The 57,478-nt window shown below is 60.1% G+C and carries 51 protein-coding genes and 1 pseudogene (1 of these 52 cut by a window edge); 28 read left to right on the top strand and 24 right to left on the bottom strand.

The window, feature by feature from the left end; translation table 11 throughout:
* The 3 genes from IAI51_RS21440 to IAI51_RS21430 all read left to right on the top strand — a co-directional run.
* On the top strand, positions 1–868 hold the 3' portion of the coding sequence (locus IAI51_RS21440; RefSeq protein ID WP_187680274.1) for an ATP-binding protein. Its footprint begins 548 nt before the window's first position; 868 of the gene's 1,416 nt are visible here — the last part of the coding sequence; the start codon falls outside the window, past its left edge; the stop codon is at positions 866–868.
* 136 nt (positions 869–1,004) lie between these two features.
* The gene (gene fnr, locus IAI51_RS21435; protein ID WP_187680273.1) at positions 1,005–1,754 is read left to right on the top strand and encodes a fumarate/nitrate reduction transcriptional regulator Fnr; all 750 of its coding nucleotides are present in this window, start codon (positions 1,005–1,007) and stop codon (positions 1,752–1,754) included.
* 90 nt (positions 1,755–1,844) lie between these two features.
* Positions 1,845–2,408 carry a GNAT family N-acetyltransferase gene (locus IAI51_RS21430; protein WP_187680272.1) on the top strand — a complete coding sequence of 188 codons (564 nt, stop codon included), beginning with the start codon at positions 1,845–1,847 and terminating at the stop codon, positions 2,406–2,408.
* A 45-nt stretch (positions 2,409–2,453) separates the two neighbouring features.
* Here IAI51_RS21430 and IAI51_RS21425 read toward each other — a convergent pair whose 3' ends face one another.
* On the bottom strand, positions 2,454–3,527 hold the full coding sequence (locus IAI51_RS21425; protein WP_187680271.1) for an NAD(P)-dependent alcohol dehydrogenase: 1,074 nt from the start codon (positions 3,525–3,527) through the stop codon (positions 2,454–2,456).
* A gap of 256 nt (positions 3,528–3,783) precedes the next feature.
* Between IAI51_RS21425 and IAI51_RS21420 the strand changes: the two genes are divergently transcribed.
* Positions 3,784–4,710 (top strand): universal stress protein, encoded by a 927-nt coding sequence (locus IAI51_RS21420; protein ID WP_187680270.1) that lies wholly within the window; start codon positions 3,784–3,786, stop codon positions 4,708–4,710.
* Between the two features lie 28 nt (positions 4,711–4,738).
* Here the strand turns inward: IAI51_RS21420 and arsH are convergent, their stop codons facing one another.
* From arsH to IAI51_RS21400, 4 genes are all read right to left on the bottom strand, one after another.
* Positions 4,739–5,437: an arsenical resistance protein ArsH gene (gene arsH / locus IAI51_RS21415; protein ID WP_187680269.1), complete on the bottom strand. Its 699-nt coding sequence runs from the start codon at positions 5,435–5,437 to the stop codon at positions 4,739–4,741.
* A 12-nt stretch (positions 5,438–5,449) separates the two neighbouring features.
* Positions 5,450–5,920: an arsenate reductase ArsC gene (locus IAI51_RS21410; protein WP_187680268.1), complete on the bottom strand. Its 471-nt coding sequence runs from the start codon at positions 5,918–5,920 to the stop codon at positions 5,450–5,452.
* A gap of 26 nt (positions 5,921–5,946) precedes the next feature.
* Positions 5,947–6,294: a metalloregulator ArsR/SmtB family transcription factor gene (locus IAI51_RS21405; RefSeq protein ID WP_187680267.1), complete on the bottom strand. Its 348-nt coding sequence runs from the start codon at positions 6,292–6,294 to the stop codon at positions 5,947–5,949.
* 75 nt (positions 6,295–6,369) lie between these two features.
* Positions 6,370–7,257, bottom strand: a complete 888-nt coding sequence (locus IAI51_RS21400) for a LysR family transcriptional regulator (protein WP_187680266.1) — start codon at positions 7,255–7,257, stop codon at positions 6,370–6,372.
* A gap of 133 nt (positions 7,258–7,390) precedes the next feature.
* On the opposite strand from IAI51_RS21400, the gene IAI51_RS21395 reads away from it, so the two are divergent.
* Complete coding sequence (locus IAI51_RS21395; RefSeq protein WP_187680265.1) at positions 7,391–9,040, top strand: GMC family oxidoreductase; 1,650 nt, start codon at positions 7,391–7,393, stop codon at positions 9,038–9,040.
* 146 nt (positions 9,041–9,186) lie between these two features.
* Positions 9,187–10,821, top strand: a complete 1,635-nt coding sequence (locus IAI51_RS21390; protein WP_187680264.1) for an MFS transporter — start codon at positions 9,187–9,189, stop codon at positions 10,819–10,821.
* Positions 10,822–10,868: 47 nt separating this feature from the next.
* Here IAI51_RS21390 and IAI51_RS21385 read toward each other — a convergent pair whose 3' ends face one another.
* Together IAI51_RS21385 and IAI51_RS21380 are read right to left on the bottom strand one after the other, a co-directional pair.
* Positions 10,869–11,237 carry a DUF427 domain-containing protein gene (locus IAI51_RS21385; RefSeq protein ID WP_187680263.1) on the bottom strand — a complete coding sequence of 123 codons (369 nt, stop codon included), beginning with the start codon at positions 11,235–11,237 and terminating at the stop codon, positions 10,869–10,871.
* Between the two features lie 125 nt (positions 11,238–11,362).
* A complete protein-coding gene (locus tag IAI51_RS21380) occupies positions 11,363–12,769 on the bottom strand; it encodes a serralysin family metalloprotease (RefSeq protein ID WP_187680262.1) in 1,407 nt (468 codons plus the stop codon).
* A gap of 221 nt (positions 12,770–12,990) precedes the next feature.
* On the opposite strand from IAI51_RS21380, the gene IAI51_RS21375 reads away from it, so the two are divergent.
* The 3 genes from IAI51_RS21375 to IAI51_RS21365 all read left to right on the top strand — a co-directional run bounded on the left by IAI51_RS21375 (position 12,991) and on the right by IAI51_RS21365 (position 16,328).
* Positions 12,991–14,937, top strand: coding sequence for a DNA topoisomerase III (locus IAI51_RS21375; protein WP_187680261.1), 1,947 nt, complete (start codon positions 12,991–12,993; stop codon positions 14,935–14,937).
* Between the two features lie 47 nt (positions 14,938–14,984).
* Positions 14,985–15,488, top strand: a complete 504-nt coding sequence (locus IAI51_RS21370; protein ID WP_187680260.1) for a GNAT family N-acetyltransferase — start codon at positions 14,985–14,987, stop codon at positions 15,486–15,488.
* A 510-nt stretch (positions 15,489–15,998) separates the two neighbouring features.
* Positions 15,999–16,328, top strand: a complete 330-nt coding sequence (locus IAI51_RS21365; protein WP_042559618.1) for a hypothetical protein — start codon at positions 15,999–16,001, stop codon at positions 16,326–16,328.
* Between the two features lie 337 nt (positions 16,329–16,665).
* Here the strand turns inward: IAI51_RS21365 and cynR are convergent, their stop codons facing one another.
* Positions 16,666–17,553 carry a transcriptional regulator CynR gene (gene cynR, locus IAI51_RS21360; protein ID WP_187680259.1) on the bottom strand — a complete coding sequence of 296 codons (888 nt, stop codon included), beginning with the start codon at positions 17,551–17,553 and terminating at the stop codon, positions 16,666–16,668.
* 119 nt (positions 17,554–17,672) lie between these two features.
* On the opposite strand from cynR, the gene cynS reads away from it, so the two are divergent.
* A complete protein-coding gene (gene cynS / locus IAI51_RS21355) occupies positions 17,673–18,140 on the top strand; it encodes a cyanase (protein ID WP_187680258.1) in 468 nt (155 codons plus the stop codon).
* A 63-nt stretch (positions 18,141–18,203) separates the two neighbouring features.
* Entirely contained in the window at positions 18,204–18,863 is a 660-nt protein-coding gene (locus tag IAI51_RS21350) for a carbonic anhydrase (protein WP_187680257.1), read from the top strand.
* Positions 18,864–18,929: 66 nt separating this feature from the next.
* Here IAI51_RS21350 and IAI51_RS21345 read toward each other — a convergent pair whose 3' ends face one another.
* Both IAI51_RS21345 and glsB read right to left on the bottom strand, forming a co-directional pair.
* A complete protein-coding gene (locus tag IAI51_RS21345) occupies positions 18,930–20,432 on the bottom strand; it encodes an aldehyde dehydrogenase family protein (protein ID WP_187680256.1) in 1,503 nt (500 codons plus the stop codon).
* Between the two features lie 139 nt (positions 20,433–20,571).
* Entirely contained in the window at positions 20,572–21,480 is a 909-nt protein-coding gene (gene glsB, locus IAI51_RS21340) for a glutaminase B (protein WP_187680255.1), read from the bottom strand.
* Positions 21,481–21,724: 244 nt separating this feature from the next.
* On the opposite strand from glsB, the gene IAI51_RS21335 reads away from it, so the two are divergent.
* A complete protein-coding gene (locus tag IAI51_RS21335) occupies positions 21,725–22,522 on the top strand; it encodes a MipA/OmpV family protein (protein ID WP_187680254.1) in 798 nt (265 codons plus the stop codon).
* 66 nt (positions 22,523–22,588) lie between these two features.
* On the opposite strand, the pseudogene IAI51_RS21330 reads toward IAI51_RS21335, so the two are convergent.
* The 3 genes and pseudogenes from IAI51_RS21330 to IAI51_RS21320 form a co-directional block, all read right to left on the bottom strand.
* A pseudogene (locus IAI51_RS21330) lies at positions 22,589–23,858 on the bottom strand (ATP-binding protein).
* Positions 23,859–24,566, bottom strand: coding sequence for a response regulator (locus tag IAI51_RS21325; protein WP_187680287.1), 708 nt, complete (start codon positions 24,564–24,566; stop codon positions 23,859–23,861). It abuts the pseudogene before it with no gap.
* Positions 24,567–24,708: 142 nt separating this feature from the next.
* Positions 24,709–25,311, bottom strand: coding sequence for a tRNA-(ms[2]io[6]A)-hydroxylase (locus IAI51_RS21320; protein WP_122607119.1), 603 nt, complete (start codon positions 25,309–25,311; stop codon positions 24,709–24,711).
* A 159-nt stretch (positions 25,312–25,470) separates the two neighbouring features.
* Between IAI51_RS21320 and IAI51_RS21315 the strand changes: the two genes are divergently transcribed.
* Complete coding sequence (locus IAI51_RS21315) at positions 25,471–26,334, top strand: universal stress protein (protein WP_187680253.1); 864 nt, start codon at positions 25,471–25,473, stop codon at positions 26,332–26,334.
* A gap of 120 nt (positions 26,335–26,454) precedes the next feature.
* Here IAI51_RS21315 and IAI51_RS21310 read toward each other — a convergent pair whose 3' ends face one another.
* Entirely contained in the window at positions 26,455–26,925 is a 471-nt protein-coding gene (locus tag IAI51_RS21310) for a DUF1289 domain-containing protein (protein ID WP_187680252.1), read from the bottom strand.
* 410 nt (positions 26,926–27,335) lie between these two features.
* Between IAI51_RS21310 and acnB the strand changes: the two genes are divergently transcribed.
* Entirely contained in the window at positions 27,336–29,945 is a 2,610-nt protein-coding gene (gene acnB / locus IAI51_RS21305; RefSeq protein WP_187680286.1) for a bifunctional aconitate hydratase 2/2-methylisocitrate dehydratase, read from the top strand.
* A gap of 214 nt (positions 29,946–30,159) precedes the next feature.
* Here the strand turns inward: acnB and IAI51_RS21300 are convergent, their stop codons facing one another.
* The 4 genes from IAI51_RS21300 to IAI51_RS21285 all read right to left on the bottom strand — a co-directional run bounded on the left by IAI51_RS21300 (position 30,160) and on the right by IAI51_RS21285 (position 32,645).
* A complete protein-coding gene (locus IAI51_RS21300; RefSeq protein WP_187680251.1) occupies positions 30,160–31,440 on the bottom strand; it encodes an HAAAP family serine/threonine permease in 1,281 nt (426 codons plus the stop codon).
* A 249-nt stretch (positions 31,441–31,689) separates the two neighbouring features.
* Positions 31,690–31,872: a hypothetical protein gene (locus IAI51_RS21295; protein WP_187680250.1), complete on the bottom strand. Its 183-nt coding sequence runs from the start codon at positions 31,870–31,872 to the stop codon at positions 31,690–31,692.
* A gap of 22 nt (positions 31,873–31,894) precedes the next feature.
* A complete protein-coding gene (locus IAI51_RS21290) occupies positions 31,895–32,089 on the bottom strand; it encodes a hypothetical protein (RefSeq protein WP_187680249.1) in 195 nt (64 codons plus the stop codon).
* A gap of 190 nt (positions 32,090–32,279) precedes the next feature.
* A complete protein-coding gene (locus tag IAI51_RS21285; protein ID WP_187680248.1) occupies positions 32,280–32,645 on the bottom strand; it encodes a DUF6124 family protein in 366 nt (121 codons plus the stop codon).
* Between the two features lie 612 nt (positions 32,646–33,257).
* On the opposite strand from IAI51_RS21285, the gene IAI51_RS21280 reads away from it, so the two are divergent.
* Both IAI51_RS21280 and IAI51_RS21275 read left to right on the top strand, forming a co-directional pair.
* A complete protein-coding gene (locus IAI51_RS21280; protein ID WP_187680247.1) occupies positions 33,258–33,641 on the top strand; it encodes a tautomerase family protein in 384 nt (127 codons plus the stop codon).
* 172 nt (positions 33,642–33,813) lie between these two features.
* The gene (locus tag IAI51_RS21275) at positions 33,814–34,782 is read left to right on the top strand and encodes a 2-hydroxyacid dehydrogenase (protein ID WP_187680246.1); all 969 of its coding nucleotides are present in this window, start codon (positions 33,814–33,816) and stop codon (positions 34,780–34,782) included.
* Here IAI51_RS21275 and tssA read toward each other — a convergent pair.
* From tssA to IAI51_RS21250, 5 genes are read right to left on the bottom strand one after another with little or no spacing between them, the layout of a single operon-like run.
* On the bottom strand, positions 34,779–35,861 hold the full coding sequence (gene tssA, locus IAI51_RS21270) for a type VI secretion system protein TssA (protein WP_187680245.1): 1,083 nt from the start codon (positions 35,859–35,861) through the stop codon (positions 34,779–34,781). The two genes, IAI51_RS21275 and tssA, sit on opposite strands and share 4 nt — an antisense overlap.
* Positions 35,858–39,679, bottom strand: a complete 3,822-nt coding sequence (locus IAI51_RS21265) for a type VI secretion system protein (protein WP_187680244.1) — start codon at positions 39,677–39,679, stop codon at positions 35,858–35,860. The genes tssA and IAI51_RS21265 overlap by 4 nt, the downstream gene beginning before the upstream one ends.
* Positions 39,676–40,440, bottom strand: coding sequence for a DotU/TssL family secretion system protein (locus IAI51_RS21260; RefSeq protein WP_187680243.1), 765 nt, complete (start codon positions 40,438–40,440; stop codon positions 39,676–39,678). Before IAI51_RS21260 ends, IAI51_RS21265 begins: the two co-directional genes overlap by 4 nt.
* An 18-nt stretch (positions 40,441–40,458) precedes the next feature.
* A complete protein-coding gene (gene tssK / locus IAI51_RS21255; RefSeq protein ID WP_187680242.1) occupies positions 40,459–41,790 on the bottom strand; it encodes a type VI secretion system baseplate subunit TssK in 1,332 nt (443 codons plus the stop codon).
* Between the two features lie 46 nt (positions 41,791–41,836).
* On the bottom strand, positions 41,837–42,283 hold the full coding sequence (locus IAI51_RS21250; protein ID WP_187680241.1) for a type VI secretion protein: 447 nt from the start codon (positions 42,281–42,283) through the stop codon (positions 41,837–41,839).
* A 227-nt stretch (positions 42,284–42,510) separates the two neighbouring features.
* On the opposite strand from IAI51_RS21250, the gene tssB reads away from it, so the two are divergent.
* The 10 genes from tssB to IAI51_RS21200 all read left to right on the top strand — a co-directional run bounded on the left by tssB (position 42,511) and on the right by IAI51_RS21200 (position 54,819).
* Positions 42,511–43,053: a type VI secretion system contractile sheath small subunit gene (tssB, locus tag IAI51_RS21245; protein WP_187680240.1), complete on the top strand. Its 543-nt coding sequence runs from the start codon at positions 42,511–42,513 to the stop codon at positions 43,051–43,053.
* A 30-nt stretch (positions 43,054–43,083) separates the two neighbouring features.
* Positions 43,084–44,565 carry a type VI secretion system contractile sheath large subunit gene (gene tssC / locus IAI51_RS21240; RefSeq protein WP_187680239.1) on the top strand — a complete coding sequence of 494 codons (1,482 nt, stop codon included), beginning with the start codon at positions 43,084–43,086 and terminating at the stop codon, positions 44,563–44,565.
* Between the two features lie 74 nt (positions 44,566–44,639).
* The gene (locus IAI51_RS21235) at positions 44,640–45,137 is read left to right on the top strand and encodes an Hcp family type VI secretion system effector (RefSeq protein ID WP_007911046.1); all 498 of its coding nucleotides are present in this window, start codon (positions 44,640–44,642) and stop codon (positions 45,135–45,137) included.
* Positions 45,138–45,152: 15 nt separating this feature from the next.
* Complete coding sequence (tssE, locus tag IAI51_RS21230; RefSeq protein WP_187680238.1) at positions 45,153–45,596, top strand: type VI secretion system baseplate subunit TssE; 444 nt, start codon at positions 45,153–45,155, stop codon at positions 45,594–45,596.
* Positions 45,580–47,373, top strand: a complete 1,794-nt coding sequence (gene tssF / locus IAI51_RS21225) for a type VI secretion system baseplate subunit TssF (protein WP_187680237.1) — start codon at positions 45,580–45,582, stop codon at positions 47,371–47,373. Before tssE ends, tssF begins: the two co-directional genes overlap by 17 nt.
* On the top strand, positions 47,337–48,362 hold the full coding sequence (gene tssG, locus IAI51_RS21220; RefSeq protein WP_187680236.1) for a type VI secretion system baseplate subunit TssG: 1,026 nt from the start codon (positions 47,337–47,339) through the stop codon (positions 48,360–48,362). Before tssF ends, tssG begins: the two co-directional genes overlap by 37 nt.
* Position 48,363: 1 nt before the next feature.
* Entirely contained in the window at positions 48,364–50,904 is a 2,541-nt protein-coding gene (gene tssH, locus IAI51_RS21215; RefSeq protein WP_187680235.1) for a type VI secretion system ATPase TssH, read from the top strand.
* Between the two features lie 78 nt (positions 50,905–50,982).
* Positions 50,983–52,179, top strand: a complete 1,197-nt coding sequence (locus tag IAI51_RS21210) for a hypothetical protein (protein ID WP_187680234.1) — start codon at positions 50,983–50,985, stop codon at positions 52,177–52,179.
* A gap of 74 nt (positions 52,180–52,253) precedes the next feature.
* Positions 52,254–54,263: a type VI secretion system tip protein VgrG gene (tssI, locus tag IAI51_RS21205; protein ID WP_187680233.1), complete on the top strand. Its 2,010-nt coding sequence runs from the start codon at positions 52,254–52,256 to the stop codon at positions 54,261–54,263.
* A gap of 13 nt (positions 54,264–54,276) precedes the next feature.
* Positions 54,277–54,819, top strand: a complete 543-nt coding sequence (locus tag IAI51_RS21200) for a toxin-antitoxin system YwqK family antitoxin (RefSeq protein WP_187680232.1) — start codon at positions 54,277–54,279, stop codon at positions 54,817–54,819.
* A gap of 144 nt (positions 54,820–54,963) precedes the next feature.
* Here IAI51_RS21200 and IAI51_RS21195 read toward each other — a convergent pair whose 3' ends face one another.
* Positions 54,964–55,359: a DUF4280 domain-containing protein gene (locus tag IAI51_RS21195; protein WP_187680231.1), complete on the bottom strand. Its 396-nt coding sequence runs from the start codon at positions 55,357–55,359 to the stop codon at positions 54,964–54,966.
* A gap of 190 nt (positions 55,360–55,549) precedes the next feature.
* On the opposite strand from IAI51_RS21195, the gene IAI51_RS21190 reads away from it, so the two are divergent.
* Together IAI51_RS21190 and IAI51_RS21185 are read left to right on the top strand one after the other, a co-directional pair.
* Positions 55,550–56,617 carry a phosphotransferase family protein gene (locus tag IAI51_RS21190; protein WP_187680230.1) on the top strand — a complete coding sequence of 356 codons (1,068 nt, stop codon included), beginning with the start codon at positions 55,550–55,552 and terminating at the stop codon, positions 56,615–56,617.
* A gap of 22 nt (positions 56,618–56,639) precedes the next feature.
* Positions 56,640–57,407 (top strand): SDR family oxidoreductase, encoded by a 768-nt coding sequence (locus tag IAI51_RS21185; RefSeq protein WP_187680229.1) that lies wholly within the window; start codon positions 56,640–56,642, stop codon positions 57,405–57,407.
* Positions 57,408–57,478: the final 71 nt, after the last annotated feature.

Raw genomic sequence — 57,478 nt, 5'->3', positions numbered from 1 at the left:
CATCGGTTGGGGCCTCAAGCCGCTGGCGGACATGGCCGCGACCCTGCGCGCCCGCCACAGTGGATCGCTGGAACCGCTGCAAATGACACCGCTGCCCAGCGAACTGGAACCGATGCAGGCCGCGCTCAACCGCATGCTCGCGCAGATCCAGGAAGTGCTCGGCCGCGAACGCCGCTTCATCGCCGACGCCGCCCACGAAATGCGCACGCCGCTGGCGGTGCTGCGGGTGCATGCGCAAAACCTCCTGGAGGCCGGCACCGAACAAGAGCGTCGCGAATCCCTGGAGTTTCTGATCGTCGGCGTCGACCGCACCAGCCGCCTGGTCAATCAGTTACTGACCATGGCGCGCCTGGAACCCAAAACCAACCCGCCGCCACTGCAACGCATCGACCTCAGCGAAACCGTGCGCAACAGCCTGGTGCAACTGACACCGTGGTTGCTGAGCAAACAGCTGGAGCTGGCCTTCGAAGACAGCGCCGAACCGCTCCACGTCATGGCCAGCACCGCCGCCATCGACATTGCCCTGAACAACCTGATCACCAACGCCGCCAACTTCTCCCCGGAACACGGCGTGATCACCGTGACGCTGACTCAGGCCGACGGTTTCTGCCATTTGAGTGTCGAGGATCAGGGGCCGGGCATTGATGAGGAAGATCGAGAGCGGCTGTTCGAAAGGTTCTACAGTCGCGGCAATGCCCAGGGCGCGGGATTGGGGCTGACTATCGTCAACACCATCGCGACGCGGCTGGGTGGGCGGATTACGTTGGTCAATCGGGCTGAAGGTGGGTTGCGGGCGACGTTGTCGATGCCTGGCGCACAATCGCGCCCCGCGGCACAACGTATCACCCGCGAGCTACCACAGGGCTGAGTACGCAGCGCAATCCTGGCCGATTCTGATTGGCCGGCCTGCCCGTTCGTCACTTGAGCGGGCAATCGGCCAAATCAACGGCATGCGACCAGCCCACACACCTATGCTTGGTGAACCTTCCAAGGCGTCCTCGCTAATGCCTGAAACTCGTCCTCTGAACATTCAATACCTCAAGACTGCGTGCTCGAGTTGCAGCGTTGTGGAACTGTGCCTGCCGATTGGCCTGACCGGAAAGGAAGTCGAACGCCTGGATACGCTGATCGTGCAGCGTTCCAGGATCAAGAAAGGCGCGGCGCTGTATCGCGCAGGCGATCCGTTGCGCTCGCTCTATGCGGTGCGCACCGGTTCGTTCAAGACCAGTGCTGTATCCGTCGACGGCCGGGAGCAAGTCACCGGTTTTCATATACCCGGCGAGATGCTTGGCCTCGACGCGATCAGTCGCGATGAGCACGTGTGCAGTGCATTTGCCCTGGAGGACAGTGAAGTCTGCCCCATCCATTTCGCCCAACTGGAGAAGCTGGCCCAGACCTTGCCGTCATTGCAGCACAACCTCAACAAACTGCTGAGTCGGGAGATCGTGCGCGATCACGACATGCTGATGTTGCTCGGCAACATGAGCTCGGATGAACGCCTGGCGGCATTTTTGGTGAATCTCTCGCAACGCTTCAACATGCGCGGATATTCCTCCAGAGATTTCGTGCTGAAGATGCGCCGCGAAGAAATCGGTTCCTACCTGGGGCTGCGCCTGGAAACCATCTGCCGTGGCATCGGCCATCTGCGGGATCAGGGTTTGGTGGACATCTCGGGACGTAACGTGAAAATCCTCGACATGAGAGGCCTCAAACAACTGATCGTCGGCTGTCGGCCGACTCAGTCGCCGATCTGATCCAGATCAGATGCCCGCATCACCAACGGCGTACAAAGAGATCAGCGCAATGCACCGCGCGTTGATCTTTTCCACGCTGGAGGTCACATCATGCTCACTGTCAAAGACCACAATGATCGGACCGCGGCTGTGTATGCCACGCACCACGGCCAATACTGGATCGAATCGCTCAAGGACGGCCGACACGTGCTGATCCGGCCGCTGGCCGAAAAGGATCGCGAACGCGAATACGCGTTTATCAAGCGCTTGTCCCCCGAGTCCCGCCACATGCGTTTTCTGGCACAGATCAGCGAACCGGGCACGGCGTTGCTCGATCAGTTAATGGACATCGACCAGAAGCAACGCGCAGCCTTTATCGCGCTGGTTCACGAGAACGGCGAATTGATCGAGATCGGTATCAGCCGCTATGCCGCCACGGCCGAAAAAGAATGCGAATTCGCGGTGACGGTCGCCGATGAATGGGCGCATCTGGGCCTGGCAACCTTGCTGATGGAGCACCTGATCAAGGCCGCCCGACAGAACAACTTCCGCCGCCTGTACTCCTTGGATTCGGCCAGCAACACGGGCATGCGCGAATTGGCCAAAGCCTTGGGCTTTGAAACCCACAGTGATCCCGACGATAGCCACCAGGTCATCCATCGCCTGTTTCTGTAGCAGATCAACGCGCCCCGCTCCGCCAACGGTACGTGGCGCGTTTGATCACGGTGTAATCGCGACCTTCATCACGCCATCGCGCTGATGGCCGAACAACTCATACGCCGCCTCGATATCGTCCAGTTTGAAATGGTGGGTCACCAGCGGTGACAGATCGACGCCACCGCTTTGCACCACCGCCATCAACCGGCGCATGCGTTCCTTGCCGCCGGGGCACAGGGTGCTGACGATGCTGTAATCGCCCAAACCCGCTGCAAAAGCATCGTAGGGAATGCGCAGATCCGAAGCGTAAACCCCAAGGCTCGACAATCGCCCGCCCGGGCGTAACACCCGTAATGCAGACTCAAACGTACCCTGGGTGCCCAAGGCTTCGATGGACACATCCACGCCGCGGCCATCAGTCAACACCATGATTTGCTCAACCACGTCACCGTCCTTGAAATTGACTATGTGGGTCGCGCCCAACTGCCGCGCAACCGTCATGCGCTCGGCCACCGCGTCGACACCGATGATGACGCTTGCACCCTTGAGCCGCGCACCGGCCACTGCGCAGAGCCCGATCGGCCCCAGCGCAAACACTGCAACGGTGTCGCCGATACTGACCTCGCCGCGCTCTGCGCCGGAGAACCCGGTGGACATGATGTCCGGGCACATCAGCACCTGTTCATCACTCAGCCCGTCGGGGATCGGACACAGGTTGGCTAGCGCATCCGGCACCAACACATACTCCGCCTGACAACCATCAATGATGTTGCCGAACTTCCAGCCGCCGGTGGCGCGAAAGCCGTGCCGGGTGTCCGGCCCGTCCTGTGAGCCGCAGCCGCACAGGCACGCGTAACTTTGGCCGCTCGGGGTAATGGCGCCGGCAATCACCCGCTGACCTTCGACAAAGCCGCGCACTTGCGAGCCGAGTTTCTCGATGACACCCACCGGCTCATGACCAACGGTCAAGCCTTTGGCCACCGGATACTCGCCGCGCAGGATGTGGACGTCAGTGCCACAGATCGTGGTGGTGGTGATGCGCACCAGCGCGTCCAACGGGCCTACTTCGGGGATCGGCTTGTCATCCAGCACAATGCGATCCTTTTCGACGAAAATCGCCGCTTTCATCATGGCCATGAGCGATGTTCCTGCGCGGGTGGTTCCAGTGAGTGCAGCACCTATTGGAGACTGCGCCGACTTAACCGACACAAGGTTGATCACGATCAACCATTGCGGGATCGCTTGCGCGATTACCGCGCGTCGGGCGTCAGCGTCGCTGCCCCCTGCCATTGACAAAGATCAAGGCGTGAGCCCCGGCACGGAGCAGGATGACTCAACGCCTTTGCCGCCATTGCGCACAAGCATTCATGCCGTTACCCACGGGAGTTTTGTCATGTCCGAGCAAGCACGTTTCATGCTGGTGGCCCCACCCCTGATGAAAGACAGCCCCGCATTCGAACGGGCTGGCGCACTGGCCAAGGCCTCGGGGGCGGCGCTGCACATTGTGGCGTTCGATTATCTGGAAGGTCTGGCAACCGCCGGACTGGTTAACGAACAGGCACTGGAACAGATGCGTATCGGCTATGTCGAGCGTCACCGCCAGTGGCTGGAAGATCAGGCCAGACCCTTGCGTCATCTTGGCGTCACGGTGACGACCGAGGTGGTCTGGATCGAGCACCCCTTGCGCGAGATCCTGATTCACCTCAAAGAGCAGCCGATGGCCCTGCTGATCAAGGATCTGGAGCCCGCCTCATTCATGTCCCGGCTGATGTTCACGCCACTCGATCTGCACCTGCTGCGCGAATGCCCGGTCCCCCTGCATTTCGTCAGCCATGTGCACAATGCCCGGCCTCGGCGAATGGTTGCCGCTGTGGATCCGTTTCATCGTGACGCCCGGTACGAAGACTTCAACGACCGGATTCTGCGTGAGGCCGTCAAACTGGCAAGCCTCAGCGACGCCGAACTGGAAGTGATCTATGCCTATGACCTGTCATCGATCAGCGCCGATGAGTTCGGATTCGACAATGCCTCGACGTTTTTCACGCAGGGCAACGCCAAAGCACTGTTCGATGCACAAGCCACCGCGTTCCGCGCACTGGCCGAACGCAACGGCATCCCGCCGGAGCGCCAACACATGATCATGGGCGATCCGGCCAAAGTGCTGTGCAGCTATGCCGATGCCTATGACATCGACGTGATCATCATGGGCCGTGTCGGCCATCGCGGCCTCGGCCGGTTGGTCGGCAGCACGGTGGAACACCTGCTGTACAAAATGCCCTGCAGCGTCTGGGTGGTGTCGCCGCAAATGCTGTCCGCCTGAACGCAGCCACCCCTTAAAGTCGGCGGGCTCAGATCGAGCGCTGATTGACCCGCGCCATCAATTGTTCGGCCGTTTCTTTGCGCTCCGAATACCGATCAACCAGAAAATCCTGGCGGTCGCGCAGCAGCACGGTGAACTTCACCAATTCTTCCATCACGTCGACGACGCGGTCATAGAACGGCGACGGTTTCATCCGCCCTGCCTCGTCGAACTCCATGTAAGCCTTGGGCACCGAGGACTGGTTGGGGATGGTGAACATGCGCATCCAGCGTCCCAACACCCGCAGTTGATTGACGACGTTGAACGACTGCGATCCACCGCACACCTGCATCACCGCCAGGGTTTTGCCCTGGGTCGGGCGAACGGCGCCAAGCTCCAGCGGAATCCAGTCGATCTGTGCCTTGAACACCGCCGACATGGCGCCATGACGTTCTGGCGAACACCAGACCTGACCTTCCGACCACAGCACCAGTTCGCGCAGCTCCTGCACTTTCGGATGGTCGACGGGGACGTCGTCGGGCAATGGCAAACCGGACGGGTTGAAAATGCGCGTCTCGGCGCCGAAGTGTTCGAGCAAGCGTGCGGCTTCCTCTACCAGCAAACGGCTGAAAGAGCGTTCGCGGGTCGAGCCGTAGAGCAACAGGATGCGCGGTTTGTGTTCGCCCGAGGTCGTGGCTTTAAAGCCTTCGAACAGGGTTGGATCAAGGTTGGGCAGATGTTCTGACATATATCCTCCGGCTTACAGGGAGCCGATTCGATCCAGCTCACGCTGCAGTTCTGCGCGGCTGAGCGTTGCAAAAGGCAGGCCGAGGAAGGTCGCACAGCGCCGCTCGATGATCGCCAGCGTGGCACTGAACGCCGCATCCACTGCGGCCTCGTCACCGGTCACATCGGAGGGATCTTCCAGGCCCCAATGGGCTTTCAGCGCCGGACCGAAGTACACCGGGCAGCTTTCACCGGCGGCCTTGTCGCAGACGGTGATGACGATGTCCGGCGGGTTGTCTTCGAAGGCGTCATTGCCTTTGCTGTACAGGCCATCGATGGAAATACCGGCCTGTTGCAGCGTGGCAAGACTGCGTGGCAGCACCTGGCCTTTAGGGAAACTGCCAGAACTCAGCGCCTCGAAACCCGGGCGCGCCAGGTGATTGAACATGGCTTCGGAAAGAATGCTCCGGCAACTGTTGGCCGTGCACATGAACAGAACTCGCATGGGGGGCTCCTGCGGACGTTAATAATTCAGCAGCACGCTGCTTCGCGGACGGGACGATCATCCATGTTCAGCAAGCGCGAGGCGTTGTCCTTGAGCCAGTCGGCGTTAGCCTTCGACGTCACTTGCAGGATTTGATGAACCCAATCGGGCAGATCCGGGTTGAGCCGGTAATAGACCCACTGGCCCTGCCGACGATCAAGCAGCAGCCCGTTGCTGCGCAGTTGCGCGAGATGGCGGCTGATCTTCGGCTGGCTGTCATTGAGGGCACACATAAGCTCGCAAACGCAGAGTTCGCCTTGAGCGGCGATCAGCAGCGTAGCGCGGACACGGGTCTCGTCGGCGAGGCTTTTGAAGAGTTCGGGGGGCGTGATCATCAGGGCGCACCGTACATATGGACTGCCGAATATACGGAGATCCATATATTAATCAACCTGAAAGATCAAAAGATCTCAGGAGTTGAGCAACAACCCCTGCTCCGCCTCACACAACCCCACCACATAATCCCAGACCACCCGCAGCCGCACCGACTTGTGCAACTCGCGCCGGGTGCTGATCCAGTAACTGCGTTCGATGCTTTCGTCCGGCAGCAAGGGCACCAGATCCGGCTCAGAGGCCGCCATGTAGCACGGCAACACGGCAATGCCCAATCCCGAGCGAGCGGCTTCCTGCTGGGCGATGACGCTGGTGCTATGGAACACCACCCGAGGACTGCGGCAAAAGCTGTTGAGGAACATCAACTCCTGACTGAACAGCAGATCATCGACGTATCCGATCCATGCATGCCGCCCGAGGTCTTCCCGGCTGCGCAACGGTGGCGCGTTGTCGAGGTAACGCTGGCTGGCATAGAGGGCCAAACGGTAGTCCGTCAGTTTGCGGGTAACGAGCATGTCCGCCGCCGGACGCTCCAGATGAATGCTGATTTCTGCCTCGCGGTTAAGGATGCTGACGAAGCGCGGCACCGCGACCAATTCCACTTCCAGACCGGGGTAGCGCTCGAACAGACCGATCATGCGGCTGGCGAGAAACTTGATGCCGAGGCCTTCAGTGACGCCGACACGGATTTTGCCCAGTGGCGCAGTGGATTGAGTGATTTCCTCCTGGGCCAGCAGGGCGACGTTTTCCATGGCTTCGGCGTGCTTGAGCAGCGCCTCCCCCGCCGGGGTCATTTCGTAGCCTTGGGCGTGCTGGACGAACAGCGCGGTGCCGAGGCTTTTTTCGATGGCCTCGATGTGGCGGGCGACGGTGGCGTGGGTGGTGTTCAAGCGGCGGGCGGCGGTGAGCAGGCGGCCACTGCGTTGCAACTCCAGAAAGAACCGCAGATCGTTCCAGTCGAACATGGGGTGTCCTTGTCAGCTATCGTCATTCAGGGCTGTTTAAAAACGCACAGCGGCTGCGCAAAAACTAACATTCTTTTGACGAAAGCTAACAACTAGAGTGTCCGACAATAAAAACAAAAAGCGAGGTCAGGGAATGCAGACTTCCCTTGATGAATACGACTACATCGTGGTCGGCGCCGGCCCTGCCGGGTGCTTGCTGGCCAATCGACTGTCGGCCGATCCGCAGCAGCGCGTGCTGTTGCTCGAAGCGGGCGGGCGCGACAACTATGCGTGGATTCACATCCCCGTCGGTTACCTGTTTTGCATCGGCAACCCGCGTACCGACTGGTGCTTCAAGACCGAAGCGCAACCCGGTTTGCAAGGCCGCAGCCTGAGTTATCCGCGCGGCAAAGTGCTCGGTGGCTGTTCTTCAATCAACGGCATGATCTACATGCGCGGCCAGGCCGGCGACTATGACGGCTGGGCAGCCGAGGGCAATCCGGGCTGGGCCTGGGATGACGTGCTGCCGCTGTTCAAACAAAGCGAAAACCATTTTGCCGGCGCCGCTGATTTTCACGGTGCCAAAGGCGAATGGCGTGTCGAGCAACAGCGGCTGTCGTGGCCGATTCTCGATGCGTTTCGCAGCGCCGCCGAGCAGAGCGGCATCGCCAGCATCGATGACTTCAATCAGGGCGACAACGAAGGCTGCGGCTACTTTCAGGTCAACCAGAAGGCCGGCGTGCGCTGGAATGCGGCAAAAGCCTTTCTCAAACCGGTGCGATCCCGGACCAATCTGGCCGTGTTGACCGGGGTTGAAGTGGATCGTGTTCTGCTGGAGGACGGTCGCGCATCGAAGGTCAGCGCCCGTCATGAAGGCCAGGTGAAAAGCTTCAAGGCGCGCAAAGAGATCGTGTTGTGCGCCGGCTCCGTGGGTTCGCCGAGCATTCTGCAGCGTTCCGGGATTGGCCCGCGTCCGCTGCTGGAACGCCTCGGCATCGGCGTGATTCATGAGCTGCCGGGTGTCGGCGGCAATCTGCAGGATCACCTGCAACTGCGCCTGATCTACAAACTGGAAAACGCCCGCACCCTCAACCAGATCGCCGGCAGTGTGTGGGGCAAGATGGGCATGGGCCTGCGTTATCTGTATGACCGCAGCGGGCCGTTGTCGATGGCGCCGAGTCAGTTGGGGGCGTTCGCCCGATCCGGGCCGGAGCAGACGTCGGCGAATCTTGAATACCACGTGCAGCCATTGTCGCTGGAGCGTTTCGGCGAACCGTTGCACAGCTTCCCGGCCTTCACCGCGTCGGTCTGTGACCTGCGTCCGCAGAGCCGTGGCCGCATCGAAATCCGTTCCGCGAACCCGCAAGACGCGCCGCTGATTCAGCCCAATTACCTCAGCCATCCCGAAGACCTGCGCGTGGCCGCCGATGCGATCCGCCTGACCCGACGCATCGTCAGCGCCCCGGCCCTGCAAGCGTTCAAACCGGTCGAGTATCTGCCCGGGGATAGCCTGCAAAGCGAAGAACAACTGCACGAAGCGGCGGCCAGAATCGGCACAACGATTTTCCATCCGGTCGGTACGTGCCGCATGGGTAATGACGGTGATGCGGTGGTCGATGCGCAACTGCGCGTACATGGTGTACCCGGGTTGCGCATTGCCGACGCATCGATCATGCCGCGCATTACCTCGGGTAATACCTGTTCGCCTACGCTGATGATTGCCGAGAAGGCTGCGCAGCTGATCCTTTCTCCAACCGTAAACCCACCCCCTGTAGGAGCTAGCCTGCTGGCGATGACGGACTGACATCCAACATCTCTATGGCTGATGCACCGCCATCGCCAGCAGGCTGGCTCCCACAGGGGACTTGCACCAGATTCAAGGCATCGCGCATCACCCGGACACGCAACACCAGTGGAACAACAAAAACAATCACTGTGAGGGATACCGATATGTCAGAACACGTTCAGCCGCTGGACGCCGTGCGCAGCACGGACACCAGCCCGGATACACGCAAAGTCATCTTCGCCTCCTCCTTGGGGACGGTGTTCGAGTGGTATGACTTCTTCCTCTACGGCGCCCTCGCGGCGGTGATCAGCAAGCAGTTCTTCGCCGGGGTCAACGACACCACAGCGTTCATCTTTGCGCTGATGGCGTTTGCCGCCGGGTTTATCGTGCGGCCGTTCGGGGCGCTGGTGTTCGGTCGGTTGGGGGACATGATCGGGCGTAAATACACCTTCCTCGCGACCATCATCCTGATGGGCGTCGCGACCTTCTGCGTCGGACTGCTGCCGACCTACGCCAGCATCGGCATCGCCGCACCCATCATTCTGGTGGTGCTGCGCATGCTCCAGGGCCTGGCGCTCGGCGGTGAATACGGCGGCGCCGCGACTTACGTGGCGGAGCACGCGCCAATCGGCAAACGCGGTTTCCACACTAGCTGGATTCAATCCACCGCCACCCTCGGCCTGCTGCTTTCGCTGCTGGTAGTGCTCGGTTGCCGCTACTTCACTGGCGATCAGTTTGAAGTGTGGGGCTGGCGCATTCCGTTCCTGCTGTCGATTGTGCTGCTGGGCATTTCCACCTGGATTCGCCTGAGCCTGCACGAGTCGCCGGCGTATCTGAAGATGAAAGAGGAAGGCAAAACCTCCAAGGCGCCGATTCGCGAATCCTTCGGCAAGTGGGAAAACCTCAAAGTGGTGCTGATCGCCCTGTTCAGCATCAACGCCGGGCAAGCGGTGACGTTCTACGCAGCGCAGTTTTACGTGCTGTTCTTCCTCACCCAGTTCCTGAAAATGGACCCGGCGGTGGCCAACACCTTGCTGATCATCAGCGTGGTCATCGGCGCACCGTTTTTCATCTTTTTTGGCTGGCTGTCGGACAAGGTCGGGCGCAAACCGATACTGATGCTCGGCCTGCTGCTGGCGACGGCGCTGTACTTCCCGATATTCAAATCCCTCGCCCATTACGCCAACCCGGCCATCGATCAGGCCAGCCGTCAGGCGCCGATCATCGTGCTGGCCGATCCTGCGACCTGCACCTTCCAGTTCGACCCAGTGGGCAAAGCCAAATTCGATAGCCCGTGTGACAAGGTCAAAACCTTCCTGGTCAAGCAAGGCCTGCCCTACTCCAGTGCCGCCGCGCCGGCCGGCAGCGCGGTGCAAGTCAGCGTTGGCGACGTGAAACTCGACGGCTTCGACGAAGCGGCGTTGCGCGGCGCAATCACCCTCGCCGGCTACCCGCAACAGGCGGATATGCAGCAGATCAACAAGCCAATGATCGTCGCCCTGATCGTCGCCCTGATCGTCGCGCTGATCATCATCTCGGCCATGTGCTACGGGCCGCTGGCGGCGCTGATGGTTGAGCTGTTCCCGACCCGCATCCGCTACACCTCGATGTCCTTGCCGTACCACATCGGCAACGGCTGGTTTGGCGGTTTCCTGCCAACCGTGTCGTTCGCACTGGTGGTGTACACCGGGGATATTTTTTATGGGCTGTGGTATCCGGTGCTGATTACCGGGGTGAGCCTGGTGGTGGGGATGATCTGTTTGCGTGAGACGAAGAATATCGATCTCGATAAGAACTGAGACAAGCGGTGGCGAGAGACTTAACGCTGTCGCCACCATTACTTGAATCAGTCATCCGCTTTGATCACCTCGAACTTCACTTGATCCGGATAGAACGCGACATAGTTTTTGATCTGATCAACCGATATTTTCGGATTTTCGTAAGTCCACACCGCATTCGCCCCCTCATGCCCCGGCACCTGCAAACTGAAGTAATTGGCGTCGCCCTTGTACGGGCAGTAACTGGTGTGATCGGTGCGGGCGAAATACTTTTCGTCGATGTCTTCGCGGGGGATGTAGTACACCGGCGGGTAGTTGGCCTCATTGAGGACCATCACGTGGGAGGACGCGGCGACCTGGATGCCGTGGAATTTCACCACCAGGCAACCGATGAGTTGTTCGAGGGCAATGACGGGAGTGGGGCCGGGGGTTTTCATGGGTTTCTCCTGAATACGGCAAAGAGACCGCTTCAGGTATAGCCCATGTGTTCCGCTCACGGGAGGTTCACAGCCGAACGGCCAACGGCCCGCACCCCATCAGGGTGAGAGCCGCTTTTCAGGCATCACGCAACAATATCGGTCGCCAACGCCTGCCCCACCACACCTACGGCAAAATCAATCTCGCCCTGCCCCGTCAGGTCAACCAACAGCGTGGTCTGATCGCTCTGCGCGTAGTAAGTCAAAATCGCGTCCCCCGCATGCCCGGTGAAACCGTTGACGAAATTCAGCGAAGCAGCGCCATTCGCAAACCCGGCAATGCCCGACAGGTCGATCTTGTCCAGGCCACTCTTGAAATCCATGATCCAGTCCGGCTGGTTATTGGTCGAATCGCTGGCTGCACCGAACACAAAGGTGTCTGCGCCCTCGCCGCCCCACAAAGTATCACCGCCACCGCCACCGTAGAGAATGTCGTTGCCGGCACCGCCATTCAGAATATTGACCGCCGAATTGCCGATCAGCAGGTCATTGCCTGAACCGCCCAGCGCGTTTTCGATGGTCACGCCATAGGCAATGGATACGTTACCGACCAGACCACCGACATCAGAGAACGAACCTTCATTGAGGTTGATTTTCTGGTTCTGGGTGAAGCCAGAGAAATTCAACGTGTCATCGCCGCCACCGTCCCACACCGAGAACACCAGTTTCGACGACGCCGAAATGGCGCTGTAGAAATCGCGTCCGGCGTTGGAACTGAAACCGTACGTGGTGTTATCGGCGCGTGTCTCGTAGTTGGCGCCATACAGTTTCTGTACGGCAACGATATCGTCCAGCAACGGCGCCGAGGCATAGGCGCCGCTGCCGTCCTTGCTGAAGTTCTGGTCGGTATTGGCCTCGCTCCAGTAGCTCATCAGGCTATAGCCACGGGTGTCTTCGGCGTACTTGGCGTCAGCGTAGGTCGGGTTGCCATTGCCGGCGTTGTAGGCGCCGGGGTGGGACAGGCCGAGGGTGTGGCCGATCTCATGGGTCAGGGTCTGACGCCCGTAGTTATTGGTGTCCGGGGTTTTGTTGACCTGATATTGATCGTTGATCAAGTACCACGACTGGCCGTCATAACTGCCGCCGCTCGGCAAGTAGGCGAACGCCGCGCCGCCGGTGCTGACGTCGTAGTTGCCGAACGTCATATGACCGTCGCCGCCCTTGCCTTCGGTGAAGGTGACGTTGGCGACGTCGGCCCAGGATTGCATGGCCAGCACGGCTTGAGCCTTTTGCTGGGCGCTGAATTCGCTGAAGTTGCCGATTTTCGGGTTGTAGTTGGCCGGTTGGTCGGTGAGGAAGGTGTAACTGAGGCTGATCTTACCGTCGGCATTTTTATCGCCCCACGACAGGCCCTTGCGCAGGATTTCGTCAGCGGCCTGATCGGCAGTGTATGAGGGCTTGCCATTGACCAGTCCTTCGCCACGGTCATACAAGTGGCTGAATGTATTGACTTCATCGTAGGCGCTGCTGGTTTTGGATGTGGCTTGAGCCATGGTGCACGTCCTTGTTCAGTGGTCAGGTGTCGCGTTGAACCTGACATGACCTGCAACCGCCGCGCTAATCAATTTCTCGATAGTTCCTGGCAGCGTCCCCGAATTGCCCGTCATTTGCGGCAATGCTTTTTATCTGTATATCCATACAGATAAAAGTTGCCCCTGGCGCCAAGTCCGGCCATTCTGTGCGCCTGTTCGGACCTTGATCGACGATGGTGGTTATGCGGCTGTACCTCTGTGAAAAACCTTCTCAGGCCAAAGACATTGCGGCTGTGCTCGGCGCCAAGCGTCGGGGCGACGGCTGCTGGCTGGGAACGGACGTCACGGTGACCTGGTGCATCGGCCATCTGCTGGAAACCGCTCCGCCGGACGCCTACGACGCGCGCTACAAGCGCTGGGTGCTGGCGGATCTGCCGATCATTCCGGACAAGTGGAAAATGACCGTCAAACCGCGCACCGCCAGCCAGTACAAAGCAGTGAAACGCCTGCTCGGCGAGGCCAGCGAACTGATCATCGCCACCGACGCCGACCGTGAGGGCGAGATGATCGCCCGGGAACTGGTCGAGCACTGCCGCTATCGGGGGCCGATCCGCCGCTTGTGGTTGTCGGCCTTGGACGAGGCGTCGATCCGCAAGGCATTGGCCGCGTTAAAACCGGGTGCCGAGACGTTCAGCCTGTATCACTCGGCATTGGGTCGCTCGCGGGCGGACTGGCTGATCGGCATGAACATGAGTCGTCTGTTCACCCTGCTCGGTCGTCAGTCGGGTTATCAGGGTGTATTGCCGGTCGGTCGGGTCCAAACGCCGACGTTGCGGCTAGTGGTAGATCGTGATCGCAGCATCGCCGATTTCGTGCCGGTACCGTTTTGGGCGATCGACGTGGAGTTGCTGCACAACGGCACGCCGTTTACCGCGCAGTGGCGCGCGCCGTCGGATGTTTGTGACGATCAGGATCGCTGCCTGAACCAGGCGCTGGCGCAGCAAGCCGCCGCCGCGATGAGAAGCGCCGCCAGTGCGCGAGTGGTGAAACTGCGCACCGAGCGTATGCGCGAAGTGGCGCCCCTGCCCTTCGACCTCGGCACCTTGCAGGAAGTCTGTTCGAAGAAACTCGGCCTCGGTGCGCAGGAAACCCTCGACATCGCCCAGGCGCTCTACGAAACCTACAAAGTCATCACCTATCCGCGCAGCGATTGCGGTTTCTTGCCGCTGAGTCAGCACAGTGAGGCGCCGGAGATTCTCGCGGCGTTGCGTCAGGCCGACCCGAGCCTCGACGCGCTGCAGGGTTTTCTCGAACCGCAGCGCAAATCCCGGGCGTGGAACGACGCCAAGGTCAGCGCGCACCACGGCATCATCCCCACCGCAGCGGCAAAGAACCTTGAACGCCTGAGCGGCAAGCACCGTGCGGTCTACACGTTGATCCGCGCCCGCTATCTGGCGCAGTTCCTGCCCAACCATGAATACGATCGCACCCAGGCCGATTTTGATTGCGCCGCAGAGGCGCTGCGCGCGGTCGGCAAGCAAATCATCGAACCGGGCTGGAAACGCGCATTACCCGAGGCATTGGCACCGGCCAAGGGCCGTGAAGCACCAGCACCGCAAACCTTGCCGGCATTGTCTCAGGGCGTCGAGTGCGCGGTCGCAGATGTGAAGTTCAAGGATCTGTGGACGCAACCGCCCAAACCCTATACCGAAGGCGATCTGATCAAAGCGATGAAAAACGTCGCCAAGCTGGTGGAAGACCCGCTGCTCAAGCAGAAGCTCAAGGACACCACCGGTATCGGCACCGAGGCCACCCGCGCGTCGATCATTCAGGGCTTGCTGGATCGTGGGTACCTGGTGAAAAACGGCAAGGCCCTCGCCGCGACACCCGCCGCGTTTAGTCTGATCGACGCCGTACCCCGTGCAATCGCCGACCCAGGCACTACAGCAATCTGGGAGCAGGCACTGGACATGGTGCAAAGCGGTGAGATGAGCCTGGAAGAATTCGTCACCAAGCAAGCGGCGTGGATGAGCAAACAAGTAACCCGATGCTCTGCCCTGAGCCTGACCATCAGCGGCCCGCCACCCGCCGGCAAGGCTGCCGCGCCGTGGAAGAAAAAGCGCAAATCGACGCGCAGCAAAACCGCCGGCACCACCAAACGCACCGCGAAACCCGCAGCCAAAAAGTAATACACGCTACTGTTTCTGAAAGGTCATCACTTTCAGGAAGCCAAAGCATGCATAACGTCGAACTGCACCCCGCCCAGCGCGACGAACTGCAAACCCTCGAAAACCTGATGCAGTTCTACATGTATGACTTCAGCCAATGGCTGCCTTTGAAGCTCGCCGAGCATGGCTTTTTCAGCATCCAACCGAAAGACGAATACTGGCGCCATCCCGCAACCCAACCCTTCCTGATCCGGGTCGACGACGAACTCGCCGGTTTCGTGACCGTCGATAACGAAACCCACATCGCCAGCGCCGAACACAACATCGGCTACTTCTTTCTCGCCCGACGCTTTCGTGGCCAAGGTGTCGCGCAGTTTGTCGTCTCTGCCCTCTTGAGCCGTATCCCGGGTCAGTGGCAGATTTTCCATATCGATGCCAACCGGCCTGCGCAGCGCTTCTGGGCCAGGCTGATGCCGGAATTGAGCGGCGGCGAGCTCACCTTGCTGCAGCGCGAAGTAGACGGTTATCCGTGTACGTTCTATGTTCTGCGCAGCCCCTTTTCCGTTGCGTGAACGGATCCTTTCTCATTCCAAAACAGCTTTGTCCGACAATATGTAGTGAACAAAAATAATCACTACAAAACCGTTGACGGCGTCGTTTTGCTTTTGCATGATGAAGACGTTCCCCGATCGGGAACATTGGTAATACGCTTGAGCAAACTCGTCTGACCGCCGAGTTGTTTTTTCCGGATACACGCTGCCCACAAGGCAGATTGAAGAAGCTGACCTGGCCTGAACGTCCAGTACAAGGACGAGAAGCGCTGGCGAAAATTCTCAAGACGCTTGTGGTCGACACTGAAAATGTCGTCAAGGAGCCTCCCGGTTTTCGCTGCTTCTCCTCGTTGTGACGCTATTGCGTAGCAGTTATTCAACACGACTACATGCAACAGATGCACGACCCCGTACTTCACACGGGCGAGCGCTGACGTCCTGGTTTCGGTGCCAGGGATCAACTAACCGATGGGCTACCTGTATTAGCGAATCAACTTTGAAAGATCACCAGACTGGTCAAGGGGCAAAATCATGAATCTGAACAATCAACCTACTATCGAAGAACTGGCTCGTATGTTCGCTGCGCAAAAAGACAGCCTCGACAGCCATATTCTGTGGATCAGCAAATCGGGCCAAGTGCATATCGACTGCCTGGCGCCCCACGCTGGCGAAGAAGAGTTCGACCGCAACAATCAGAACCTGCTGGCCCGCCTGAAGATGTACCGCCGCGGCCAAGGTTATGTCGGCAAAAAAGCCGCGGCCGACAAGGACTTCATCGGTAATGTTCTGCAGACGCTGAAACAAGCGTGGGACTCGATGCAGAACAAGAATGAAGTTCGGGTGATTGATCGGTTCTGCTGATTTACAACTTCAACAATAAAAAGGGCCTGCTTCCAGCTATGGAGCAGGCCCTTTTTTGTGTATGGCGTAAGCTTTGTGGTGTTAGTTAAATCTATCACCTCACCCCAGCCCTCTCCCGGAGGGAGAGGGCGCCGATCTCGAGCGTGCTTGCGATCTACATTTAACTTCAATATTTCAAGTCGGCGCATTAGCCACCAACACCTCGGTCAGTCCCCTCGCCCTCGGGGAAAGGGAGTCGATCTGGAGTGTGCTTGCGATCTACATCCAACTTCAATATTTCAGGTCGGCGCATTAGCCACCAACACCTCGGTCAGTCCCCTCTCCCTCCGGGAGAGGGTTAGGGTGAGGGGCTTCCCATGCTCAACACCAGTTCCACAAACGCCACCGCCGCCGCACTGTGATAATTATTCCTGCGCCGCAACAACGCCGCCCCTCGCCGCGGCGCTTCGCTTTCTACCCGCAGCCTGCGCAAAGCGCGATCCTCAGTCGCAATCGCCTCCGGCAACATCGTCGCAATCGGCGAATGTCGCACCACCTCCAGCAGCGTACTGACCGAATTCACTTCAATACGCACTTTGGGCGTGATCCCGTGCTGACGGAAATACTCATCCACCGATAGCCGCGTGATGAAGTCCGGCGCCAGCAGCGCAAAATCCAGTTGCGCAACGTCATCCGAGGTCAGCACCGCCGTGCTGTCGTAAAACGGATGCTCGCGCCCGACCATCACCCCCAGCGTTTCGACAAACGCCGGAATGCACTCGATGTCCGGGCTGCGCACCGGAGTAAATGCAATCGCGATATCCAGCGAGTCATCCGCAAGCCCTGCCTCAATGTCGTCCATCGACAACTCGAAGATCTGCAAATGAATCCCCGGAAACCGCGCCGTGTAATCGCGCACCAATGGCCCGACCAGATAAGCCATGAACGTCGGCGTCATGGCCAGACGCAAAGTGCCACGGGTCAGATCCTTCACGTCGTGCAACGCGCGCTTGCCCGCCTCCAGTTCCACCAACACCCGCCGCGCGCATTCGATATAGGCCTCGCCGGCATCGGTGGGCTTTACCGTCCGCGAGGTGCGATCAAACAGGTTCACACCCAGGGTTTCCTCCAGTTGGCGAATCTGTTGCGACAGGGTCGGCTGCGAGACATGCAGCGCCTCGGCCGCGCGGGTAAAGCCGCCGTGATCGGCAACGGCCAGCAGGTAACGCAAATGTCGCAACAGCATGGGTACACCATCTATAGGCAAGGCTTATGCGAAGCATTGTATATGGATCTTGGACGCTATGGATCAATCGGCAGAAGATGAATCCCACACAGCAAGCCAACCCTGAAAGGAGTGACACCATGCAACAGTCCCACGCCTACAACGACACCAGTCTGGCCCTGACCACCCGTATTCTCGACGCCAAGGCAGGCAAAAATCTGTCGTGGCAGGATCTCACCGACGGCACCGGCCTGAGCCTGGCGTTCGTCACCGCCGCCCTACTCGGCCAGCATCCTCTGCCGGAAAACGCTGCCCAAGTAGTAGGTGACAAACTTGAGCTGGATGCAGCCGATGTATCAGCGATGCAAATCATCCCGTTGCGCGGCAGCCTCAGCGGTGTGCCGACCGATCCGACCATCTACCGTTTCCACGAGATGATCCAGATCTACGGCACCACCCTCAAAGCCCTCGTTCATGAGCAATTCGGCGACGGCATCATCAGCGCGATCAACTTCAAACTGGACATCAAGAAAGTCGAAGACCCGGAAGGCGGTTCCCGCGCCGTGGTCACCCTCGACGGCAAATTCCTGCCCCTGCGTCCGTTCTGATGTGCCCCGGCCCGCCGCACCTCGCGTGCGGGCCCACCGATCTCCATTGAAGAGGACATGCACATGAAAGCCCTGATCGACGGTTTCCTGAAGTTCCAGAACGAAGCCTTCCCGCAACGCACCGAACTGTTCAAACACCTGGCGACCACCCAACAGCCCGGCACATTATTCATCACCTGTTCCGACAGCCGTGTCGTGCCGGAACTGCTGACCCAGCAAGAACCCGGCGAGCTGTTTGTGATCCGCAACGCCGGCAATATCGTGCCGTCCTACAGCCCTCATCCGGGCGGGGTGTCGGCGACAGTGGAATATGCGGTGGCGGTGCTTGGCGTGACGGACATTGTGATCTGCGGACACTCCGATTGCGGTGCGATGACGGCGATTGCGAAGTGCAAATGCATGGATCACCTGCCCGCCGTCAGTGGCTGGCTACAACATGCCGAGTCGGCAAAAGTGGTGAACGAAGCGCGGCCGCATGCCAATGACGCGGCGAAATTGAGTTCGATGGTGCGCGAAAACGTGATCGCGCAGTTGGCGAATATCCAGACCCATCCGAGTGTGCGCCTGGCCCAGGAGAAAGGCCTGCTGAATCTGCATGGCTGGGTGTATGACATCGAGACTGGCTCGATCGATGCGCTGTCCTCGGACCGCCGCACCTTTGTGCCGCTGGCCGAACAACCGGCGGCTTGCGCAGTTCAGGCAAACACCACCGAAGCAGCCTGAAATACACTTTGCCCCCTGTAGGAACTGCCGAAGGCTCGGGCCTTCGGCAGTTCCTGCACAACGCAGTCAGCGTTTTACGGTCAGGTCGATCTGGCTCATGCGACTACGCACCGTAAACACACCATCCCCCGAAAGAATCGCGCTGCGCGCAAACAACCGCCCACTCTCCCAGTTCGAAAGCCCCAGCTCAGGCTTGTTCAGTGCGTACTGGCCATCGACCCATCGGGTGATGCCATTGCCCACAAACGGCGCATTCACCGCGTTGTAGAACCGCTCCTGAACCTGCGCATCTTCGCTGATCAGCGACACGGTAAATTGCGGGCTGTAGCGGTTGAACAGCGCAATGGCCTGATCCAGATCTTCAACGATCATCAGGCTGACTTCCGGCGTTTCCTCCCATTCCCACTCGCGACCCAACGCAGATTCCGCCAGTGGTTCGGCCAGTGCTTCGGTCTGATAACCCTCGGCGCGATAGACCTCGACCGTCGCGTTCTGCCATTCAGTGGGCAGGCAACTTTCGCTGCCTTCAACGATGTGCAATTTGCAGCCCTGGCCGCGCGCGGTGCCGGCCTGTTGCAGCGCATCGAGGAACAGTGGCACCAATTCGGCGGCGCGCTCGCGCTGAATCAGGCAGACGTTCAGGGTGTTGCAGACTTTGCGATCCAGCGAATTGCGTACCACCGCCGCAAAGCGTTTGGCATCAACTTCACGATCGGCAATCAACCACGCCCCACCGGTGCCATGCAGGCTGACCGCAGTCCCGGCCTGCTGGGCAATGCTGCCCAATTGACTGACCGCGCGCCCCGAACCACGAGCCACCGCCAGCGACAGACGCCGATCGGCAAACATCGCCCAACCGGCGGCGTGATTGACGCTCTCCACCAACGACACCGCGCCCGCCGGCAGACCGGCCGCAGCCAACGCCGGGTTCAGCGCATGTGTGACGATGGCTTGCGCCGTCCCCAGCGCATCGCTGCCAATCCGTAGCACCGCCGTATTACCGGTACGCAAGACACCGGCCGCATCGGCGAAGACGTTAGGGCGACCTTCAAAGACAAACGCGACGATGCCCAGCGGCGAGACGACTTGCTCGACCTTCCAGCCATCGTGTTCAACGCTGCTGATGACTTTGCCGCGCGTCGCCGGCGCATCACGCCAGGCACGCAGGCCGGCAATCATATCGCCGCGCATACGCTCGTCGGCGAGCAGACGCGTGGTGGAACGCCCGCGTGCCTTGGCCCGCTCGATATCGGCGAGATTGGCGGCTTCAATCTGTGCCCAGCAATCCGGTGTTTCCAGGCGCTGCGCGAACAGATCGAAGAATTGACTGATCGCCTCATCGGACACCGCCGACAGCGCGGTAAATGCCGCTGCCGCACGTTCGATCGCGACAGAGGCCGCTTGTTGATCGGCGACCGGAATCAGCAACAGTTCGCCACTCACCTGCTCAACCAGCAGGTGATCACCGGGCTGAAAGCGCGCGGCCAGTTCGGGGCTGACCACGGTGACGCGGTTACCAGCGAAAGGGATCGGCGTGCCAGCAACCAGACGTTCGAGCGCAAGAGACATGAAGCGGATTCACCATGCAGAGGGCGGGCGCAAAATGTATAGGATTCTTCGCTGAAATACACCTTCCGCAAACACCGCTATCCCTGTGGGAGCTGGCTTGCCAGCTCCCACAGGATTTTGTGGTGTTTGACTGATCGGGTCAGAACACGGACCAGCCAATCCGCGAACTGAGCATCTCCAGCGCCGCCATCCCCGCCAGCGAATTCCCCGCAGCATTCAACTCCGGCGACCACACGCACACAGTGAACTGCCCCGGCACCACCGCGACGATCCCGCCGCCCACGCCACTTTTACCCGGCAGGCCAACGCGATAGGCGAAGTTGCCCGCCTCGTCATACAGTCCGCTGGTGGCCATGATCGAGTTGACCTGCTGGGTCTGGCGGCGCGTCAGTATCTGTTCGCCACTGTGTTTGCAGAAACCGTCGTTGGCCAGAAAGCAGAACGCGCGGGCCAGATCAATGCAGTTCATGCGCAGCGCGCAATGGCTGAAATAGCTACGCAGAACCGACTCGACGTCGTTGTGGAAGTTGCCGAAGGATTGCATCAGGTACGCCATCGCCGCGTTGCGCGCACGGTGCTGATATTCGGAATCAGCGACCTTGGCGTCGATCATGACTTGCGGATTGCCCGACAGGCGCCGGACAAAATCACGCATCGACAGCGTCGGTGCGGCGAAGCGCGACTGGTTGATGTCGCAGATCACCAGCGCACCGGCATTGATGAACGGATTACGCGGTCGGCCACGCTCGAATTCCAGCTGCACCAGCGAGTTGAACGGCTGACCGGACGGCTCATGGCCGAGGCGTTCCCAGATCGCCTCACCCGAGTGATCAATCGCCTGCACCAGGCTGAACACCTTGGAAATACTCTGCACCGAGAACGGCGTCTCGGCGTCGCCGGCAAAATACATCTCGCCGTCGTTGCCATACACGGCGATGCCCAACTGATTGGCCGGCACGGTGCCGAGGGCAGGAATGTAGTCAGCCACTTTGCCCTGACCGATCAGGGGCCGGACAGCGTCCAGGATCTCGTTCAACAGCGCTTGCATGCCGGGTTCCGAAGTCTCGCCCCATGGGATTGCGGGGACACTGGGGCTAGACGCTGCCGGCGCGGGTCGAATCACACCGGCGGGTGTCGAGCAAAATGTTCCAGGCTCAAGCGCACACCCCTGCTATCGGAGAGCACCTGGTGACTGCCTTCACAGTCTTTGACAGTTTCCCGACAAAGCTGCCAAAGATTGCTGGCCGGCAGCCACCTAGCATGGGCGCATCCACATTACTCTCGGGTGCCTCATGCCAGTTCCGTTTCGCACACTCTCCTTGTCTCTGACTTCCCTTTGCTTGCTGATTCCCGGCGGTTCGTTGCGCGCCGAAGACTGGCACACGACCCTGCATGCAGGCGTGGTCAACGCGCCGCGCTACAGCGGCAGTGGTGAGCGGGTAACGGCGCCGCTGGTGGGTGTCAAAGTGGTCAGCCCCCAGGGCTTTTTTCTCGACACGGGTCGGGGACTGGGTTGGGGGTTTGATGAAGACAATTTCGGTCTCAGCGTCTACGTCGGGGCCAGCGATGTGCGCAAGGATCGCAAGAGCGGATTCAAAGGCTCTGACGAGTTGAACGGCATGGGTTCGATCAAATCACGCCCGGTGTTGGGCGTGGATGGCAGCTACCACATGGGGCCGATCATTCTTGGAGCGAGCTTCGAGCATGCGCTGGAAAAGGACGACGATGACCGCGACACCGGCTCGTCGTGGAACCGACTGAAGCTGAGTATCAACTTGCCGTTGTATGAAGGTCGATATGGCAAAGTGATCGGCGGGTTGAACAGCCAGTTTGGCGATGGCGATTACCTGCGCACCTGGTACGGCGTCAGCTCGGCGCAGGCTGCGCGCAGCAAGTTCGGCGCTTATGAGGCGAAAGGCGGGCTGGTCAGTCGCGGTGGAGAGTTGACCTGGACGTTGCCCATTGATGAGCGCTGGAGTGTGTCTTCGGTGCTGGCGGTGCAGTACCTGAGTAGTGAGGCGGCGGACAGCCCGATTGTCGACCGCAGGTTGCAGACTTCAGCGGTTGGGCAGGTGGCGTACAGCTTTTGATTTTGTGGCGTCTTTGATGACCTCATCGCTGGCAAGCCAGCGATGGGGCCGCCACTGACAGTGCAATCAATCCAGATGCGCCCAGGTCATGCGAAACGACGCCCCGCCCCAAGGCGAATCCCCGACTTCAACCTGCCCGCCATGAGACTGCGAGACCCTCCGCACCAACGCCAACCCCAGGCCAAAGCCACCCGTGCGGCGATCCCGGCTGGCATCCAGCCGCGAGAACGGTTCAAAGATCTTCTCCCGACCATCCACCGGCACCCCCGGCCCGTCATCGTTGACCCGCACTTCGTAGTAATCACCCGTGCGCACCAGCGTCACCTCAACACGCTGCTCGGCATAGCGAATTGCATTGCGCAGCAGGTTGATCACCGCCCGTGCCATGAACCGCGGCTCGATGCGCACCGTGTCGAGGCGGCAATCACCGATCAACAACTGCACCCCCGCCGCCTCTGCCTCTAGCGCCACACTGCCGACCACGCTGTCCAGCCATCTCGCGCTTGATCACCGTCGCGCCGCGCTCGAGGCTGGCATAGGTCAGCAGCTCGGAGACCATTTCCTCCAGCTCGCCAAGGTCGGCGTACATATCGGCAATCAGTTCGCGATTCTGGCTGGCGTCCGGAGACTGCTTGAGCTGATCGAGCTCAAACGACAGCCGCGCAATCGGCGTGCGCAGTTCGTGGGATACCGCATTGGTCAATTCGCGCTGATTGGCGATGAGGCTTTCGATACGTGCGGCCATCAGGTTGAAATGCTCGGCCAGATCACGGATGTTCGAGCGTTTGGACAGCTGAATGCGTACTGACAGATCGTTGTCGCCGAAACGTTCGGCGGCCAGACGCAGTTTTTCCAGATCACGCCAGTGCGGGCGCACCCAGAAGAACAGGACGAAACCAATCATCACCGCGATCATCAGATACGCCGCCGCAAGGTAAAACGGCATCAAACTGGGCTCGGCCGGCAGACGGATACTGAGCAACTGCGAGCCGCCATCAATTGAGCCGATGTAGTGGGTGTACTTGTCGCGGATCACCAGTCGCCCTTGAGCCAGCTCGGTTTTTTCCTTGTCGCTCAATGCCAGTTGTTCGGCTTCAACCAGCGTCAGCCCCGAACCGTAGTGCGGGCGAATGGCCTCAAGCTGCTTTTCCCGTGCCGGGCCGTCGAGGCCACGCAATAGCTCGCTCAGCGTCCAGACCTGCCCGCGCATCGCCTCGCGGTTGTAATCCTCCATCTGATAATCGAGCAGCGCGTCGAATGTGCGCTCGACCGTCTGCAGAGCCAACACCAGCCCCACCGTCATCACCAGAAACAGACCGAGAAATAACCGCAGCATCTAAAGCTCCCACGCAAACGGATTGAACAGATAACCCTTGCCCCACACGGTCTTGATGCACACCGGTTCGCGTGGGTTGTCCTTGAGCTTGTTGCGCAATTTGCTGATGTACACGTCGACGCTGCGGTTCAGCCCATCGAAGGCAATGCCGCGCATACGGTTGAGGATGTCATCGCGTGAAAGCGTATTGCCGGCCGCACTGGCCAGCAACCACAGCAGCTCGAATTCCATGGTGGTCATTTCGATGATCTCGCCCGCCAGGCGTACCTCGCGGCAACTGCGGTCGATGCTCAACTGACCGAATTCCAGAGAACTGACCACCCCACTGTCCGGCGCCTGCCGCCGCTGCAATGCGCGCAATCGGGCCAGCAATACCGGCGGTTTGATCGGCTTGATCACGTAGTCATCGGCACCGGACTCAAGGCCCAGAATGTGGTCGAGATCGTCTTCCTTGGCGGTCAGAATCACGATCGGCGTGTCCGACACACTGCGGATTTCCCGGCACACGTGCAGACCGCTCTGCCCCGGCAGCATCAGGTCGAGCACCACCACTTTCGGTTTGAACTCATGGAACGCGGCCACGGCCAGATCACCGCGATGCACCGTGCGCACCTCGTAGCCGTGCTGTTCGAGGAAGTGCGCGATCAGTGCGGCAAGGCGCTCATCGTCTTCCACCAGCAGGACTTTGCCAAAACCCAGGTTATCCATAACGACCATTTGCCAACCCATGTGTGAAGTGGGCGCCATTATGGCGGCAAACATTGTTGTGGCGTTTACAGCGGGCAGCAAAAACCGGCCACTGGGGCCGGTTTTCGGTGATGTTTCATACTCTTAAGAGTTTTTAACAATCTCAGGCAGGTACGCCGCTATGGAAACGGAACTCGTCGTCCGGCGATTCGATCAGTTCTTGCTCGGCAGCACGCACTTTCTCGATCACCTGAGCGATGTCTTTTGCATCGCCATATTGATAAGCCAGCTTCAGATAACCCTGAAAATGCCGCGCCTCGCTTTTCAGCAGGCCAAAGTAGAACTTACCGAGTTCTTCGTCCAAATGCGGCACCAGTGCTTCGAAACGCTCGCAACTGCGCGCTTCGATAAACGCCCCGACCACCAGCGTATCCACCAGTTTCACCGGCTCATGGCTGCGTACCACTTTGCGCAGGCCCGAGGCGTAGCGGCCGGCATGCAACTGACGCAGCTCGATCTTGCGGCGCTTCATGATGCGCATGACCTGTTCGTGGTGCACCAGTTCTTCCCGGGCCAGACGCGACATCATGTTGATCAGATCGACGTGGGAATGGTACTTGGCTATCAGGCTCAGCGCGGTGCTGGCCGCCTTGAACTCGCAGTTCTTGTGGTCGATCAGCAGGGTTTCCTGATCGGCCAGTGCCGCCTGCACCCAGGCGTCGGGTGTGCGGCAGCCAAGGAATTCGTGGATTTCGGGAAGGATCATGGGGCTCACGGTAAAAGGTGTTCGAGCGAAGGGCGCCGATTATACCGGCCTGTCCGCAGACCACCAGCGGCGGGTGTTGATATGCATCAAGTCGCAGGTGTTGGAGCAGCAACTATAGTTGTGCAACGCCGTGCCTTTTCTTTGCTGGAGACTCCGCTCATGCAAGCCATTCGCAGCATTCTGGTGGTCATCGAACCCGAACACTCGGAAAGCCTGGCGCTCAAGCGCGCCAAGTTGATCGCCGGGGTGACCCAGGCCCATCTGCACCTGCTGGTGTGCGACAAGAAGCACGACCACGCCGCCATGCTCAGCGTGCTCAAAGCTGCGCTGCTGGAGGACGGCTACAGCGTGACCACTGAGCAGGCGTGGAACGAGAGCCTGCACGAAACCATCATCGACGTGCAGCAGGCCGAAGGCAGCGGATTGGTAGTCAAACAGCATTTCCCCGACAGCTCGCTGAAAAAAGCCCTGCTGACCCCGGCGGACTGGAAGCTGCTGCGCCACTGCCCTACTCCGGTGCTGTTGGTGAAAACATCCACGTCCTGGAAGGACCGGGTGATTCTGGCCGCTGTCGACGTGGGCAATGTCGACGGTGAGCACCGTCATCTGCACACCACCATCATTGATCATGGCTATGACATTGCCAGCCTGGCCAAGGGGCATCTGCATGTGATCAGCGCCCATCCCTCGCCGATGTTGTCGGCCGCAGACCCCACGCTGCAACTCAGTGAGACCATCGAGGCGCGCTATCGTGAACAGTGCCGGTCGTTTCAGGCGGAATTCGATGTCGACGACGCACATTTGCACATCGAAGAAGGCCCGGCGGATGTGTTGATTCCGTTTATGGCGCACAAGCTGCAAGCGGCGGTGACCGTGATCGGCACCGTGGCGCGCACAGGCTTGTCAGGGGCGCTGATCGGCAATACCGCTGAAGTGGTGCTGGATGAGCTGGAAAGTGATGTGCTGGTGCTCAAGCCGCAGGAGGTTGAGGATCATCTGGTGGAGTTGACGGTGAAACATTGAGAATTGTGTTGTTGACAGGGCCTCATCGGTGGCAAGCCAGGCTCCCACAGGATTTGAGGTGTGACCACTTTCTCGACATTACCTCGAAACCTGTGGGAGCTGGCTTGCCAGCGATGCTTTTCAGGCGCCGAAGGCGTCCTTCAAAAAGCCAGGCGCGATGTAGCGCTGATAGTGCGCTTCCGACAGCAGGAAGAATTCCCGATCAATGGCATCGCGCAACTCCGGCAGATTCCAGTCACGAAACTCCGGCAGCAGCACCATGCCATACGCTTCGAGATTAATGATCACCCGCGCCCCCCGGGCAATCAGCTGATACGCCCAGCAATATTCCGACTGATGCGGCACGAAGCGGATCTTGCGCTGTTCCAGCTGCTGGCGAAGGCGCGCGGGATCGAAAATTTCGACCTTGCCCGCCATCACTTGTGACAGCAATTGTTCCAGGCGCAACCACACCGCACGCTTTTCCTCCTCACCGTAACCATTCCAGTTGATCACTTCGTGATGGAAACGCTTGCAGCCACGGCACACCAGATCACCGTAAACAGTGGAGCAGAGGCCGACGCAGGGGGTCTTGATGGTCTGATTGGGCATAAGGTAGACAAAGGCACTGAAACGCGGAACAGGTCGGCATGTTAGCCCTTTGTCTAACATTCATCACCCCTCAAACATCAGGGACGAACTTACCTTTAATTTTTTTTTGCCGTAGAATCAGCCAGCCTTTTAAGGCGCCAATGTCCGTTAGAAGCTGTTTTCAAAGCGTCACGAGCACAGTCGTTCCTTCAGAGCGGTGTTGGCGAAGGGTTTTTCCAGCGGGGAAAAACCCAACGCCAACCCTCATCAGCTCCCCGTTCTGCAGGCGTAAAACTTTGAAAGCAGCTTCTGTAAGGAATGGTCGGTAATTCTGGCTAAGTGGCCCACAACGCCACGCAGCGCATGAGTACGACCATTTCGGGATGAGCGTCCCGGACACCCATTTGGGACCACTGATGAGGGTAATAACTGTGCTTGAAGCCTACCGCAAACATATCGAAGAGCGTGCAGCCCTGGGTATCGTTCCCCAGCCGCTTAACGCCGAACAAACAGCAGGCCTGGTCGAGCTGCTGAAAAACCCTCCGGCTGGCGAAGAAGAATTCCTCGTTGACCTGATCACCAATCGCATTCCACCGGGCGTGGACGAAGCCGCTTATGTCAAAGCAGGTTTCCTGTCTGCACTGGCCAAGGGCGAAGTTTCCTCCCCTCTGCTGGACAAAAAACGCGCTGTAGAACTGCTCGGCACCATGCAGGGCGGCTACAACATCGTGACCCTGGTTGACATGCTGGACGACGCCGAACTGGCGCCAGTCGCTGCCGCGCAACTCAAGCACACCCTGCTGATGTTCGATGCGTTCCACGACGTGGCGGAAAAAGCCAAGAACGGCAACGCTCACGCCCAAGCCGTGCTGCAATCCTGGGCTGACGGCGAGTGGTTCAAGAACCGCCCGACCCTGGCCGACAAGATCAGCCTGCGCGTCTTCAAAGTAACTGGCGAAACCAACACCGACGACCTGTCCCCTGCTCCAGACGCCTGGTCGCGTCCAGACATCCCGCTGCACGCCCTGGCCATGCTGAAAATGGCTCGCGACGGCATCGTTCCTGATCAGCAGGGCGCCATCGGCCCGATGAAGCAGATCGAAGAAATGCGCGGTCAAGGCTTCCCGATCGCCTACGTCGGTGACGTGGTCGGTACCGGTTCCTCGCGTAAATCCGCTACCAACTCGGTGCTGTGGTTCTTCGGCGACGACGTGCCTTACGTGCCGAACAAGCGCGCTGGCGGTTTCTGCTTCGGCAGCAAAATCGCACCAATCTTCTACAACACCATGGAAGATGCCGGCGCACTGCCAATCGAGTTCGACGTTTCCAACATGAACATGGGCGACGTGATCGACCTGTACCCGCATGCTGGCAAAGTCTGCAAACACGGCACCGACGAAGTCCTGACCACCTTCGAAATGAAGACCCCGGTTCTGCTGGACGAAGTCCGCGCCGGCGGCCGTATCCCGCTTATCATCGGCCGTGGCCTGACCGAGAAGGCTCGCGCCGAGCTGGGTCTGCCAGCGTTCGATCTGTTCAAGAAGCCTGAAGCACCGGCTGAAAGCACCAAGGGTTTCACCCTGGCGCAGAAAATGGTCGGCAAGGCTTGCGGTCTGGCAGAAGGCCAAGGCGTTCGTCCTGGCACCTACTGCGAACCGAAGATGACCACCGTGGGTTCTCAGGACACCACCGGTCCAATGACCCGTGACGAACTGAAAGACCTGGCGTGCCTGGGCTTCTCTGCTGATCTGGTGATGCAGTCCTTCTGCCACACCGCGGCTTATCCAAAGCCGATCGACGTGACCACCCACCACACCCTGCCTGACTTCATCATGACCCGCGGCGGCGTTTCCCTGCGTCCGGGCGACGGCATCATCCACTCGTGGCTGAACCGCATGCTGCTGCCGGACACCGTGGGTACCGGTGGTGACTCGCACACCCGTTTCCCGATGGGCATCTCGTTCCCGGCCGGTTCCGGTCTGGTCGCGTTCGCCGCAGCCACTGGCGTTATGCCGCTGGACATGCCGGAATCGATCCTGGTGCGCTTCAAAGGCAAAATGAAACCTGGCATCACCCTGCGTGACCTGGTTCATGCCATTCCTTACTTCGCTATCCAGAACGGTCTGCTGACCGTCGAGAAGAAAGGCAAGAAAAACGCCTTCTCCGGCCGCATCCTGGAAATCGAAGGCCTGGAAGGCCTGACGCTGGAACAGGCTTTCGAACTGTCCGACGCCTCGGCCGAACGTTCGGCTGCCGGTTGCACCATCAAGCTGTCGAAAGAGTCGATCACCGAGTACCTGAACTCCAACATCACCCTACTGCGCTGGATGATCGGCGAAGGCTACGGCGATGCACGTACTCTGGAACGTCGCGCCCAAGCGATGGAAGCCTGGGTTGCCAACCCTGAGCTGATGGAAGCCGATGCCGACGCCGAATACGCCGAAGTCATCGAAATCGATCTGGCCGACATCAGCGAGCCTGTACTGTGCGCGCCAAACGATCCGGACGACGCCCGTCTGCTGTCCAGCGTTGCTGGCGAGAAGATCGACGAAGTGTTCATCGGTTCGTGCATGACCAACATCGGTCACTTCCGCGCTGCCGGTAAACTGCTGGATCAGGTCAAAGGTCAGCTGCCAACCCGTCTGTGGCTGTCGCCGCCGACCAAAATGGACGCTCACCAACTGACCGAAGAAGGCTACTACGGCATCTACGGCAAGGCTGGCGCACGCATGGAAATGCCAGGCTGCTCGCTGTGCATGGGTAACCAGGCACGCGTTGAGCCGAACAGCACCGTGGTGTCGACGTCGACCCGTAACTTCCCGAACCGTCTGGGCGACGGCGCGAACGTCTACCTGGCCTCGGCTGAGCTGGCGTCCGTTGCTTCGATCCTGGGTCGCCTGCCGACCGTCGAGGAGTACATGGAATACGCTGGCAAGATCGACAGCATGGCGGCCGATATCTACCGCTACCTGTCCTTCGACCAGATCGCCGAGTTCCGTGAAGCTGCTGCGAACGCCAACATTCCGGTCGTTCAAGCCTAACGCTACAACGCAATAAAGAACGCCGCCCATCGTGAGATGAGCGGCGTTTTTTTATGCCTGCTGAATAGTCAGAGCCTGTCCCGGCCTCATCGCTGGCAAGCCAGCGATGGCGGCATGTCAGGCGACACCTCTGATGGGCGCCAGACAGGCGAAAAAAAGCCGCTGCACACATCGTGTACAGCGGCTTTTGTTACTGCGATCTATTGATCTTGCTTTACAGCGACAGCTTGTAAACCAGCGCCGAGATAGCCACCAGACCAACAGCGGTGACAAACACGTTCGACGCCTGGCCACGATAACGGGCCATCGCCGGTACTTTGCGAATCGCGTACATCGGCATCAGGAACAGAATCGCTGCGATCACTGGGCCACCGACGGTCTCGATCATGCCCAGGATGCTTGGGTCAAGAGTTGCGACGATCCAGCAGATTACCAGCATGAACGCCGCCACCATGCGGTCCAGCGCCTTGGCGCCCGGACGCTTGCCACTCTTGATGATCAGGCCTTTGAGACCTTCGCTGGCACCGATGTAGTGACCGAGGAACGACTTGGAGATCGCCACGAAAGCAATCAACGGCGCCGCAAACGCAATGGTCGGGTTGCTGAAGTGGTTGGCCAGGTACGACAGGATCGACAGGTTCTGATCCTTCGCTTGCGCCAGTTGCTCCGGCGACAGGGTCAGCACGCAACTGAACACGAAGAACAGCACCATCACCACCATCAACAGGTGGGCGCGGCAAAGAATCTGCGAGCTGCGCTGGTCAGCGTTGTCGCCATAACGACGCTTCTGATCCACCGCAAACGCCGAGATGATCGGTGAGTGGTTGAACGAGAACACCATCACCGGAATCGCCAGCCACAGCGTGTGCAGCAACGCCGACGGTGGTGGCACTTGCGAAGCGGTGGCGAGGATGCCGCCATTCCAGTGTGGAATCAGGTAAACCGCCAGAAACAACAGCGCGACGATGAACGGATAGACCATCAGGCTCATCGCCTTGACGATTGCCTGCTCGCCGCAACGCACCACCGCCAGCAGACCCAGGATCAGCACAAACGACAAAATCGCCCGTGGTGGCGGCGTGATGTGCAGTTGATGTTCGAGAAAGCTGGCAACCGTGTTGGTCAGGCCCACGCTGTAGATCAGCAGGATCGGGAAGATGGCGAAGAAGTACAGCAGCGTGATCAGTGCACCGGCCTTGATGCCGAAATGCTCCTCGACGACATCTGTGATGTCGGCGCCTTCGCGACCGGAGAGCACGAAGCGGGTCAGGCCACGGTGTGCGAAGAACGTCATCGGGAACGCCAGCAACGTGAGAATCACCAGCGGCCAGAAGCCACCCAACCCTGCGTTGATTGGCAAATACAGGGTGCCGGCGCCGATGGCCGTCCCAAACAGTCCCAACATCCAGGTGGTGTCCTGGCGATTCCAGCTCGAAAGTTCAGCGGGTGCTGCTGCATCAAAGCGTTGGTCGACGCTTTTGGCCTGATCATTCATCCGGTCGGATCTCCGCATTCCGGTCACTTGCCACTCGGTCAGGACGCGTCGGAAAAAACCGACAGACATGCTCCGGCCGAAACAGGGGCGCGATTCTCCGCGATAAATGAGCAGAAGCAAAGACTTAGCTGAGGAATGGTTGTGCGGAGCAGAACAGAGGGGTGTCGTTTTTGGGGAAATTGCTGTCGGCTTCAGGTATGTTCGGCGTCGTTTTTTAACATGTCTTGCGCCGAACTTGCCGAGGACGTTTCAAAGCGAACGGAGAACTATCGTCCCAATGATGAGCACTACCAAGGCAAATAGCGCCCCCATGCTGAACCTGAATAACTCTGAGCGGATTTCCGCTGGTGAGAGGTCTTGCGCTTCTTCAGCAAGTTCGGCGCCCTCCTGATACAGACGTTCAATTCTGGCAACACGTTCTTCTAGGGTCATGATTATTCTTTTCCGGGTTAACTTAAAACTTGATCAAAAGAGTTAATACAGCAGCAAGCGCGGTCAGCCCCCCAGTGCCTACCGCGACTGGATACCAGAATTTTTCTCGCTTTAATTTGCCTTCCTCCGCCATGAGCTTGAGTCTCTCAACAACGAGTTTACGAATTTCATTTTGAAGCCTTTCGAGTTCCAGATTTTCCCGATCGTTCTGAAGCATGCGCCTTCCTTGGCTGTTGGCAATGACTGCCGGGACTACTTTGTACCCTCATGATTTCCTATTCATCACCTGCCGGATAGCGGACGAATCCGGCGGATTTGTAGGCAAAATCCGGGAATCGGGTAAGCAGCCTCATACAAAGCCGCCATAGCAACAGTGGCGGAGCTACACGCCCCGCCACCGCGTGGGTCTACTGCGCCGGCACCCATTTATCGAGCACTTGATTGACCGCCAGCTCAGCCAGCATCACGTTCTGCGCAATGCCCAGCGCCGTTTGGCGATGCGTACCTTCAAGCAGTGCGGCGAAGTTGTTGAGCGTGACGTTGACCGAGCCAAGGGTTTCGCTGGCGTCGGCCAGCAAGGCTTCGTTACTGGCGGCCGGGTTGGCCATGTACAGGCAATTGGGGACGTAGGGCGCGGCCATGATCTCGGCGGCTGAAGGGGCCAGGTAATGGTCGAGGGCGCGCTCGGCGGCTTCGTGGAATTTCTTGGAGTTGGGGGATTCGTAGGGGGATGCCGGATCGAAGATCGGCGGGTTTGGCGTTACCTTGAACATGGGTGCTTCCCTCTTGTAAGGGCTGCAACCGTTCCGCCGCTAAGCAAAAGGGTGGCAGCTGTGCGCAAGTTAGCGGACCGGTAAGCATCCCAAACCCGGCGCATCCGAAGATGCCATGCGCACAGCCACCATCGAGCGCAGACAAAAGTCTGACTTGATAGGACTTGTGTACAACCGGGGATGCATATCGGGCCGCTAAGCCCGATCACTGGAAATCAGTGATGCAGACCAAGTTACCGACCGCCCTCCAGGCGCACAAGCCGGCGGATTCTGGCGTACGCGTAGGCAACGGCGCAAGAATTTGTGGGCATTGGCACGTAACTTCGGGTGTCTTTAAACAGACGCATCAAATTGCGTTTATCAACCCAAGAACATGACGAATCGCCTGACAGATTGCTGTAAGAAAGTTGTGCTACGTGAAGACTGCCGGCCTCTTCGCGGGCAAGCCCGCTCCCACAGGGTTATGCGCTGTTCACTCAATCGTGGCCAAATCAAGAATCCCTGTGGGAGCTGGCTTGCCAGCGATGACGTCCACCCAGGCACCGGATACTTCAAATCAGCCCCAAATGGTCTAGCGTGAATGAGTCCCCCTGCCCCGCGGAGTCTCTGCCCATGCCCCTCGTTCGCGTCGACATCAGAAAAAACCCCGACCCCACCTTCGCCAAGCGCGTCGGCGAACTCATCTACGCCGCCCTGCGCAGTTCAATCGATGTGCCGGAGCACGACAATTTCCAGATCCTCGCCGAACACGACAGTCAGCACTTGATCTACGACCCGCAATACCTCGGCATCCCGCGCACTGACGGCGTGGTGTTCATTCAGATCACCATCAGCGAAGGGCGCACCGTGGAGAAGAAACAACTACTGTTCAAAAACATCGCCGAAAGCTTGCACACGCAACTGGCGGTGCGCCTGGAGGACGTGTTCATCAATCTGGTGGAAGTGAAGAAAGAGAACTGGTCGTTCGGCAATGGCATCGCGCAGTACGTCACGTGATCTGCTGAGCCAAGCTTCACGAAAGCCTTCTGACGAAGCGCCCGCGCGCTCCCCGCGACAGCTCCTACACTGCTGGAACGGAGCAACGTCCGGCCATTGCCAAACCGCTCTGGAATGAGCACTCTGCAACGACTTTCGCGACCGAACCAACAACGATCACAGGAGCCGCGCAATGCCCGCAACCGTTCTGGTACTCGTTGAAACCATCAATGATTACCTGCCGATTCTCGAGCATCAGGGCTTTCACCTGATCCTCGCCCCCACGCCTGCCGAACGCGCGCAAGCCATCGCCACCCATGGCCCGCGCATTGACGCGGTGCTGACCCGTGGCCCGCTGGGCCTGACCGCCGACGAAATCGCCGCCCTGCCCTCACTGAAAATCATCACGGTGATTGGCGCCGGTTACGAACATGTCGACCTGCAAGCCGCCAGCGACCGGGGAATTACTGTGACCAACGGCGCCGGGGTCAACGCCTCGTCGGTGGCTGACCATGCGATGGCCATGCTCTTGGCACTGGTTCGGGATATTCCGCACTGCGATGCCGCTGTGCGTCGGGGCGAATGGCCGAAGATCATGCGTCCGTCACTGGCCAATAAACGCCTTGGCATTCTCGGGCTGGGTGCGGTGGGGCTGGCGATAGCCAAACGCGCCAACCTCGGTTTCGATATGGAGATCAGTTATCACAGCCGCCAGGTGCGCAACGATGTGCCTTACGCGTTCTGCTCGACACCGACGGAACTGGCGCGGGCCTCGGACTTCCTGATCGTCGCCACGCCGGGCGGAATCGGCACTCAGCATTTGGTGACCCGTGCGGTGCTCGATGCGCTCGGCCCCACAGGTTTCATCGTCAACATCGCCCGGGCCAGTGTGATTGCCACGGCGGATCTGATAACCGCGCTTGAGCAGCGGCGCATTGCCGGTGCGGCGCTGGATGTCTTCGACCATGAGCCGCAAGTGCCGCAGGCGCTGAAAGCCCTGAGCAATGTGCTGCTCACGCCCCACGTTGCCGGTCTCTCGCCGGAAGCCACGCAAGGCACGGTGGAGCTGGTGGGGAAAAACCTGGTGGCGTTCTTCTCCGGGCAACCGGTGCTTACGCCGATCCAGTTACCGCCAAAACTCAGCAGCCAGCGCGTGCACTAAAGTACGCCGAGCAATTTCCACAAGCGCCGCGACTCAGCGTCGGCGCTGATCAGCTCACCGAGCAATTCGCTCAGCGGTTTGTTGCCCCACTCGACCCCTCGCCGGATAAGGTACGGCACCGGGCTGTGGGGTTCGGTGCGCGCCAGGTATTCGGCGATCAGCAGCAGTTGACGATACGCCTCTTCGCGATTGGCCGGTTCACGAAAGGCCAAGGCCACCGGCGCAGTTTCCTCCGGCTGCGCGACGGCAACGGGTGCTTCGACCAGAGGGGGTGGCGGTGCCGGTTGTTGTGGGTGCATGGCGATAAACTCCTGGACCAGTTTCAGCAACGCCTGAATGGTGTCCTGCAGGGGGCGCAACCCCGGCGCCAGAGCCCCCAGAAAGGCATCGCTCCAGGTGTCGAGCCGTTGCAGGTGTTGCAGGCTCAGTAGCAGATTGCCCTGAGTGCGCAGCCAGAAGGCCAGCGGCGTGGCGCGGATCTGCTCGTTGAGTTTCTTCTGTTCATTGCGCGCAGTTTCCGCCGAGGTCTTGGCGTTCTTGCTGTCGTTGGCCTGCACCTGCTGTACCTGCAAACGCCGCCAGACTTCCAGGGTGTAGGCCTCGAAATCGCTGTTGCGGCTGCCGAACAACGGCACCCGAGTGAGCAATATTTCACTGTACCGGCGCACCAGCCATTCCAGCGGAATCACCCGCCACGACTGGTCGCCATCCTCGGCCTGCGGGTGCAGGTGCTCGGGAAAGCGCTCACACAAACCGGCGACCAGCGCCAGACTGCCGGGCAAACCGTCCACCGCTTGCAGGTGCAGCCACGCCTCGCCGAGCCAGGCGCTGAGCATCAGATCCTTACTGCGCTCCAGCAACAAAGTCGTGGTCAGTTTCTCGACGTCCGGCCAGTTCGCGCGCTTGAGCGTCGATTGCCAGACGCCGGTCGGCAGGCTGGCGTCGTCTTCACGACGCAGGTCGCGCAATTGGTCGAACTCGCGTTCATAACGCAGATCGACGCCGCACGGCGCGTCCGCGTTGATCGGCGTAAGCAACTGGTCAATCAAGTCCGGCAACGTAGTCGATGGCAGGCTCACAAGTCCTCCTTCTGCGATTCAAGCGCGGCTGTACTGCCGGTCACCTGAAACGGCGAACGCGGCGCGCGAGTCGGTAATGGTGCTATCGACAGCGGCAGCTTTGAGCCTTGGCTCATCAGCGACAGGCGCACGAACATTCGTGTGAAGTCGCTGGTGACACTGTCGGGCGAGCCGGTCACGGGCAAACGCAACGTCAGCGGAAAATCGGTGTAATCCACATTTGGCTGACGCTGCACCGAGAAATGCGCGCGCATCAGGCGCAGCAACGACCACGGCCCGCCGTACTCCCACCCGGCCTCCAGATCACGCACTACCAGATTCGGTTGCAATGGATCATTGACTGGGCGCTCCTTGCCATTACGCGCCCAACGCAGGGTCAGACGAATCGGTTGGCCGACCATCCAGCGCAGGTTCGGTTGCTCGGCGGCCGGGTAGTTGATCTGTTGATTACCGGCGAGCAGGCCCCAGGCAATCACCTGATCGGCGCCCTGCTCATCATCGCGATCAGTGCGCCAGCGCACGTCCAGCTCGACGCCGAGGATGCCGCTCTTGTCGCGCACGAACAGCGGCGTCAACCAGGTGCTGGCCTGCTTCAGGCGGTTGAGAAAATCCGCTGCCGCCAGGCGTTCCGGAGTCTGGTTGGTGGCCAGACCGGCCTGAGCGACCGGCAGACGTTTGTCGATCAACTGCAGAAAATACTCAACCCGCGCCGGGTCGGCGTCCTGCATCTGCACGCCGTTGGCAAACGGGAAGCGATCCGCCAGATATTGATTGAAGTAGTTGGCCAGCTCATTCCACGCTGCGGCGGCCTGTTGCACTTGCAGCATCTGGCAACGCTGCATAGCTTCCTGTTGCAACTCCACCGCGCGCATCGCCAGGGTGCCGCGTCCCCCCGCAACGTTGGCGGTCTGCAACATTTGCAGGCAGGAATTGACGTCCATTTCGATGAAATCGCGGCTGACCAGTTGCTCGATCTGCGCTGGCGAACTGGCCGGGTTGGCCTCTTTGTATTTGCGCAGTTCGTCGTTGAGCGCACTGAACTGCGTCACGCGTTCATAATCCAGCGCCGACAGATTGGGCTGCTGCGTCATCAGCCACTGCAACGATGACGTCCGTCGTTCAGTGATGCCGAGCATGGTGTTGAACTGCTGCTTGAGGCTCAGCTTCAGATCCTGCACATCGCTGGCGCCGAACAGTTCCAGGCCGAGGTTTTTCGAACCGTCCCACTGGCTGATTTCGGCACGCCCGCCGAACAGCGGTTGCGCGGTGATTTCATCCAGGCCACCAACAATCTGCGCCATGGCACGGCGATTGAGGGCCGCTTGCAGGCGCGTGGCGAGGTCCGGGCGATGCACCTCGACGAAGGCCTTCTGCAAGGCCATGGCTTGCTCGGCCTGAACGTTGAACACGGCGTAAGGATGCGTCTGATCGTTGTGATCCTTGAGGCTCAACCACATCACCTGGGCCGCTGCACGCTCAGCGGCTTTAAGCACCGCAACACGATAGTCCGGCGGAATGCGTGGCAGTTCTTCGGCGATGTAACTGTTGTAATCGGCGAAATACTTCAGCGATTCATTGAGGTCATCGCCGTCCACGGTCTGGCCTTGCATATTGACGTTGTCTTCGCTGGCACGCAGGGCGGCCGAAACGAAGTCACGTTTGAACAGCGCCTGTATTGCGCTATCGAGCTTCACCACTTGATCTTGCAAGGCCAGTTGCCCGCTGGCTTGCTGCACCAGCAGGTTGTCCCGCGAGCCGATCTGGGCGATCCATTGATCGCGGAAACTCTGCTGCAAGCGTGACGCTTGCGTGTCGAGGTCTTGTTGGACTTGGGCGCCCAGCAATGTGCTCTTGCCCACTTTGGACAGGAAATCACCATAACCCGGCACCAATTCCTGCCCCTTGCCACGGCTCCACGTCGCATTGGTCAGGGCAATCGCCGCTTGCAGATCGTCGACCAGCGCGGTCAGGTCTTCAAGATCGCGCAGGCTGTTGCCACTGCCGGCCTCCAGTTGATCCAGGTGCAACTTCAGATAACCGGCCTTGCTGACAAAATTGTCGGCGAGAAAATACTGATCCAGCCAGCGCTGCATCAATCCGGAAAAATGACTGACGATCAGTGGCCGGTCGACGCTCAGGTCGAGCGCCTGCAAACTGCCGTCTTCCCCTGCCACCAGCAGCCGATTGTAGTAAGCCGCATAGGGCAAGGTGCCGGTGTTGAGATTCAGCGACAGCGCGTTGTTGCTCAGTTGCACCAAATCGTCCAGCGGGGTGCGCTGATTGTTTTGCACCTGATTGAACAATTGGTTCTGCTGCTCCAGACGCAGCGCCCGATCCACCAGATCGGTCGCTTTCAGATAGTTCTGCCACTGCGCCGGGTCGTCGTTTTCGACACTGCTGCGCCGGTCGGTGCTGCGGATCGCCTTGATCTGCGCCAGCTCCGCGCTCAGCAGGTCATGCAACGGCACCACCATATGGCGCTGCGTGGACTGCAAAACTTCCTGCTCGAGTTGGTTGTCGAGCGAGGAAAACCACGACGTCGGGAAAACCAGCGAGGCATAGTTCCAGTGCGGGGCGCGTTCCAGTACCCGCCAGAAGGTCTGTACGTTGCGCCGGGTCGAGTCGATCCGCTGCGCCTCATCGCTGATCGCCACGTAGCCTTTTTGTGCGCCCTGCATCTGCCGCGCCAGTTCGTGGGCATCCTTGACCGATGCCTGCCAGACCCACAGCATCGCCACCGCCCAGACTACCCCCACCACCAGCGCGATCCCCGCGGTCAGCCGTTGCCAGCGCTGGCGCAGACGCAACAGGCGCGGCACGCTGTGCGCCAGACCTCGCTCGCCAACCAGGCGCTGGCGCCACAACTGCCGGGCAAACGCGCTGCGCTGCAAGCCGCTGTCGTCCACGGCAAAACCGTCCTGCGCCTCTTCACCGGCCACGTTGGCGGTGAAATATACGCCGCGAAAACACGGCGCTTCACCTTGCGCATTGCCCTGAAACACCGGCTCCAGCACGTTCTGCAAACCGCGGCGCAAGGTCTCCAGACGATCCGGCAAGGCATATAAATCCGCACTCAGCTGCCCGGACAAGGTGCCGATTTCGATCACTGCCTCAGCCACAGCCCGGTGCAGGCGATCCAGTGCCTGATCGCTCCACTGGCCCTGCCAGACGGCATCGCGCGCATAGGGTGACGACCAGCCCAACGTGGCTTCGCTGGCCTCTTCCGGCAAGGCGCTGATCAGTTCCTGAAACCCCGGCAACTCCTCAAGACCGGTGACAATCACGTACACCGGTACGCTCAGCCCGAAGCGTTGCAGCAGGTCGATGAAGCGCCGACGCGCGGCCAGCCCCAACTGTGTTGCTTGCTCAAGATTGCTCAGCCGACTGGCCGGTACAGTCCAAATCACCGCGTCCAGCGGCCGCTTGCTGCGTAGCCGCAGGATCAGGCCCAGCAGCCGCCACCAACTGCCGCGCTGTAAATGCATGCCGTCATCCGGCAGAAACAAGGCCTGCGGCACCACCAGTACTGCGCCTTCGGGGTCTGACCACCAGCGCCCGAACCACGCCGGTTTGTCGGTCGGCTGCAGGCGCCACTCCGTTACCAGTTGTGTGCCCTGCACTTCGTCGCCGAGCATCAGCAGCCACGGCAGTTGATAGCGGTCGAGGTTGCCCTGGTCGCGTTCCATATGGCGCACGGACGCATAGAAACTGCGGATCGCCGCGCCGCTCTGGGTGCGCAACCACCACACCGCCACGCCGATGATCACCAGCAACAACAGCAACGCGACGACCCACGCAACGATCGTCAGCGGGCTCATGAGTCTTGCTCCGGCGCACTCTGCACCTCACCGCTTTGCAGTAACGGCGCCAGCTCCTGGCCGATGTCACGCCACAACCAATGCCCGAGCGCAGTCAACAGCAACACCATGGCGAGAATGCCCAGGGTCAGGCGAAAGCCATCCGGCAGCGCGGTGCGTACCGGCAACTGCAACGGTGTGGCCAGCGAGGGTTGTACCAACCGGCGGCTGACGTCGGCATAGGTGGCTTCGTCTTGCCAGGCGAAGTTGAACAGCGCCAGACGCCATTTTTCCAGTTGCGCCTGGCTGTGTTCACCGCGCAGACGGCCGTGGAAACCAAGAATCAGGCACTGCAAATACACGTTGGCCAGATCGCGGGTGGTCGGTTGTTGTTCGTCGAGAAGGGTTTGAATCGCTGCCGGCAGTTGCTCGCCGGCCTGACGGCTGGAGTACAGGCGCGACTCCAGCGGCTTATCCTGCCAGGCGCCCTGCCCCGGCCACGGCGTGAACAGCAGGGTTTCGTCGACCAGTGCAACGAACGCATAAACCAGTGCCTTGACCTGTTCGGTTGCCGAGTCACCGACCCGCGAATACGCGGTGCGCCACAAGCGTTGTGAAGCCCGGGTGGACAGCTCGACCACCGTCTCGACCAGCGCCGCTTCGTCCTCGCTGTCCTTGGGCAATTGCACCCAGTCCTGTTGCCATTGCTGCCATGTCTGGCGGAACGCGCTGCTCAACGGTGCGTCCTGCAACCCCAGGCTTGCGGCACTTCCTTGCGACATAGGGCGTTCCTTGTGTGATCAGGCACTTTCACTGTTCTGGGCGACAAACAGCACCACTTGCCACGGACTGCTCGTCAGCTTCGCAGCAGGCGCGGCGATCATCAGCGGCAGTTGCGCGTCGAACCACGCGCCTTCGGCGGTAACCACAAACAGTCGCGTGTCATCGCCGACGCTGTAGGCCACCTGCTCGCTGCGGCTCATGGCCTGGTGCGTCAAACCGCTCATGCGCTGACGACTGAGCAGGGCAATGTGCGGCGCCGAAGCGATGATCGCGCCGCGCAACCAGTCAAGCGCGGCTTGCTCGCTGGCACCGTTGGGCATGCGCAGGCCGATGACCAGACGCTGGCTCGGCTGCTCGTCCGGCAACTGGATCGAAAAACTCTGCTCGCCGCGTTCGAACGGCAGGCTGCGATAACCGGCACGGATCAGTTCGAGGGTGGTTTCCAGCCATTGCAATACCGCGTCATAGCCGCGCTGCAACTCAAGGAAATCCAGCGGTGCAAACGCCGGCACGCCGGCCAGCGGATCGAGCGCCGCCCAAGCCCCGGCCATGCCGAGCAATTGCACATACAGGGTTTGCGGATGAGCGATGCGGCTGTTCAGCGTGCCTTCGACTTCCGGCAGACGCGCCCACAACGCGGTCAACTGACGGCGGATTTCCAGCGCATCGTCCTGGTTGCCGGCCTGTTGCGCCTGACGCAAGCGGCCGCCGAGAAACAGGCACTTCTCCCGCGCCCGCGCGCAGAGCCCGGCGATGCGCCGAGCGAGTGCAGATTCCGGCAACAGGATCGGTGTCGGCGGTGTATAGGACAACGGCAGAAAGCCGCCGCCCTCCTTGCGGATTTTCAGCAGCGGCAGGCAGATCGAGTCGGCTTTGTTCAGTTGCGTACACAGCCGTGGATTGGGTCGCCAGACCGTAATCGATTCGGGGAATTCGCCGCTGGTGAGATCGGGTAAGGCCTCGCCGACCACTGATTGCATCCGCCCCTTGAGCGGCAGCAGTTGCCCGGCGCGCCACATCGGGCTGATCGCCAGAAACACGGTGACGGTGGCATCGTCGGTGGTGTCGATCGCCGCGCTGACGTCCAGTTCCAGCGTCGGCCCGACACCGGCCTGCAAATCCACCGGCAAGCCGTCGGGCATCGTCCCTTGCAACGACAACACCCGCACCACCCCGGCGCTCAGCGCCGAAGGGTCGAACTCCATATGACTGACGCCCCAGAACCACGGATTGCAGGCTTGCGCCAGATGCGCGCCGAGCGCTTCGGCGCGCAGCCCCTGCAACTGAAAATGCTGCGGCAGCAATTGCATGCCTTCGTGCCAGCAAACCGCGTCAGGTAGCAGACTCATACGACTCCTTTCGACCCTGCCGCAAGCCGGCGGCGAGCGGTGTTTTTCAGTTTTCCCGGCTGACCAGATTCATCTCGCGACTGTCGAATTTCAGCCATGCCTCGCGCTGATCATCGAGGCGTAATCGGTGTGCTCCGGGTGTGTTATAGCTGGCGAAGACCAAAAGTCCAGCAGCCTTCTTGCCCTCCAGCGGGAAGGGTTGGCGGTCGATGAATTGCCCCGGCACCAGCTCCAGTCCCCACACGCTCATCAACTGACGATAGTCGCGCTGGTATTGCTCGCGCCCGGCGAACCACTGGCTGGCACTGATGCCGGACAGTTGCTTGAGCAGGTCAGGGTCGTTGACGGCAATGAAGTCCACGGCAATCGGCGTGTCGTCATTCGCCTTGGGGGCGACGTCGAGGGTCAGGCTGTCGAGGTCCACCTTCGGCCCGAAGAAGGAGCAGCCCGCCAGCAGCGCAAACGCCAACGTTAGAAAAAGTCGTCCAGACAAAATGAATTTTCCTTTTCTCGAGTCTGTCAAAAAATGTTTTTGCTTGCTTTTTTATAGACCTGTTCTAGCGTCTTGGGTAGTTCGGTTCCTACAGCCGAATCAAGAAGGTTTGTCAAAGGAACGACAGGTCATCTGCCTCCCTTTCTAACCTACGGTCCAGCAAGGGAAAGCGATGAACGGGCCTCCCCGATGCATTGCCCCCGCCCATCGCATCGGAGTCCGCCGTCATGGCAGAAAGTACTCAGCACAAACTCGACCGGGTGCGCCCGCCCCGAGTGCAAATCACCTACGACGTCGAAATCGGCAACGCCATCGAGAAAAAGGAATTGCCGCTGGTGGTCGGGATCCTCGCCGACCTTTCCGGCAAGCCGCTTGAGCCATTGGCAAAACTGACTGAACGGCGTTTTACCGAAATCGACCGAGACAATTTCAACGATGTGCTCGCCTCCATCGCCCCGCGCGCAACGCTGCAGGTCAACAACACCCTCAGTGGCGACGACAGCAAGCTCAACATCGAACTCAATTTCAAACACATCGATGACTTCGACCCGGTCAAGGTGGTGGAGCAAGTCACACCGCTGCGTCGTCTGTTCGAGGCCCGTCAGCGCCTGCGTGACCTGCTGACCAAACTCGACGGCAACGATGACCTGGACAAGCTGTTGCGCGACGTGATCGCCAACACCGAAGGCTTGCAGGAAATCAAATCGGCTCGCCCAGACACCGCTACCCCGGCAGCTGATGCCGAGGCCCCGGCCGAACCGCAAGCCTGATTGTCCAATTAACCGAGGGGAGAATTCGTCATGCCCGCCGCCGCCAAGAATCAAGCCAGCGACAGTACAACCGAGACACTTTCACTGCTCGACCAGATCATCCTCGACGGCCGCATGGCCCACGATGACAGTCAGCAGGATTACGCCCGTGACATGCTCGCGGAATTCGCCACCCAGGTGCTTGACGAAGGCATGGCCATCGACAAGGACACCGTGGCGATGATCAACGACCGCATCAGCCAGATCGACGAACTGATCAGCGCCCAGCTCAACGAAGTGCTGCACCACCCCGACCTGCAAAAACTCGAAGCCTCGTGGCGTGGCCTGCATCTGCTGGTGCAAAACACCGAGACCAGCACTCGGCTGAAACTGCGTCTGCTCAATGTCACGCAGAAAGAGCTGCAAAACGACCTGGAAAAAGCCGTCGAATTTGACCAGAGCGCGCTGTTCAAGAAGATCTACGAAGAGGAATACGGCACCTTCGGTGGCCATCCGTTCAGTCTGCTGGTGGGTGACTACACATTCGGTCGGCACCCCCAGGACATCGGCCTGCTGGAGAAACTGTCGAACGTCGCCGCCGCGGCCCACGCGCCGTTCATTGCCGCCGCCAGCCCACGGCTGTTCGACATGAACAGCTTCACTGAACTGGCCGTACCGCGTGACCTGTCGAAAGTCTTCGAGAGCCAGGAGCTGATCAAGTGGCGCTCGTTCCGCGAGAGTGAAGATTCGCGCTACGTGTCGCTGGTGCTGCCGCATTTCCTCTTGCGCCTGCCTTACGGCCCGGACACGTCGCCGGTGGAAGGCATCAACTACGTCGAGGACGTCAACGGCACCGACCACAGCAAGTACCTGTGGGGCAACGCCGCGTGGGCCCTGTCGCAGCGCATTACCGAAGCATTTGCCAAGTACGGCTGGTGTGCGGCGATCCGTGGCGCTGAAGGCGGCGGCGCGGTCGAAGGCCTGCCGGCACATACCTTCCGCACCAGCTCCGGCGACTTGTCGCTCAAATGCCCGACCGAAGTGGCGATCACCGACCGCCGTGAAAAAGAGCTCAACGACCTCGGTTTCATCGCCCTGTGCCACAAGAAAAACAGCGACGTTGCGGTGTTCTTCGGCGGCCAGACCACCAATAAATCCAAGGTCTACAACACCAACGAGGCCAACGCCAACGCGCGGATCTCGGCGATGTTGCCGTACGTGCTCGCCGCCTCGCGTTTCGCCCATTACCTGAAGGTGATCATGCGCGACAAGGTCGGCAGTTTCATGACCCGCGACAACGTGCAGACCTACCTCAACAACTGGATCGCCGATTACGTGCTGATCAACGACAACGCGCCGCAGGAAATCAAGGCGCAGTACCCGTTGCGCGAAGCGCGGGTGGACGTGACCGAAGTCCCCGGCAAGCCGGGCGCCTATCGGGCCACGGTGTTCCTGCGGCCGCACTTTCAGCTTGAGGAACTGACGGCGTCGATCCGCCTGGTCGCGACCCTGCCACCACCGGTAGCGGCCTGACCTGCTCGCCCCCGCCGCCGTGCGGCGGGGGCTGTTCCCTTATCTAGCGCGACACCTTTCAGGAGTTTCAAGCGATGGATGCAATCATTCTCGACCTCGGCGGCGACATCAAAGGCGACAGCCTGCTCGAGGGCTTCGCGGACAAGATCGAAGTCATGTCCTACAGCCACAACGTGGCGATGCAGGTGACCAACGACGTCAGCAACTCGGAGCGAACCTCCGGCAAACCCCACGTCGGCGAATTCACCGTGACCAAGTTCATTGACAGCTCGACACCGTCCCTCAACGAATACTGCTGCGCCGGCAAGCCGATCCCCGAAGCCATCATCACCATTGGGCGTAACGCCGCCGAAGGCAGCGGACAACTGATGCCGTTCATCGTCTACACCCTGACCAACGTGGTGCTGTCGAACGTCAGCGTCAGCGGGGGTACCGGGGGCAAACCGGTGGAAACCGTTTCGCTGAACTTCACCAAGATCAAATGGGAACTCACCGCGCAGAAAGACGACGGCACCAAGGAAGGCACCGCCGCGTCGACGTGGGACATGGCCGCCAACAAGCTCGTCAGCTAACCCGGCGCGACGGCCATGGCAGGCACCGGCATGCTCCCGCCGCTGTTCGAACGCCTCGCGTCCAGCGAGACCGAGAGCACGCGGGAGTTCGATCGGCAGGACTTGCTCGACTCGGTGCACGCCGAGCTCGGACGCCTGTTCAACACCCGCCGTGGCCCGCGCGCACTGACCGACCCACCCAGCGTAATTGACTACGGCATCGCCGACTGGAGTGCCCTGCAACAGCAACGCAGCGATGATCGCCGTCGGCTGGCGCGGGACATCCGCGAAGCCATTACCCATTTCGAACCACGCCTGAAACTGGGCGTAGTTCAGGTCAATCCCTTGCCCGAGCAACCACAGAAAATGAGCATTCGCCTGGTCGGCGAGATGCGCAGTGGCGAGCAGCACTGGCCGGTGGCATTTGTCATCGAGCCCGGCGGTCAGGGGCTGGAGGTGCGCCATGAGCGACTCGATTGACCCGCAACTGCTCGACTATTACCAACGGGAGTTGACCTGGCTGCGGCATGCTGGCGGCCAGTTTGCCGAGCGCTATCCGAAAGTCGCGCGGCGCCTGCAACTGTCCCCCGGCGAATGCCCCGACCCGCATGTCGAACGTCTGCTCGAAGGTTTCGCCCTGCTGGCGGCGCGTCTGCAACGACGGCTCGATGACGATTACGCCGAGTTCAGCGATGCGCTGCTTGAGCAGCTGTATCCACTGGCGATGCGTCCGTTGCCGTCTTGCGCCATCGTCCAGTTCGAGCCAGACCCGAGCAAAGGCAACCTCGACGAGGGCTATCCCCTGCCCCGCGACACGCCGCTGTTCGTGACCACCAGCAAAGGCGAGAGCATCCACTTTCGTACCTCGGCCGCCGTGTGTCTGTGGCCGATCGAAGTGAGCGAAGCGTTGTTGCTCGGCAGTGATGAAGCGCAGGCGCTGACCGGTGTCGCGCAATCGCGCTCGGCATTGCGCCTGAGCCTGCGCTGCCTTGGCGAAAGCCAATGGGCAGATCTTGGGATTGAGCAATTGCGCATCCACCTGGCCGCGTCGCCGGTGGTCAATGCCTGCCTTTACGACCTGCTCGGCGCCCATTCGGTGCAGGTGCTGGCAGGGTCGCCGGGCAGTGTGCCGATTGCACTGAAAGGCTTGCCGAAAATTGTCGGTTTCAGCGATGACGAAGTCATGTTGCCCGATGAAGACGGCGTGCATCCGGGCATGCGTCTGTTGGCCGAGTACTTCGCCTTCCCGGATAAATTCCACTTTTTCGATCTGCCGCTGAGCGGTGTCGCCAGTGACAGCCCGACGCTGTATCTGTACATCGTTTTCGACCGTGCGCCGACCAGTCGCTTGCATTTGCAGGGCAGTGACATTGCTCTGGGCTGCGCGCCGGTGATCAACCTGTTCCCGCGCACCTCCGAGCCCCTGCGCCCGGACGGCACCCGAAGTGAGTACCGCCTGATCGCCGACAGCCATCGCGAGAACAGCGTCGAAATCCACAGCATTCGTGGCATGCGCGCCAGTTCCAGCGCCGGCGTGCAGCGGCTACCCGCCTATTACGGCAGTCAGCACAGCGGCGGCGATCAACAACGTTACTGGCATGCCCGGCGAGTCAGCGGCATGACCCCGAACCGGCTCGGCAGCGATCTGCTGGTGAGCGTGGTCGATACCCGTTTCGAACCGCAAACCGATCTGCCCGATTACAGCCTGACCGCCGAATTGCTTTGCACCAATCGGCACCTCGCCCAGAGCCTGCCCGCCGGTACCCCGCTGGGTTTCGAACGCCCCGGCCCGGTGGCCTGGGCCCGCCTGCGCAACTCGCCGAGCCCGCAAAGCTTGCCGCGCCTGGACGGTGATTCGCGTTGGCGGCTGGTCTCGCAATTGACCCTCAATCATCTGTCACTGGTCGAAGGGCCGCAGGCGCTCGATGCCCTCAAGGAGATCCTGCATCTGCATAACCTGCGCGATGAAAGCAGCGCTTTGCGCCAGATCGAAGGCCTGTTTAGTCTGAGTTGCGAACGGGTGATCGGCCATGTCGGCGTCGATGCCTGGCGCGGTTGGCGCAATGGTCTTGAAGTGCAATTGCAGCTCGATTCACAGCATTTTGTCGGTAGCAGCGCGGTACTGTTTTCGGCGGTGCTGGCGCAGTTCTTTTCGGTGTACGCCACGGCCAATCGCTTTGTGCGCACAGTGCTGATGCAGGAAGACAAGGAGATCAAGGCATGGCAACCCCAAGCCGGCATGCCCCTGTCGCTCTGACCCTGAGCCAGCGTCTGCGCCGCGATCCGCAAGCGTTCGAGTGGTTGCAGGCGTTGCTGCTGCTCGAGCGCGAGCAACCGCAAGCGCAATCCCTGGGCAGCGGCACCGCACCGCAAGCGGAAGCGCTGAAACTGCGCGGCCCACTGACGCCGATGTTCGCCGCCAGCCAGATAGAAGGCCTGCACGAGGTACCGGGCGAACCGCTGACCCTCGATACACCGATCTTCGGTCTCGGCGGCCCCGACGGCCCCCTGCCCTACGCGTATCAGGAATGGCTGCAACAACGGGCGCGGGCCAAGGATCATGCGCCGGCAGAATTTCTCGATCTGTTCCAGCATCGCCTGCTCAGTTTGCTCTACAAGGTAATGCGCAAACACCGCATCGCGCTCGGTTTTGTCACACCGGGCGCGTCGCCGGTACAGGCGCAACTGCGCGCGCTGACCGGATTGCTGCCCAAGTCTCTACAAGAACGCCAAGCGGTTCCCGACTGCGCAGTGTTGGCCTGCACAGCGTTGTTTGCCGATGGCCGCCGCTCCCTCGCCGGGTTCGCCGCGATTGTGCGCGAGCAGTTTGCCGTGCCGGTCGAGCTGAGCGCCTACGAAGGCGCCTGGCGCGAGATTCCACCCACGAGCCGCAGCGTCATCAAGCCCGGCGGGCGCAATCTGCAACTGGGGCGCAGCGCCGTCGCCGGTACTCGGGTGTGGGATGAACACGCCGGCATTCGCCTCACGCTCGGGCCCCTGCCCTCGGCGCAGGCCGGGCGTTTCCTGCCGGACGGCGAGGCCCATCCGGCACTGGCCAGCCTCGCCGCGCTGTATTTCGGCCCGGACCTGGACGTGACGCTGGTGCTGCTGATCCGCGGTGCCGGGCCGATGAAACTCAGTCGTCAGGCGCCGGCACTGGTGAGCTGGAACGGCGGTTTGCAACGTCAGGCCAGCCTCGCCGTGCAGCGCATTGAAACCCGTCTTCGTCAGCCGGAGATCACCTGAAATGGAATTGGCCAGCCTGATCGGACGCCTTAACCCGGACAACCGCCGCGCCCTCGAACGCGCCGCGCAACGCTGCTTGCAACGCGGGCATCACTTTGTCGAAATCGAGCATTTGCTGCTGGAACTGCTCGACATCGAGGGCGGTGACTTTGCCTTTCTGTTGCCACGGTTCGGGTTGGAACGTGATGCGCTGACGGCGGAAATCAACAAGGCTCTGGAGCTGTTCAAGGCTGGCAGCACGCGCACGCCGGCACTGTCTTCACACACGTTGGGGTTACTGGAAGATGCGGTGGTGCAGGCCAGTGTGTTGGGGATCGACAGCATTCGTTCCGGGCTGCTCTTGCTGGCGTTGATAGACCGCGACGAACGCCGCAGTTTGTTGCTTAACAGTGCGTCTTCGTTGCTGCGAATTCCCAAGGAAGCCCTGCGTGCGAATCTGCTGGAGTGGACGGAAAAATCTCGTGAGCATGTCGGTGCGCGCGCGTCATCCTCAGGCAATCCAGCGCCAAGGCAGGACTCGGTACTCGATCAATACACCCAGGATCTGACCGCCGATGCCCACGCCGGACGCATTGATCCGATCGTAGGCCGCGACGGCGAGATCCGTCAGTGCATCGATATTCTTCTTCGCCGCCGCCAGAACAATCCGATCCTGGTCGGCGCACCGGGCGTGGGTAAAACCGCTGTGGTCGAAGGCCTGGCCCTGCGCATCGCCGCCGGGGACGTGCCGCCGTCTCTGCAGGAAGTCAGTCTGCGGGTGCTCGACCTCGGTCTTTTGCAGGCCGGCGCTGGGGTCAAGGGCGAGTTCGAACAGCGGCTCAAAGGGGTGATCGACGCGGTACGCAATGCCGACAAACCGATCATCCTGTTCATCGACGAAGCCCACACATTGATTGGCGCCGGCGGGGCTGAGGGCGGCAGCGATGCAGCCAACTTGCTCAAACCGGCGCTGGCCCGTGGCGAGTTGCGTACCCTCGCCGCAACAACGTGGATGGAATACAAAAAATACTTCGAGAAAGATCCCGCCCTCGCCCGCCGCTTTCAGCTTGTGCAGGTTGAGGAGCCGGACGAAACCACAGCCGTGGAAATGCTCCGAGGCGTCGCCGCCAAACTCGAACAGCACCACGGTGTACAAGTGCTCGACGCGGCGATCCACGAAGCGGTGAAACTCTCGCACCGCTACATTTCCGGCCGCCAGTTACCGGACAAAGCCATCAGCGTGCTCGACACCGCATGTGCCCGCGTCGCCCTCGGCCAGCATGACGTGCCGCCACCGCTGGAAAGCCTGCGCCACCGGCAGAACAGCCTCAAGGATGAAGTCGAACGCTTGCGCCGCGAACAGGCCACCGGCCTTGATCACCGCGAACGCATCACCCTGCTTGAAACCGAATCCAGCGCTAACGTGCAAGCGATCCGCGAACTGGAAACCCGCTGGGGCGAAGAGCGCGTGGCTGTGCGCGAACTGCTCGACACCCGCCGCGAATTGCTCGACCTGAGCGAGCGTGCCGACAGTGACAAACCCGATGAAACCACCGACAGCCGTATCGATCATCTGGCTGGCGAACTGCTGCGCCTTGAGGCCGGACTCGATGCGATCCGCCAGGACGATCCGCTGGTGCCGGAACAGGTCGATGCGAAAACCGTCGCCGCTGTGATTGCCGGATGGACGGGTATTCCGGTCGGCAAAATGCTCGCCGACGAGGCCCACGCCGTGCGCACTCTGGGACAACGCATGGGCCAACGAGTGATGGGCCAGAGCACCGCGCTCAATACCATCGCCCAGCGCTTGCAGGCCTATCGCGCCGGGCTGACCGATCCGCAAAAACCGGTCGGGGTGTTCCTGCTGGTCGGCCCCACCGGCGTCGGCAAAACCGAAACGGCTTATGCGCTGGCCGATGCGTTGTACGGCGGCGAACGCAACCTGATCAGCATCAACCTCTCGGAATATCAGGAAGCGCACACCGTCAGCCAACTCAAAGGCGCCCCGCCCGGTTATGTCGGGTATGGCAGTGGCGGCGTACTCACCGAAGCAGTGCGGCGCAAACCGTATTCGGTGGTGCTGCTCGATGAAATCGAAAAGGCCCATCCGGACGTGCTGGAGGCGTTTTACAACGTCTTCGACAAGGGTCTGATGGAGGACGGTACGGGGCTGGTGGTGGATTTCAAGAACACCGTGATGCTGGCCACCAGCAACGTCGGCGCTGAGCTGTTACTGGATACACCCGTGGCACAACTCGGCAGTGAGGCCTTCAACGAAGCACTGCATAAAGTCTTGCTGCAAGCGTTCCGCCCGGCGTTTCTGGCACGCATGACCGTGGTTGCCTATAGACCACTGGATGAGGCAACACTGGAAGGGATTGTGCTGGCGAAGCTGGAGAAATTGCGTGGCCGCTACAAGGCGGCGACGGGCAAACAGTTCGAGTTCGATTCGGGAATTGTCAAAGCGGTGCTTGCCAAATGCAGCGCGGCGGGTGCGCGGGATGTCGAGAATGTGTTGATGACGCAGGTGACGGGGAAGTTGGCAGAGTGGGTGTTGGAGTAAACAGTATTCAGTCTCGACGCACGGACACGGTCAGGTCGGGTAATCAAGAACTGTGGTATTCAATCAAGGACTACGAAAATGCCATACGGAGAGCAACTTTCCATAAACCCATGCGTGGTCAAACCCGGCTTACAACCTTTGCAAGCCAGCATCGGCCGCCTGATTCTCTGTATTCGCGCAACTGAAAAGGCACGAAAGGCCGCACTGGAGGCCAGGAAAAACCTGTTGGTTTATCAGCATCTGGTGATGGACGATAACAAGAGAGCCCGCCAGACGTATCTGCGAGATGTCTATCCCCAGGAGCTCAGAGGCATCGGGGTCACACTTTTGACCTTGCGAGCGCGAATGCACAACATCGCGATTGTTGAAGACGACGGTATTTTTGTCAGTCTCGCCGGCACCAGAGAAAAGATGTTCGACATCCTGACGGGAGATGATGCTTTCGAGCGTGTCGTAGGCGAGGGAGAAGGTTTGACGCGCCCGGTCTATGTGAAAAAGCCCGGCATCCTGTCAGAGCCGGAAAAACATTATGTGAAAGACCACTTCGGCCGTTTTACGCGGCGATACGCGTATGTGGAAAAACCCTGGGACGTTTTTGAAATACTCATGACGACCGGGATTCTCAGGGGCAAGAATCTGCCGGGGTTAGACGACGATCCACGAAAGAAAACCGCAAGCGTCGTTCAAAAGTACCAGTTTGGGGAGTCGGCGGATGACCCTCTGCGCATGTCCGTCCGCGAACTGGCCTTCGTCAATCAGGAGGACGGCAGCACCGTACAGCGTGGGCTACCGCTCGGTTCGACACCGAAACCGCTACATGGCAACGAAGGCTACCGCTTCGGCAGATTCGACGGCGTTCTGTTGCAAGTGGATTTGGCCAGAATTCCAATGCAGGAAGACTACTTGCTGCTCAACCTCTACTGTTTCGATGCTCAGCGAAGTACCGCGCAAAACCCGACGCTTGGCCTGATTACCTACAACATCAGACGCAAAGGCGATGGCAGTGTTGTACGCAAAGGTGACAAACCCAAGGCCACCGCTTTGGAGAGCAAGGAGCATACCGATGCAAGCACTCAGAAAAATCGTGAACTGCTCTTGCTCACCCTCCCTTTGGCCGCGATAACCACGGTGTGTTTTCACAGCGCTGAAAAACTTCGCACCCACGGCGACGGTGTGAAACGCATGATTGCCGACGCCGGTGGCGTCGTCGATGTACCCACTCGCCATGTCCCACATTGCGCGACTTTCGAGCAAGAGCTGTTTCCCAATGATTGATTGAAGGCGCCAGATCCAATCGCCAGGGTTGCTTTGACCTCGCGAATAACTCAACTCAGACAAGAGCGCGATTCATGCCCCGCTCCACCGACAGCAACACGACGTTGTCTCTGACTGCCACTTCGCTGTCGGCGCTTTACCCTGAGTCGCTGTCCGGCGACGAAGCGTTGAACATGCTCGGCGCACAAACCCTCAACGGTCTGAATGACGGCACGTCTCTCACCCTGACCAGCGCCGTCGCCACCCACGTCACCACCACCCTGCACAACGACGCGCAACTGCGCCCGTTCGACGCGCTCGTTGCGGAAATTCGCCAACTCCCCGCCGATGCGACTGCCGAGCGCTATCAGTTGCTGCTAAGACCATGGCTGTGGTGGCTGACCCTGGCCAGCAACAACCGCGTGTTCCAGAATCTCGCCACTTCAGACATCGTCACCACGATCTTCAAGGCTCACGGTTTTACCGATTTCAAACTCTCCCTGACCGGTAGCTACACCCCACGCGAGTACTGCGTGCAGTACGCTGAAACCGATTTTGCCTTCGTCTCGCGGTTGTTGGAGGAGGAAGGGATTTTCTGGTTTTTCACCCACGATGAAGGCAAGCACACCTTGGTGTTGGGGGATAGCAACGACGCCTTCGTACCGATCCCCAACGGGCCGACAGTCACGTATCTGGGGCAAGGATTGGGTCAGCGTGAGTTGCACGGTATCCGTTCCGGGCAGGTCTGCCTCCAAGCGGTGGCCGGGGTGTATCGGGCGACGGATTATGAATTCACCACGCCGACCACCTCACTTTACGACCAGGCAGAAGCGGTGGCCGGGCCACTTTCCATGTACGAACATCCGGGCGGTTACAACGCCAAGGCGCGCGGCGATACGCTGACCAAGCAGCGGGTCGACGGCTTGCGCAGTGAGGAAAAACGCTTTGTCGGCGAGAGCGACTGTCGCTGGCTGGTGCCAGGGCACTGGTTCACCCTCGACGGGCATGACGACGCGAGCTTGAACATCGATTGGGTGGTGACGCGAGTCACCCATGACGTCAGCCACGAGCAGTATCGCAACCGTTTCGAAGCCATCCCCAAGGCCACACCGTTTCGCCCGCAACGGCTCACGCCAAAACCGCGCATGCACCCGCAAACCGCAATCGTGGTGGGTAAGTCCGGCGAAGAAATCTGGACTGACGAGTACGGCCGGATCAAGTTGCAGTTCCCGTGGGATCGCGATGGCAAGAACGATGAAACCAGCTCTTGCTGGGTACGCGTGGTGTTGCCGTGGAGTGGCAAGGGCTTCGGCATGCAGTTCATCCCGCGTATCGGCCAGGAAGTCATCGTTACGTTTATCGATGGCGACCCGGACCGGCCTCTGGTGACTGGTTGCGTCTACAACGGCGATAACGCCCTGCCCTATGCCCTGCCGGCGAATCAGACCCAGTCCGGGATCAAGACTCAGTCGTCCAAGGGCGGCGGCGGCTTCAACGAGTTGCGCTTCGAGGATAAGAAAGACGCCGAAGAGGTGTTTTTGCAGGCGCAGAAAGATCTGAATATCAACGTGCTCAACGACACCACTGCCACCGTCGGCCATGACGAAACCCTCACGGTGCAGAATGCCCGCACCCGCACGGTCAAGGACGGCGATGAGACTGTCACCCTGGAGAAGGGCAAACGCAGCGTGACGATTCAGACCGGCAGCGACAGCCTCGATGTGAAGGACAGCCGCACGGTGACAGTCGGTGCCGATCAGAACCACAGCACTGGTGGCAACTACACCGACAAGGTCACCGGCAATTACAGCCTGACGGTGGACGGCAACCTGACCATCAAAGTCAGCGGCACTTTGACCCTGCAAAGCGGTGGCAGCTTCACGATCAAGAGCGGCGCCGATCTGGCGACTTCGGCCAGCACCTCAATTACCCAAAATGCCGGCACCGCCATGACCAATCAGGCCGGTACTTCGCTGGACAACAAGGCCGGCACCACGCTGACCAACGACGCTGGCATCAGCCTGACCAACAAGGGCGCGGCCTCGCAGACCGTCGATGGCGGCGGCATGCTGACGATCAAGGGCGGTCTGGTGCAGGTCAACTGAACAAGGAGAAGTCATGGCGATCACACCGCTGGATTTGCAGCAGAGTGACAAGCAGCTCAAGGGGCGCTTGCAGGATGGCCAGCTCGACGGCCCGCTCAACATCAAGGATGACGGGCGCAAACAGGCGGATTTGCAGTACAGCCAGGGCAAGTTGCAGGGTACGTCCCTGCTCTATCACCCCAACGGCAAGGTTTCGGCGCAGATGCCGTTTGTGCGGGACAAGCTGCAAGGCGTGGCGAGTTTTTATGCGCCCGAGGGCTTTTTACAGCGCAAGGCGACGTATCGGCGCGGCTTGTTGCATGGCGAGGCGTTCAATTATTTTCCGGACGGGCAAGTGGCGGAGGCCGAGTTTTATCGGGATGGCGTGCGTGAGGGGCGCTATCAGCGCTTTCATCCGAACGGGAAAACAGCGGTGGAGGCGCGGTATGTGAATGGGCAGTTGATGGAGCCGGAGCAAGGGTTTGCCGAGGATGGCCGGCCGTTGGGGGCCGATGGCAAGCCGATTTCGCGGGTGCGCTGGTGGTATCTGCGCTGGGCGGATCCGCAACAAGCCTGATGGTTCTCTATTGGCAGCACTGGCCTCTTCGCGAGCAGGCTCGCTCCCACAGTGACCGGTGCTGTACGCACAATCGAACTGATACCGCAAAACCCTGTGGGAGCGGGCTTGCCCGCGAAGAGGCCGTCACATTCAACACAAGGCTCAGGGAATCAACATCTGCATCTGCCCCGGCACGACAATCTTGATCACCCCGGCCCAGGTGCACATCAACGTACTGTTGGCATCGATCGCCGGCATCCCCCCGAGCAACAACGTCGGTGCGCCGCCGGGAATCCACGGTGTGGCCGTCGCCGGAATACACGGCATTGGCGTCAACACTCCCAGCGCAGCCGCCGTGGCGGCGGCCACCATCGGATTGGCCAGGCTCGTGCACACGCCGAACGGCAGGATATTGACCAAGGGGATGTGATCCATGATGTTCGCTGCAGGCATCCCGCCAGTCAGCGTGCGATTGACCGGCAGCACATTGAGCATCGACGGAGCGGCACCGAAGCTGCATTGCAATGTGGCAGTGGCACAGACTTGCGGACAGCCCATTTCCCGACTCCTTGTTGGACACGGCATACCCGCTAAACCTTAGTCTGCCGTGGCCCGCCCTGCACATTCCCAAAGGTGATTATCCGGCAACACGCTAACCTATAAGACCGACCCGCGCTTGTGAGCACCGTAGCGCGCCATTAGATTAGCCAATGATGTCTGGCCTCCAAAATAAGCAGAAGGGATAAGCATGGCGCTTACTGACCAGTCCACCCGTATCCGCGCTGGCGAAGAACTCGATGCCAGCCTGATCGATCCGTACCTCAAGGCACACATACCGGGCCTGACCGGCTTGCCTGCGATCAGCCAGTTTCCCGGCGGTGCGTCGAACCTGACTTACCTTCTCGAATACCCGGAGCAGGAATTCGTTCTGCGCCGGCCGCCGTTCGGCCACAAGGCCAAATCCGCCCACGACATGGGCCGTGAATTTCGCATCCTCAATCAATTGCGCGACGGTTTCCCGTATTGCCCGAAAGCCTACGTGCACTGCACCGACGAAGCAGTGATCGGCGCCGAGTTCTACGTGATGGAGCGGGTCAACGGGATCATTCTTCGCTCGGAACTGCCACCGGAACTGGGTCTGGATTCAGCGAAAACCGAAGCGCTGTGCAAAAGCTTCATCGACCGCTTCGTCGAACTGCACCGAGTCGATTACAAGGCCTGTGGCCTCGGTGACCTCGGCAAACCCGAAGGCTACGTCGCCCGCCAGATCAAAGGCTGGAGCGAACGCTACGAAAAAGCCCTGACCCCGGACGCGCCGCACTGGGAAACGGTCAAAGCCTGGCTCAACGACAAGATGCCGGCCGACCATCCGACCTCGAGCATCGTCCACAACGACTACCGCTTCGACAACGTCATCCTCGACCCGAACAACCCGATGCAGATCATCGGCGTGCTCGACTGGGAGCTGACCACACTCGGCGATCCGCTGATGGACCTGGGCAACACCCTCGCCTACTGGATCGAGGCCGGTGACCCGGCGCCGGTGCAACTGATGCGCCGCCAGCCGAGCCACGCCCCGGGCATGCTGACTCGCCGCGAGTTCGTCGACTACTACGCCGAACGTGCGGGCATCCAGATCGACAATTTCGACTTCTACTACACCTACGGCCTGTTCCGTCTGGCCGGCATCGTGCAGCAGATCTACTACCGCTTCTACCATGGCCAGACCCAGGACAAACGCTTCGCGCAGTTCATTCACATGAACAAACTGCTGGAGCAGATGAGCTTGCAGGTCATTTCGAAATCGAGCCTCTGACGGCCCACACCCAGGAACCCTTATGTCCAAGACTCAGTTGTTCGACCTCGACGGCAAAATCGCTTTCGTCTCCGGCGCCAGCCGTGGCATCGGTGAAGCCATCGCCAAACTGCTGGCCCAGCAAGGCGCCCACGTGATCGTCTCGAGCCGCAAGCTCGACGGCTGCCAGCACGTCGCCGACGCGATCATCGCGGCTGGCGGCAAGGCCACTGCAGTTGCCTGCCACATCGGTGAGATGGAGCAGATCAGCCAGGTGTTCGCCGGGATCAAAGAACAGTTCGGCCGTCTCGACATTCTGGTCAACAACGCCGCGACCAACCCGCAGTTCTGCAACGTGCTGGACACTGACCTGAGCGCGTTCCAGAAGACCGTCGACGTGAACATTCGTGGCTACTTCTTCATGTCCGTGGAAGCCGGCAAGCTGATGCGCGAAAACGGTGGCGGCAGCATCATCAACGTCGCGTCGATCAACGGTATTTCGCCGGGCATCTTCCAGGGCATCTACTCGGTGACCAAAGCGGCGGTGATCAACATGACCAAAGTCTTCGCCAAGGAATGCGCGCAGTTCGGCATCCGCTGCAACGCCCTGCTGCCGGGCTTGACCGACACCAAGTTTGCCTCGGCACTGGTGAAGAACGACGCGATTCTCGAGCAGGCGCTGACACAGATTCCGCTCAAGCGTGTGGCCGATCCGAGTGAAATGGCCGGTGCGGTGCTGTACCTGGCCAGTGATGCGTCGAGCTACACCACGGGTGTTGCGTTGAATGTGGACGGCGGGTTCCTGTCCTGACCCCTGATCCCTGTAGGAGCTGCCGAAGGCTGCGATCTTTTGATCTTGACCTTAAAAAACAAAATCAAAAG

This window comes from Pseudomonas sp. N40(2020) (assembly GCF_014472415.1).
Classification (GTDB): Bacteria; Pseudomonadota; Gammaproteobacteria; order Pseudomonadales; family Pseudomonadaceae; genus Aquipseudomonas.
The sequence above is the reverse complement of the archived record's forward strand: the minus strand, read 5'-3'. Positions and strand labels throughout refer to the sequence as shown.

Bases quoted from the DNA above. Each gene is read 5' to 3' on its own strand.
- fnr (WP_187680273.1), top strand. From the start codon at position 1,005: ATGCCTGAAACTCGTCCTCTGAACATTCAATACCTCAAGACTGCGTGC.
- IAI51_RS21430 (WP_187680272.1), top strand. From the start codon at position 1,845: ATGCTCACTGTCAAAGACCACAATGATCGGACCGCGGCTGTGTATGCC.
- IAI51_RS21425 (WP_187680271.1), bottom strand. From the start codon at position 3,527: ATGGCCATGATGAAAGCGGCGATTTTCGTCGAAAAGGATCGCATTGTG.
- IAI51_RS21420 (WP_187680270.1), top strand. From the start codon at position 3,784: ATGTCCGAGCAAGCACGTTTCATGCTGGTGGCCCCACCCCTGATGAAA.
- arsH (WP_187680269.1), bottom strand. From the start codon at position 5,437: ATGTCAGAACATCTGCCCAACCTTGATCCAACCCTGTTCGAAGGCTTT.
- IAI51_RS21410 (WP_187680268.1), bottom strand. From the start codon at position 5,920: ATGCGAGTTCTGTTCATGTGCACGGCCAACAGTTGCCGGAGCATTCTT.
- IAI51_RS21405 (WP_187680267.1), bottom strand. From the start codon at position 6,294: ATGATCACGCCCCCCGAACTCTTCAAAAGCCTCGCCGACGAGACCCGT.
- IAI51_RS21400 (WP_187680266.1), bottom strand. From the start codon at position 7,257: ATGTTCGACTGGAACGATCTGCGGTTCTTTCTGGAGTTGCAACGCAGT.
- IAI51_RS21395 (WP_187680265.1), top strand. From the start codon at position 7,391: ATGCAGACTTCCCTTGATGAATACGACTACATCGTGGTCGGCGCCGGC.
- IAI51_RS21390 (WP_187680264.1), top strand. From the start codon at position 9,187: ATGTCAGAACACGTTCAGCCGCTGGACGCCGTGCGCAGCACGGACACC.
- IAI51_RS21385 (WP_187680263.1), bottom strand. From the start codon at position 11,237: ATGAAAACCCCCGGCCCCACTCCCGTCATTGCCCTCGAACAACTCATC.
- IAI51_RS21380 (WP_187680262.1), bottom strand. From the start codon at position 12,769: ATGGCTCAAGCCACATCCAAAACCAGCAGCGCCTACGATGAAGTCAAT.
- IAI51_RS21375 (WP_187680261.1), top strand. From the start codon at position 12,991: ATGCGGCTGTACCTCTGTGAAAAACCTTCTCAGGCCAAAGACATTGCG.
- IAI51_RS21370 (WP_187680260.1), top strand. From the start codon at position 14,985: ATGCATAACGTCGAACTGCACCCCGCCCAGCGCGACGAACTGCAAACC.
- IAI51_RS21365 (WP_042559618.1), top strand. From the start codon at position 15,999: ATGAATCTGAACAATCAACCTACTATCGAAGAACTGGCTCGTATGTTC.
- cynR (WP_187680259.1), bottom strand. From the start codon at position 17,553: ATGCTGTTGCGACATTTGCGTTACCTGCTGGCCGTTGCCGATCACGGC.
- cynS (WP_187680258.1), top strand. From the start codon at position 17,673: ATGCAACAGTCCCACGCCTACAACGACACCAGTCTGGCCCTGACCACC.
- IAI51_RS21350 (WP_187680257.1), top strand. From the start codon at position 18,204: ATGAAAGCCCTGATCGACGGTTTCCTGAAGTTCCAGAACGAAGCCTTC.
- IAI51_RS21345 (WP_187680256.1), bottom strand. From the start codon at position 20,432: ATGTCTCTTGCGCTCGAACGTCTGGTTGCTGGCACGCCGATCCCTTTC.
- glsB (WP_187680255.1), bottom strand. From the start codon at position 21,480: ATGCAAGCGCTGTTGAACGAGATCCTGGACGCTGTCCGGCCCCTGATC.
- IAI51_RS21335 (WP_187680254.1), top strand. From the start codon at position 21,725: ATGCCAGTTCCGTTTCGCACACTCTCCTTGTCTCTGACTTCCCTTTGC.
- IAI51_RS21325 (WP_187680287.1), bottom strand. From the start codon at position 24,566: ATGGATAACCTGGGTTTTGGCAAAGTCCTGCTGGTGGAAGACGATGAG.
- IAI51_RS21320 (WP_122607119.1), bottom strand. From the start codon at position 25,311: ATGATCCTTCCCGAAATCCACGAATTCCTTGGCTGCCGCACACCCGAC.
- IAI51_RS21315 (WP_187680253.1), top strand. From the start codon at position 25,471: ATGCAAGCCATTCGCAGCATTCTGGTGGTCATCGAACCCGAACACTCG.
- IAI51_RS21310 (WP_187680252.1), bottom strand. From the start codon at position 26,925: ATGCCCAATCAGACCATCAAGACCCCCTGCGTCGGCCTCTGCTCCACT.
- IAI51_RS21300 (WP_187680251.1), bottom strand. From the start codon at position 31,440: ATGAATGATCAGGCCAAAAGCGTCGACCAACGCTTTGATGCAGCAGCA.
- IAI51_RS21295 (WP_187680250.1), bottom strand. From the start codon at position 31,872: ATGACCCTAGAAGAACGTGTTGCCAGAATTGAACGTCTGTATCAGGAG.
- IAI51_RS21290 (WP_187680249.1), bottom strand. From the start codon at position 32,089: ATGCTTCAGAACGATCGGGAAAATCTGGAACTCGAAAGGCTTCAAAAT.
- IAI51_RS21285 (WP_187680248.1), bottom strand. From the start codon at position 32,645: ATGTTCAAGGTAACGCCAAACCCGCCGATCTTCGATCCGGCATCCCCC.
- IAI51_RS21280 (WP_187680247.1), top strand. From the start codon at position 33,258: ATGCCCCTCGTTCGCGTCGACATCAGAAAAAACCCCGACCCCACCTTC.
- IAI51_RS21275 (WP_187680246.1), top strand. From the start codon at position 33,814: ATGCCCGCAACCGTTCTGGTACTCGTTGAAACCATCAATGATTACCTG.
- IAI51_RS21265 (WP_187680244.1), bottom strand. From the start codon at position 39,679: ATGAGCCCGCTGACGATCGTTGCGTGGGTCGTCGCGTTGCTGTTGTTG.
- IAI51_RS21260 (WP_187680243.1), bottom strand. From the start codon at position 40,440: ATGTCGCAAGGAAGTGCCGCAAGCCTGGGGTTGCAGGACGCACCGTTG.
- tssK (WP_187680242.1), bottom strand. From the start codon at position 41,790: ATGAGTCTGCTACCTGACGCGGTTTGCTGGCACGAAGGCATGCAATTG.
- tssB (WP_187680240.1), top strand. From the start codon at position 42,511: ATGGCAGAAAGTACTCAGCACAAACTCGACCGGGTGCGCCCGCCCCGA.
- tssC (WP_187680239.1), top strand. From the start codon at position 43,084: ATGCCCGCCGCCGCCAAGAATCAAGCCAGCGACAGTACAACCGAGACA.
- IAI51_RS21235 (WP_007911046.1), top strand. From the start codon at position 44,640: ATGGATGCAATCATTCTCGACCTCGGCGGCGACATCAAAGGCGACAGC.
- tssE (WP_187680238.1), top strand. From the start codon at position 45,153: ATGGCAGGCACCGGCATGCTCCCGCCGCTGTTCGAACGCCTCGCGTCC.
- tssF (WP_187680237.1), top strand. From the start codon at position 45,580: ATGAGCGACTCGATTGACCCGCAACTGCTCGACTATTACCAACGGGAG.
- tssG (WP_187680236.1), top strand. From the start codon at position 47,337: ATGGCAACCCCAAGCCGGCATGCCCCTGTCGCTCTGACCCTGAGCCAG.
- tssH (WP_187680235.1), top strand. From the start codon at position 48,364: ATGGAATTGGCCAGCCTGATCGGACGCCTTAACCCGGACAACCGCCGC.
- IAI51_RS21210 (WP_187680234.1), top strand. From the start codon at position 50,983: ATGCCATACGGAGAGCAACTTTCCATAAACCCATGCGTGGTCAAACCC.
- tssI (WP_187680233.1), top strand. From the start codon at position 52,254: ATGCCCCGCTCCACCGACAGCAACACGACGTTGTCTCTGACTGCCACT.
- IAI51_RS21200 (WP_187680232.1), top strand. From the start codon at position 54,277: ATGGCGATCACACCGCTGGATTTGCAGCAGAGTGACAAGCAGCTCAAG.
- IAI51_RS21195 (WP_187680231.1), bottom strand. From the start codon at position 55,359: ATGGGCTGTCCGCAAGTCTGTGCCACTGCCACATTGCAATGCAGCTTC.
- IAI51_RS21190 (WP_187680230.1), top strand. From the start codon at position 55,550: ATGGCGCTTACTGACCAGTCCACCCGTATCCGCGCTGGCGAAGAACTC.
- IAI51_RS21185 (WP_187680229.1), top strand. From the start codon at position 56,640: ATGTCCAAGACTCAGTTGTTCGACCTCGACGGCAAAATCGCTTTCGTC.